This is a genomic window from Siccirubricoccus deserti, from assembly GCF_014283215.1.
Taxonomy (GTDB): Bacteria; Pseudomonadota; Alphaproteobacteria; order Acetobacterales; family Acetobacteraceae; genus Siccirubricoccus; species Siccirubricoccus deserti.
In genome coordinates this window covers 56,785-113,243 of sequence record NZ_JACOMF010000014.1, presented here as the reverse complement: position 1 = coordinate 113,243, position 56,459 = coordinate 56,785, and the positions used below count along the sequence as shown (strand labels likewise).

Below are 56,459 nucleotides of genomic sequence, written 5' to 3'. Positions count from 1 at the left end.
GGCCGAGGCGGCGCTCACCCGTGCCGCCGCGGCGCTGCCCGACCACCCGGAGCCGTACTTCCGCCTCGGCACCATCGCGGGGGTGCGCGGCGAGGCGGGCAGGGCGGAGGCGCTGTTCCTTGCCGCGCTGGACCGTGCCCCGCACCATGTCACCGCCCTCGCGGCACTCGCCGCGCTGGCGGAAGCCGCCGGCCACCTGGCGCAAGCCGCCGATCTGGTCGCCCGCGCCCGCGCCGCTGACCCGGAAGAGCCGGAACTCGAACTCGCCGCCGCCCGGCTTGCCCTGCTGCGCGGCGAGGCCGAGGCCGCCGCCGCCGGCGCCGCCGCGGTGCTGGCGCAGCGCCCGGCGCATCCTGCCGCGGCGAAGCTCTATGCCGAGGCGCTGCTGGCAAGGCTCGACCCCACCGCCGCCCTGGCGGTGGTGGCGGCGCGGGCGGCGGAGGATCCCTTCGCCGCGGGCTGGGCCCTGGCCGCGGCCCGGCTGCACGCCGCCGCCGGCCAGCCGGCCGCAGCGCTCGCCGAATGGCAGGCGGCGGCGCTGCTTGCGCCGGAGCAACCGGAAGTCCTCGCCCTGCTTGGCTTGGCGCTGGACGAGGCCGGACGACGGGCGGAGGCGGAGCCGCTGCTGCGCGCCGCCATCACCGCCCGCCCGACCGACCTCGACCTGCGCAACCGGCTGGCGACCATGCTGTGGCGCAATGGCCGCAGCGCCGCAATGCTGGAGGTGCTGGACCAGGCGATGGTGGAATTCGGCCCACAGCCGACCCTGATGATGAACCGCGCCCTGGCGCTGAACGCGGTCGGGCGGCAGGCGGAGGCCTTGGAGTCGGCCGATGCCGCGGTGCCCGCGGGCGGCGTGCTGGCGCTGGTCAACCGCATCGCCGTGCTGCCCTACCACCCGGAGCGGGGCCATGCGCTTGCACTGCGCGACTGTGGTCGGGCGATCGCGGCGAAGCTCGGCCCCGCCGCGCCCGCCGTGCACCGGCCGCGCGAGGCCGGGCGTCGGCTGCGGGTCGGGTTGCTCTCTGGCGGACTCGGCCGCCACCCGGTCGGCTGGCTGACGGTGGCGGGGCTGGAGGCGCTGCCGGCGGCGGAGTTCTCGCTGCATGCCTTCGCCTTGAAGCCGCGCGAGGACATGCTGGCGGCGCGCTTCCGCGCCTGCTGCGCCGGCTGGCATGAGATGCAGCACCGCAGCGATGCCGAGATCGCGGCGGCGATCGCCGCCGAGCGGATCGACATCCTGATCGACCTCGGCGGCTACGGCGAGAGCGGCCGGCTCTTCGTGCTGCAGCACCGCCCGGCGCCGGTGCAGATCAAATGGGTCGGCGCGCAATTCTCCACCACCGGCCTCGGCTGTGTGGACTGGATGCTGACCGATCGCTGGGAGACACCGGCGGGGTTCGAGCATCTCTATTCCGAACGGCTGCTGCGGCTGCCGGATGGCTATGTCTGCTACGCCCCGCCGGCCTACGCGCCACCGGTCACCCTGCTGCCGGCGCTGGCGGGCCAGGGCGCGGCCAAAGGGGTGCGCTTCGGCTGCTTCAACAACCTGGCCAAGGTGACGCCGGCGGTGCTGACGGCCTGGGCCCGCATCCTGGCGGCGCTGCCCGAGGCCACGCTGGAACTCCGCACCCCTGTGCTCTCGGAGGCTTCGGCGCGGGAGGGGCTGCTGGCGCGGATGGCGACGGCGGGGCTGCCGGCGGAGCGGGTGACGCTGCTCGGCGGGGTGCCGCATCAGGCGCTGCTGGCCGCCTATGGTGGCATCGACATCGCCCTCGACCCCTTCCCCTACACCGGCGGGCTGACGGTCTGCGAGGCACTGTGGATGGGGGTGCCGGTGGTGAGCCTCGCCGGTGACAGCTTTGCCGGCCGCCATGCCCTCAGCCACTTGTCGAACATCGGCCTTCCGGATTGGGTCGCGACGACGCCAGAGGCGTATGTCGCCCAGGCGGTGGCGCGGGCGCGCGACCTGCCGGCGCTGGCGGCGGTACGGGCGGGGCTGCGGGCGCGGGTCGCGGCCTCGCCGCTGGTCGATGCGCCGCGCTTCGGCCGCGGGCTGGCGGCAGCGCTGCGCCGGGCTTGGAGTGAATGCTGCGCCATGGGCTGACCGTGGTCGTCGGTGGCCGGCAGGCGCATGCCCGGCCATGCGCATGCAACAGCCGCCACCCTCGGGCGTTGCATCAGGGACCCAGGCGGAGGGCATCGGCGGGTGGCGGACAGGCCTTGGCCGGCGCGTGGTGCCGCGGCTGGCTGGCGCAAATGGCGGCCAGGCGCCGGACCGGGAGCGGCGATCCGCGCCTGCCGGGCTTGTGGCGCCCTGATTCATGCCGGGTTGGTGGATCTGGGCCTGATGCCGGTGACTGTGGCGCCGGTATCGCCCACGGCTGCGGCGGAGCCGGTGGCGGCGGTAGGACTCGAACTGCTGCTGTGTCCGGATTGCCGGCTGCTGCAGCCGGCGCATCGGGTGACGGTGCCGGCTGAACCGCGGCTGGCGACCGAACGCTGCGTTACCACCCTGATCGCCCGCTTCCAGCTGCGGCCGGACATGCCGGTGACGGTGCTTGCCGATGGTGGCGCCGGCTGGCTACCCATGCTTCGGCGCTTCGGCTTCACCCCGGGTTTGGCCCGGTCCGGCACCGCCGTGGCGCAGCGGCTGCGCGAGGTGACGGCACCGCCGGGACTGCTGCTGGCAGGGGATGCCATCGGGCGCAGCGCGGCGCTGCCGGATCTGTTGGAGGGCATCCGCCAGTTGCTCGCGCCGGGCGGCATCGCGGTCTTCGACCTGCCGGATCTGCTTCGCGTGGTTGAGGCCAACCGCTTCGACCTGTTCTGCCCCGGCCGCAACGCCTGGCCTTCCCTGCTCGTGGCGGAAATGCTGCTGGGTCAGCACGGGCTGGTGGTGTGTGGGTTGGTGCGGCCACCCGGGCTGCTGCGGCTGCTGGTCTGCCATGCCGAGGACCATGGCAAGCCGGTCGGCTCCGAGGTTGCCGCCCGACGTGCTGCCGAAAGAGTGGCTGGGCTGGAGTCCGGCGAGGCCTATCAGCGCCTGGCGGAGGTGGTGCTGGAGACCCGCGCCGCGGTGTTCGACCTGCTGCTGGCGGCCCGGCGCGACGACCGCCAGGTGCTGGGGCTCGGTGCCTCGGCGGCGGCGGCGCGGCTGCTGGCGGGGTGCGGCATCGGTCCAGGTCTGCTGCCGGGCACGGTGGATGCACACCCACCCTGGCATGGGATGGTGCTGCCCGGCAGCCGGGTGCCGGTGGTGCCACCAGAGGCGCTGGCGGCGGTAGTCCCGGATCTGGTGCTGGTGCTGGATGGCAGGCCGGCCAGCGAGGCGCGGCAGCTCCTCGGCGAGGCCGGGCTTTGGACCGCCAGAATCGCGGTGATCCTGCCAAAATTCCAGATCATCCGTGCAGGCACCGCCTGAACAAGATGAAGTTGCTTTTTTGTTCCGGCCGGGTGGGGCCTTGTGCTACCGCTCGGTAGGGCAGGGTGCACGCATCAGGATTTGCGGTTGGCGCAGGCATGGGGGTGGCGGGCCAATGTATTGGCGGGGCCGATGGGGGCACCCCTGATCCGACTGTTCTGATTCAACGGCTTTGCCAGCCGGTTCGCGTCCGGTGTCGCAGCGTCCCGCGACGGCTCGGGCCGGGCCCGGTCCCGGCCGGGCATCGACAGACGGCCCAGGGCAGCCGATCCTGCCGTCGGGTCGGGGAATGCTCCGGCCCAGCCGGGCGAAGCATTGCCGGTGCACGTGGAACCGCTGCCGCTGCCTGGCTTTTGCCCTGGGGGTTGATCTGGGCGCCGGAGCCGACTGGGTGTCCGACACGCATCGGACAGGCCGATCCACCGCCGGCCGTGGTGCCGCTTCGCGGGATCGGACTACGAGGGAGAGGACCGAACAGAAGCATGAATGCGATCGACTCCGCCGTCTGGCACCGACCCACAGCGGCCCTGGCATCGCGCTATGCCTCGGTGCGGGCCCGCACCGAGGCGCTCGCCGCGCCGCTTTCCGCCGAGGACCAGTGTATCCAGTCCATGCCCGACGCCAGCCCGGCGAAATGGCACCGGGCGCATACCACCTGGTTCTTCGAGACCTTCCTGCTGCTGCCACACAGCCCTGGCTACCGGCGGCTGAACGAGGATTACGCCTTCCTCTTCAACTCCTACTACGAGGCCGGGGGACCTAGGCACGACCGGCCGCGGCGCGGCATGCTGACCCGGCCTTCGGCCGCCGAGGTCAGCGCCTATCGCACCCATGTCGACGCTACCATGGAAGGGCTGCTGCGCGAGCCGCCGGGTGAGGCGGCGGCGCTGGTCGAACTCGGCCTGCAGCATGAGGAGCAGCACCAGGAGCTGCTGCTGACCGATATCCTGCACGCGCTGGCGCAGAATCCGCTGCTGCCGGCCTATGACCCCGCCTGGCGGGAACCCACCGCGGCGGAGGGCCCGGCGCAATTCCTGGCCGGCCCGGAAGGGGTGGCGGAAATCGGCAACCCCGGCACCGCCGGCTTCGCCTTCGACAATGAGCAGCCGCGCCACCGCACATACCTCCAGCCCTACCGCATTGCCGACCGGCTGGTGACCAATGCCGAATGGCTCGGCTTCATAGACGATGGCGGCTACCGCAACGCCCTGCTCTGGATGAGCGCCGGCTGGGCCGCACGCGCCGCCGGAGGCTGGGAGGCGCCCTTCCATTGGCACCGCCGCGACGGCGCCTGGTTCCAGTACGGGCTGGGCGGGCTGCGTCCGCTCGACCCCGCCGCGCCGGTGCGGCACATCTCCTGGTACGAGGCCGAGGCCTTCGCCCGCTGGGCCGGCAAGCGGCTGCCGACCGAGGCGGAATGGGAGGCGGCTGCGGCGCTGCCCAGGTTGCGGGATGCCGAGGGCGTCGCCTGGCAATGGACCGGCAGCGCCTACCGCCCCTATCCCGGCTTCCGCCCCTGGGTAGGCGCGGTCGGCGAGTACAACGGCAAGTTCATGGCGCAGCAGATGGTGCTGCGCGGCGGCTCGCTGGCGACGCCGCCCGGCCATTCCCGCGCCACCTATCGCAACTTCTTCCCGCCGGAGTCGCGTTGGCAATTCACCGGATTGCGGCTGGCGGAGGATGCGGCGTGAGCGGCGCGCTCGCCCGTGACGCCGCCGCCGCCCAGCGCGCGGCGCTGGTCGCCGACGCGCTGGCCGGCCTTTCCGCCCCGCGCAAGACACTGCCGTGCAAATGGCTGTATGATGCCGAGGGTGCCCGGCTGTTCGAAGCCATCACCCGGCTGCCGGAGTACTATCCGACCCGGACCGAGATGCGGATCCTGGAGGAGTCCGGCCCGGCGATCGCGGAGGCCATCGGCCCTGGCGCCGCCGTGGTGGAATTCGGCCCCGGCGACGGGTTGAAGGCGGTGCAACTGCTGCGGGTGCTGCAGGCGCCGGTGGCTTACCTGCCGGTGGACATCGCGCCGGAATGGCTGGAAGCCGCGGCCTCCCGCGTCGCCGAGGCCTTTCCCGGCCTGCCGGTGCGTCCGGTGGTGGCGGATTTCACCCAGCCTTTCGCGCTTGCTGGCAGGGCCGAGGGCAGCACCACGCACCTTGGCTTCTTTCCCGGCTCGACCATTGGCAATTTCGCTCCGGAAGAGGCGGTGGCCTTCCTGCGCCGGGCGCGGTTGAGCCTGAAATCCGGGGCGCGGCTGCTGCTCGGTGCCGATCTGGTGAAGGATCCGGCGGTGCTGGAGGCGGCCTATGACGATGCCGCAGGGGTCACGGCCGCCTTCAACCTCAATCTGCTGCGGCGGCTGAACCGCGAGGCGGGGGCGGATTTCGACCTCGACGGCTTCCGCCATCAGGCCGTCTGGAATGCCGGGCTGGAGCGGGTGGAGATGCATCTGGTGGCGCAGCGGCCACAATCGGTACGGCTCGCCGGGCGAACAATCCGTTTCGCCGCCGGCGAGACCATCCACACCGAGAGCAGCCACAAGTACCGCCCCGACCGGTTGCGGACCCTGGCGGAGGCCGGCGGCTGGCGCGAGGCGGCGATGTGGACCGATCCGGCGGGATTGTTCTCGGTCTGGCTGCTGGAAGGCTAGGGCGGATCGCGGAGGGGCGTGAACGCCCCGGAAGGTGATCCGCGCCGCAAGCAGCAGGCTGCAGCGGCGGTGACGTTCAGACCTGGGCACGAACGCTGTAGGCTCGGGGCCATGCCCCTGACCCAAATCGCCAGCCACCGTGGCGGCGCCTTCCTCTGGCCGGAGAACAGCGCCCTGGCCTTCCGCCAGGCGCTGGCGCTGCCGGCCGAACAGCTTGAGCTCGACGTGCATCTCTCGGCCGATGGCGTGCCGATGGTGATCCATGATGCGACGCTCGACCGCACCAGCGATGCGCAGGGTCCGGTGCGCGCCCGCGAGCGGGACGCGCTGCGGGCGGTGCGGCTGCGCGGCACCGGTGGCGAGAGTCTGCCGACCCTGGCCGAGGCGGCGGCGCTCACCCACGCCGCCGGCCGAATGCTGCGGCTGGAGATCAAGGCGGATGCCGCAGGCCGGCCTTACCCCGAGGTGGTGCCGCGCTGCCTTGCTGTGCTGGACGCCGAGGCGATGCGCTCCCGCACCGTGCTGATGAGCTTCCAGCCGCTGACGGTCGCCGAGGCCGCTGCCGCGGGTGGGCTGGCCAGGCTGGTGCTGCTGCTGGAGGCCAAGCCCTGGCGCGGCATGGGCGTGGCTGGTGCGGTGGCGCTGGCGCGGAGCTGCGGCGCGGGGGAGATCGGCCTGCCGGTCGGCGAGTATGACGCACCGGCCGTGGCGGCGCTGCGGCAGGCCGGGCTGGCGGTTGGCGCCTGGGGCGCCAATGACGCTGTGGGCATCGGCCGGGCCTTCGACCTCGGCCTCGATGTTATCGCCACGGACGACCCGCCGCTGGCGCTGCGGCTGCGCCAGGACCGGCTGGCCGGCGGCTGAGACCGGCTGTGGCCGCGCCTGGTCTCCGGACTCAGGGCCAGCCGGGGTCGTCGCGATGGGCGTCACGCCGCTCGCCTTGCGCGCCGCTGTGATGGTGCCCGCGGTGTGAGGCTGGGGAAGGCGGAGTGTGGGCGCTGGGACGGGGCGTGAACCCGGCGCGGCGGTGGGGCGTAGCGTAGGCCAGGGCCGGCGGTGGTGGCGGGCTGTAGCGGCGGACGGACGGTGCGTAGACATGGATCGGCGCCAGACGATAGCCCCCGCCATGGCCGCCGGGCGGCGGCACGCAGGCCATGAGCGAGGTACCAAATACGGCCGGCACGGGCAGTTTCACGCAGGGGATGGTCGAGGCAGCATGCCGGTCCTCAGGCTGCGGGTGCCCCCCTGGGCGTTAGCGATCACAGGTTGGAGATCGTACATGCTGCGGCGGGGCATCACCGCTGCCGCACCACTTCGGTTTGGACCTCACGCGGAACCCATGCGCACCAGCTGAACGGTGCTACCGCCAGCCGACCGGCCACGGCGCCGCAGACCAACGCCAGCGGTGATGGCCGCCCCAGCGGCCGTGGCCAGCATGGTATGGCGGGGCATAGGCATAGCCCGGGCTATGCCGATAGCCGCCACCATGGCGATGGCCGTAGCCGCCATGCGGATAGACCGCACAGGCGGAGAGGGTGGCGCAGAGCGCGACCGCGGCGAACAGCTTCAGGAAAGGCGACGAACGGCGGGCCATGGCGACCTCCTCGGATGCAGAGGGTGGGGTGTCCCCACCGCTGCTGGCATCAGGCGCCCGCCGCATGGCGGGGCCGGGGCCACGCCAAGGTTTCCTTGCGGCACGCGTGCCATGCCGGCGCCGCAATCCGGCCGACCGGTGGAGCCTGCCGGAGCCGCGTCAGACCCGGCCGAGCAGCCCGGCCAGCGCTACTGCGGCGCGGTCGCCGAAGCCGCGCTCGGCCGGCACGGTGCGCCCCGCCGCCAGCCGCCGCAGGTCCCGCCGCGCCAGCACCAGCGGCAGCGCCGCCGCCAGCGCGCCACGTGGCAGCCCGCGCAGCCTTTGCCGGAGGCCGGGCAGGGTATCCAGCGCTGGCCGGGCCAAGCTGGCGACCACTCGCCGCACCGCTGCCGCTGTGGGCGCCGCCATTACCGCTTCCGGCGCCAGCCCCTCCGCCGCCAGCGCGTCCAGCGGCAGCAGGCAGCGCCCCCGCGCCGCCAGGGCCGGAACGCTGCGCAGCACTCCGGCCAAGCCATAGGCCGCGCCAGCGTCCTGCAACGCCGGCAGCACCGCCGGCGGTGCCCCAAGCAGCCATCCGGCGGCGACCGCGAAGCCGCCGGCGGTGCCGCGCAGATAGGCAGCGAAGGCGGCTGTGGTCGGGATCCCTTCCTCCTCCGCCTCGGCCTCCCGCGCATCCACCATGGCAAGCAGCCTGTCCGCGTCGAAGGCGCCGGCGCGAATCGCCGCATGCAGCGGCGCCGCCACCTCATGCCGCCGCGCCGGCTTGCCGGCGGCCGCATCCTCCACCACGTCGCGCCACCACTGCAGCCGCATCAGCGCGATCAGCGGAGTCTTCGCCGCCTCCCGCGCCCGCGCCAGCTCATGGTTGAAGGCGATCAGCGCGAACAGCGTCTCCCGCGCCGCTTGCGGTGCGAAGATCGCGCAGAGGAAGCGGTCGGGGTCGTGCCGGCGCGCGAAGCCCGCCACGCCCTCCAGCACGCGGGTTCCGGAAGGGTCTGAAGGCTTGGCCATGCCGCCTTATGCCCGGCCCTTGCTTGACGCGCCACGGCACCCCGCTTAGCTCTTGGCGCGGCTCCCGGGCCTCGCGGTGACCCCGTGCCGGGCGCGTCCGTATCCAAGAATCCAGGAGAGACAGCCCATGGCCTTCAGCCTGCCGCCGCTGCCGTATTCCACCAACGCGCTCGCCGCCCAGGGCATGTGCCAGGAGACGCTCGAGCTGCATCACGGCAAGCATCACAACGCCTATGTCGTGGCGTTGAACGGCTTGATCGAGAGCAAGGGCCTGCAGGGCAAGAGCCTCGAGCAAATCGTCGCCGACGCCGGCAAGGCCGGCACCGATGGCCTGCCGGTGCTGAACCAGGCCGGCCAGCACTGGAACCACCTGCTGTTCTGGCAGGTGATGTCGCCCAAGGGCGGCGGGGACAAGCTGCCGGCGACGCTGGCGGCGAAGATCGACCAGGATCTCGGCGGCCTGGCCCAGTTCAAGGAGGCCTTCAAGCAGGCCGGTGTGACGCAGTTCGGCTCCGGCTGGGCTTGGCTGATCATCGGCGCCGACGGCAAGCTGAAGGTGACCAAGACCCCGAACGGTGCCAACCCGATCTCGACCGGCGAAGGCACGCCAATCCTCGGCGTCGATGTCTGGGAGCACGCCTACTACCTGGACTTCCGCAATGTGCGGCCGAACTACCTCGACAACTTCCTGAACAAGTTGGTGGATTGGGAAGTGGTGAACACCCTGCTGCAGCAGGGTGGCATCAAGTCCGGCCAGTCGGCGTAACCGGCCACTGCGTGATGATCAGGGGTGCCCGGGAAGCCGGGCACCCTTTTTCATGGGGTGGCGGACTTCCTGATACGCGCGCGGCCGTTTCGGGATGGGTTCTGCCCCGCTGAGCTCACCCTGCCAAAGCCGCAGGGTCGCCGGAAGCGAATACCCCGACAAAGCGGTTCAAGGGCCTTCCGCTGGGGGAATTTGAAAGGGCAGAGCCCCATCATCCGTCCTGTTTCAGCAGCCCGGGCGCCTCAGCTCGGAGCCAGCCCCCGCGAGAATTCACCGAAGGACTCCGCCAGGGGCGCTGGCCATTGCGAGCTGCGCGGCGAGAGATAGACCGGCTTGCCGTCGTCCAGCAGGAACAGCACCAGCTGCTCCTGGTTCATCTCGAAGGCCATGAACAAGCCGCGGCGCCCGTCCCGACCCCAGCCGACCAGCCAGTGATCCTCGACCAGCGCCAGAGGCGGGCCGGGCATCCGCAGCCCCTCATAGACCTGCTGCTGGCGGCCGCGCGCGACATTCCGCAATAGCACCGAAACCGCCGGATGCGCGCCGAGCGAGACCAGCGTGCCGCCCACCAGCGCCCGCAGCGAGAGGTCCGCCTCGGCCAGCGCCGGAGAGGCGACCAGCGCCGCGAGCAGGCCCCGGCGCGAGGCCGGGCCCAGGCTCAAGGCATGCGCCTCAAGACGCGCGCCTCACCCTTTGGCCGGCTCGTCGTTGGCGGCGATCGGCTTGAAGATGTCAGTGATGGTGGCGCGCAGCACGCTGACCCGGACATTCGGGGCGATCTCGACCTCGACCTCGTCGACGCCGTCCTTCACCTTGGTGATCGTGGCGATGATGCCGCCCGAGGTCAGCACCCGGTCGCCACGCTTCAGATTGGCGAGCAGGGCGCGATGCTCCTTCTGCTTCTTCTGCTGCGGGCGAATCAGCAGGAAGTAGAAGACGCCGAAGATCAGCAGCAGCGGCGCGATCTGCGAAACCATGGCCAGGCCACCGGCGGCGTCCTGGGCGTAGGCGGGGGAGATCAGCATTCCGGGCGAATTCCTCTGTGTTCCGGCTTGCCGTCACCGGCGCGCGCAAACTAGCTTCCGCCCCCTTCCCGTCAAGTGCACCCGAATGTCCGAGAACCCGACCGACCTCCAATTGCTGACCCGTATCGCCGAGGCGCTGGAGCGCCTGGCGCCGCCACCACCCACGCCACCGGTGCCGGAAGGCGCCGACGCCTTCGTCTGGCACCCGGCGCCGAAGCCGGTACTGGCCCCGGTACCCAGGGTTTCCCGCGTCGGTATCGGGCTGCTGCAGGGGATCGACCGGCAGCGGGACATCCTGCTGGCCAATACGCTGCGCTTCGCCGCCGGCTTCAGCGCCAACAACGTGATGCTGTGGGGTGCCCGCGGCATGGGCAAGTCCTCCTTGGTCAAGGCGGCGCATGCTGCGGCGAACGAGGCGCACCCCGGCAGCCTGGCGCTGATCGAGATCCACCGCGAGGACATCCGCACCCTGCCGGAGCTGCTGAACGCGCTGCGCGCCCAGCCCCGCCGCTGCCTGGTGTTCTGCGACGACCTCTCCTTCGAGAAGGAGGATGCCGACTACAAGGCGTTGAAGAGCGTGCTGGACGGCGGCATCGAGGGCCGTCCGCCCAATGTGCTGTTCTACGCTACCAGCAACCGCCGCCATCTGATGCCGCGCGACATGGTCGAGAATGAGCGCAGCACCGCCATCAACCCGGCGGAGGCGGTGGAGGAGAAGGTCTCGCTCAGCGACCGCTTCGGCCTCTGGATCGGCTTCCACAATTGCGACCAGCCGACCTACTTCGCGATGATCGAGGGCTATGCCGCGGCGCTCGGCCTGGCAATGCCGCAGGAGGAACTGCACCGCGAGGCCAATGAATGGTCGGTGACGCGCGGCGGCCGGTCCGGCCGGGTGGCCTGGCAGTTCATCCAGGATCTGGCGGGGCGGCTGGGCTCGAACGCGGCATAGTGGCTCCGTAGGGCCAAAGGAGACAAAGGGTAGATCGTGGCTCTGCCCCCGATCTACCCGCTGCCTTCCGATCTTCACCCGAGAGCCCGCGCCTCAGGCACGCTTCCGCCGCTTCGCCGGAACGGCTTCCTGGGCCGCCAGCAGCGGCGCCAGGAACCGCCCGGTGTGGCTGCCTTCGGTGGCCGCCACGTCCTCCGGCGTGCCGGCGGCGACGATGCGGCCACCGCCGTCGCCGCCTTCCGGCCCCAGGTCCAGCAGCCAGTCGGCGGTCTTGATGACCTCCAGATTGTGTTCGATCACCACCACCGTGTTGCCGGCATCGACCAGCGCGTGCAGCACCTCCAGCAGCTTGCGCACATCCTCGAAATGCAGCCCGGTGGTCGGCTCGTCGAGGATGTAGAGGGTGCGGCCGGTGGCGCGGCGGGAGAGTTCCTTCGACAGCTTGATGCGCTGCGCCTCGCCGCCCGAGAGCGTCGTCGCCTGCTGACCGAGGTGGATGTAGCCCAGCCCCACCTCCCGCAGCACCTTCAGCTTGTCATGGATGGAGGGGACGGCGGAGAAGAACTCCACGCCCTCATCCACTGTCATCTCCAGCACATCGGCGATCGACTTGCCGCGAAACTTCACCTCCAAGGTCTCGCGGTTGTACCGCTTGCCCTTGCAGGCGTCGCAGGTGACGTAGACATCGGGCAGGAAGTGCATCTCGATCTTGATGACGCCGTCGCCCTGGCAGGCCTCGCAGCGGCCGCCCTTGACGTTGAAGCTGAAGCGGCCGGGCTTGTAGCCGCGGGCGCGGCTTTCCGGCAGTTCGCTGAACCAGTCGCGGATCGGAGCGAAGAGGCCGGTGTAGGTCGCGGGGTTGCTGCGCGGGGTGCGGCCGATCGGTGACTGGTCGATATCGATGATCTTGTCGAGCTGATCCAGCCCTTCCAGCTTCTCATGCGGCGCCGGGACGGTACCCGCGCCCATCAGCCGCCGCGCCGCCGCCTTGTAGAGGGTCTCGATGACGAGCGTCGATTTGCCGCCGCCACTGACGCCGGTGACGCAGGTAAATGTGCCGAGCGGAACACTGGCGGAGACGGATTTCAGATTGTTCCCGGTGGCGCCCACCACCTTCACCGCGCGCTTCATATCCACCTTGCGCCGCGTCGCCGGCACCTCGATCCGGCGGCGGCCGGAGAGATAGTCGCCGGTCAGGCTGGCCGGATTGGCGGCGACCTCCGCCGGCGTGCCCTGCGCCACGATGCGGCCGCCGCCGGCGCCGGCGGCGGGGCCGATGTCGACCAGATGATCGGCGGCACGGATCGCATCCTCGTCATGCTCGACGACGATGACGGTGTTGCCGATGTCGCGCAGCCGCCGCAGAGTCGCCAGCAGCCGCTCATTGTCGCGCTGGTGCAGGCCGATGCTGGGCTCGTCCAGCACGTAGAGCACGCCGGTCAGCCCGCTGCCGATCTGCGACGCCAGGCGGATGCGCTGCGACTCGCCGCCCGACAGCGTCGCGGAGGAGCGGCCGAGCGAGAGGTAGTCCAGCCCGACATCGACCAGGAATTGCAGCCGATCCTCGATTTCCCGCAGGATGCGGCGGGCGATTTCCTGGCGCTGCGGCGTCAGGGTCGGCATCACCCCGGCGAACCATTCGCGCGACTTGCGGATGGAAAGCTCCGAGGCCTCGCCAATGTGGTGGCCGGCGACCTTGACGCTCAGCGCCTCGGGCTTGAGACGATACCCCTTGCAGACGGGGCAGGGCTTCTCCGCCTGGTAGCGCGCCAGATCCTCCCGCACCCAGGGATTGTCGGTCTCGCGGTGGCGGCGTTCGAGGTTGGGCAGCACGCCCTCGAAGGGCTTCTTCACGTCATAGGCGCGCAGCCCGTCCTTGTAGCGGAGCGTCACCACCTCCTCGCCGGTGCCATGCAGGATGGCGTTGCGCACCTTGGCCGGCAGGTCGCCCCAGGGGGTGCTGGTGGTGACCTTGAAGTGGCGCGCCAGGCTTTCCAGCGTCTGGTCGTAATAGGGCGATTGCGCCCCGGCCCAGGGCATCACCGCACCCTCCGCCAGGGTGCGCAGGTCATCCGGCACCACCAGCTGCGGATCGAAGAAGCTCTGGGTGCCGAGGCCGTCGCAGGTGGGGCAGGCGCCCTGCGGGCTGTTGAAGGAGAACAGCCGCGGCTCGATCTCCTCGATGGTGAAGCCGCTGACCGGGCAGGCGAATTTGGCGCTGAAGACGGTGCGCTCCGCGGTGTCGGCATTCTCGGCATAGGCGATGCCGTCGGCGAGGGCGAGGGCGGTCTCGAAGCTGTCGGCCAGGCGCGGTGCGATGCCGTCGCGCACCACGATGCGGTCGACCACGATCTCAATGTCGTGCTTCAGCTTCTTGTCGAGCTTCGGCGCCTCGGCGATCAGGTGCAGCGTGCCGTTGACCTTCACCCGCTCGAAGCCGCGGCGCTGCCATTCGGCGAGCTCCTTGCGGTACTCGCCCTTCTTGCCGCGCACCACCGGGGCGAGCAGCAGCAGCCGGGTGTTCTCCGGCATCGCCATCACCCGGTCGACCATCTGGCTGACGGTCTGCGCCTCGATCGGCAGGCCGGTGGCGGGCGAATAGGGCACGCCGACCCGGGCCCAGAGCAGCCGCATGTAGTCGTGGATCTCGGTGACGGTGCCGACGGTCGAGCGCGGGTTGTGGCTGGTGGTCTTCTGCTCGATGGAGATCGCCGGGCTCAGCCCCTCGATGCTGTCGACATCGGGCTTCTGCATGAGTTGCAGGAACTGCCGGGCATAGGCGCTCAGCGACTCGACGTAGCGGCGCTGGCCCTCGGCATAGATGGTGTCGAAGGCGAGGGAAGATTTGCCGCTACCGGACAGGCCGGTGACAACGGTCAGCGTGCCGCGCGGCAGATCAAGATCGAGGTCCTTCAGATTATGCGTGCGGGCGCCGCGGATGCGGATGAGGCCGGCACTCGGCATCGGGTCGGGGGTGGCCATTCGCGGGGTCCGCTCCACCGGGCCAAGCGGCCCGTGTTCACATTGTGTTCTGGTATTGATGCCACTATATGGGCAGCAAGGGAAGTGCCGTGGCAGTGGCGTGCGGATCGGTCCGCGGCTAGACCGGGCGGCGAGGCGACCGGGTTTGGCAATTCCAGCCAGGCCGGGGTTGCTCTAGATTGACATTCCGAAGACAGGGGTTTGGCGGCATGGCCGGCAGCGTCAACAAGGTGATCCTGGTAGGCAATCTGGGGCGTGACCCGGAAGCCCGCAACATGCAGTCCGGCGACAAGGTGGTCAGCTTCTCCGTCGCCACCAGCGAAAGCTGGAACGATCGCGCCTCCGGCGAGCGGAAGGAGAAGACCCAGTGGCACCGGGTCGCCATCTTCAACCAGAAGCTCGGCGAGATCGCTGAGAAATACCTGAAGAAGGGCAGCAAGGTGTATCTCGAAGGCTCGATCGAGAGCCGGAAGTACACCGACAAGGACGGCAATGAGCGGGAGACGACCGAGATCGTGCTCGGCAAGTTCCGCGGCGAGCTGACCCTGCTCGACGGCCGCGGCGGCGGCGAAGGTGGCGAGGGCGGCGGCTATGGCGGTGGCCGCTCTTCCGGCGGCGAGCGCGGCGGCGGCTATGGCGACCGTGGCGGGTCCGGTGGCGGCGGTGGCCGTGGCGGCTGGGACAGCAAGCCGAAGGGCGGCAGCGACCTGGACGATGATATCCCGTTCTGACCGGGGGTAGCGGCTCGGCGCTGTTGGACAGAACGCATTCAAATCGGACTGGCGGATCGGTAGCCAGCCCCGTGGCCGCCAATCTCGGGCTTGGCTGAGAGTCCCGGAGCGCTTCGTGGCGAGGATGCGGACGGCATCCTTGCTCGCTTCGCGTGGGCCGAGGTGGTTGGTACCAGCTTGCAGATGACGATGGTGCGCTTGAGCAGCGCGTTGATGTATCGGCCCGGAATCCGCAGCACCGAGCAATTGCTGCGGCTGGCGCTGCCGACGGCCTTATGGGGCTACCGCTGCGCTACAGCGGGTTGAAGCCGATTATTTCCGCCATCGACTTCAGGAAAATCACCCACCCAGCGCGCCAGCCTGCCGCAGCGTCTCGACCTCCGCTGGCGTGTAGCCATGCTCGGCGAGGATGGCCGGAGCATCGGCGCCCAGCTCCGGCGGCGGCCCGGCCGGGACCTTCGCCTCGCCGGCCAGGTGCAGCGGACTGTCCACCGTCCAGCCGCCAGCGGTGGTCGGACGGATCGCGCCAGTGGCGCGCGCCTGTGCCGCCGCTGCCGCCTCTGGTGTGGTGGTCACCGCATCGAAGGTGAGGCCGGCGGCATCCAGCAGCGGCCGCCACTCGGCCAGGCTGCGGCTGGCGAAGGCCGCGTCCAGCCGCGCCACCAGCGTGGCCGCATTGGCCCGGCGCAGCGGCTGGGTGGCGAAGCGCGGATCCTCGCCCCAGTCGGGCTGGCCCAGCACCTCCAGCAGCGCCGGCCATTGCCGCGGCTCATTCAGCAGGGCGAGCAGGAACCAGCGGCCGCAGCCGGCCCGGTAGAGGTTGCCCAGCGCATTGGGCGCCTGGTCGCGTGGCGGCCGGGGGATGAAGCGCGCCTCGTCCAGCGCCGCCTGCACCATGAAGGCATTGGCCCAGAGCCCGGCCTCCAGCAGCGAGGCATGGACGATGCCGCCCTGGCCGGTGCGTTCGCGGCGGAACAGCGCGGTAACGATGGCACCATAGAGGGCGAGGCCGGTCGGGTGGTCGCCCATGCCGGCGACCGATCGGCCCGGCGCCGCGCCGGCATCCGCCTTCACTAGATCCATCAGCCCGCTGCGCGCCCAATAGGCGGTGGCGTCGAAGCCGGTCTTGTCGGCTTCCGGCCCGGTTTCGCCATAGGCGGTGAGGGCGGCATAGATCAGCCGCGGATTCAGCGCCATCAGCGTCTCGGGCGCGATGCCGAGGCCGGGGCGCAGCCGCGGCACCGCATTGGTCAGGAAGACATCGGTGCCGCGGATCAGCCGGTGCAGCACCGCCCGCGCCTCGGCCCGCTTGAGGTCGAGCACCAGCCCGCGCTTGTTGCGGTTGTCCAGTACCCAGGGATAGTTGGTCTCGCCCTGCGGCTGGCCCGGCAGCGTTGCCAGTGCCCGATAGGCATCGCCGCCCGGCGGTTCCAGCTTGATCACGCTGGCGCCGAAATCGCCGAGGATGGTGGCCGCCGACGGCCCGGCGACATAGCTGGCTGCGTCGATCACCTTGAGGCCGGCGAAGATCCCGGACATCCGCACTGTCTCCCCCCATCTTGTCGGGGCGATGCTGCGGCGGAAGGCGGCGGCGGGGCAATCCCCGGCTGCCGCGGCGGGATGGCCGTGGCGCGGCGGAGCCAGCCGCTACAGCGCCTCCAGCTTCGGCCAGAGCCGCTTGAACAGGGCCTCCCGCAGGCTGCGCTCCGCCGGGCTGCCGGGTTGGTCGGGGTGCAGCTCGCGCGCCAGCAGCCGCTTCAGCGTGGTCAGCCGCTCGTCGCCGGCGGTGAGTGTGCGCGGACGGCTCTCCAGCTCGGTCACCCGCCTCTCCGCGACCAGGGCGCGGCGCTGCGCTGCCTCGGCACGCTGCCGTGCCGCCTCCACCGCCCGCTGCAGGCGCTCCACCGCGGCTTCCAGCGCCGCCACGGCCAGCGTGGCCGGTGCTGCCGGCTCGGGGGCCGGCAGCACCGGCCACCAGCCGCTCAGCGTCCGGGGCCCGATCACGCCCTCGGCCTGCAGGCAGGAGAGGAAGGCATCGGCGGTCTCGGCATCGACCGCCAGCACCTCGGCCAATTCGCCCAGCCGCACGCGGGCGCGGCCGCGGGCGAAGGCCACCGCATCAAGGTATCGCGGAGGCCGGTGCTGCGGCTCCGGAGTCGGGTCGGGCATGGCGCCGGCATAGAGCAGATCGGTGCGAAGCGGAAACACCCGTGGAGGGGGAATCCGCCGGGCTGCGCATGTTTTCCCGCCGTCGTGGCAGGCGGCGCCGGCGGGGCGCGTGGCGGCCGCATTAACCCGGCGCTGAGGGTTTGGTGGGAACATCGGCGGCGGCCGCGCCCGACCCATCCAGTGGCGCGCCGGCCATGGCTGTCGAGACAGGAAGTCCGGTATCCGATGCACTATTTTCTTGTCGCCCGCGCGCGCTGGCGCTGCCCTGCCGCCGCCACCCGTCATCCGGACGGATGGTGACGGCGCATGGCCGCTGAACCCCTGCTGCCGCCGCGCCGGCTGCTGTTGCTGCTGGCGCTGGTCCTGGCGAGCAGCGCCGCGCTGGCCGGCGCGCTGACCACCAGCCTACTCCTGCGCGGGGCCGCGCCGGTGCCGCCGCCGCCTGCCGATCATCAGGCCCATGCCGCGGGCTGCGGCATGGCGCAGGCCGCGCTGCCGGACCCCGACCCGACCGCCGCCCTGGCCGCGGCGCTGGGCCTGCCACTCACCCGCCCGTTGCGGGCGGCGGCCGCTGCTGCGCCGCTGGCTGGGCTGCTCGCCACGCCTGCGGTCCCACCGGCGCCGCCCGCGCCCGTCGAATCGGCGGGACCGCCTCCTGCCGCAGCACCCGTCGTGCCGCCCGCGCTCACCGCCCCCTCCATCCACGCTGGCTACGCCCTCGACCTCGGCTATTTCCTGGTCCCTGACCAGGCCGTGGCCTTCGCCACCAGCGTGCAGGAGCGCGGCGTACCGGTGCAGCTACTCGCCCTGCCGGACGCCAGTGGCCGGGTCTGGACCCATGTCCGCACCCCTCCCTTCGCCGGCAGCGCTCAGGCTTTGGCCGGCGCCGAACGCATCGAGCGGAGCCTGGGCCTGACCGCCAACCTGGTGCCGCCGGGCACCCCCGCGCCACCTGCCGGAGCCCCGAGACCATGAAGCTCGTCCGTCGCGCCCTGCTGCCCCTGCTGCTCGGTGGCTGTAGCGGTCCTTCGCTGTTCGCCCGCAGCGTCGCGGTGCGCCGCATCGCCATCGCCGTGGCGCCGGGGGCGAATGACAACACCCCGATCGCGCTCGATCTGGTGCATGTCTCCGACCGCCCGCCGCTTGCCACGGCGCTGGCTGGCCTCACCGCCGCCGAATGGTTCGAACGCCGCGGCCAGTTCCAGCGCGACTGGCCGCGCGACCTCGATGTCCGCAGCTGGGAGGTGGTGCCGGGCCAGATCCTGCCTGAGGAGCGCCTGCCATCCCCGGCGGTGAGCAGCGAGGCGCTGCTCTTCGCCCTCTACGCCACGCCCGGCGTGCACCGCGCCCGGGTCGCCGAGGGCGGCAGCCTGGCGGTTCGGCTGCTGGCCGAGGAGATGCAGGTGGTTGAGCGATGAACGGCGCCGTGCACCCCGCCGCGCCGCTGCTGTTCCACGAGGGCATGCTGCTGGCGCCGCAGCATTTCCAGCGGCTGTCGCTGCGCCTCGAACAGCTCGCCCTGCTGCATGCCGCCACCGCCTCGCCCTACCATTGGGGGGTGGAGGAACTGGAGGTGGATGCCGCGGCGCTTCCCGCCGGCCTCATCCGCATCCTGGCACTGGAAGGCATGCTGCCCGACGGCCTGCCGGTGCAGCACCGGGCGGAGCGCGACCCGGGTCTGGAGCTGGAGCTGACGCCCTGGCGGGAGGTCGCAGCCCGCGCTCCGGTGACCCTGCATCTCGTGGTGCCGGCTGGCCGTGGCATCGCCTCGGACCATGGCGCACCGGCGCGGTTCGAGGTGATCGAGGCGCCGGAGGTTGCCGGTGACGCCGGCACCGGCGAGCCGGTTTCCCTGCAGGTGCTGCGGCCGCGCCTCGGGCTGGAGGTCACCACCGGCCCGCGCCAGCGACCAGCCTCGAAATACGTCGGCATGCCGCTGCTGCGCCTCGGCTTCGACGGCCATGCCTGGGTCCGCGCGCCCTTCGTCCCGCCGCAACTCATGGTGGCGGAGCGCGACCCGCTGGCCCGGCTGGTGCAGGACATGGCCCGGCGGGCGCGGGAGCGGGCGCTCAGCCTGGCGCGGCAGGGGGCGGGCGCGGGGGCCGGCGCGGCGCGGGCCGGGCTGGAAGGGCTGGCGGCGGGGCTGCCGGCGTTGGAAGCCACCGTCGCCAGTGGCACGGCGCGGCCCTTCACCCTTTTCGTCGAAATCTGCCGCTACGCCGGCAGCCTGGCGGCACTGGCCGCCGGCCAGGTGCCGCCGGTGCCGCCGCGCTACGACCATGACGATGTGCTGCCGCTGTTCACCGAGGTCATCGCTTCCGTGGACCAGGTGCTGGAACGGATGGGCCGCTCGCTGGTGGCGCATCGCTTCACCGACCAGGGTGACCGCTTCAGCCTGGCGCTCGACCCCGGCTGGACCAGGCAACGTCTGGTGGTGGCGCTGGTCGGCCCGCCTGGCAGTGGCGAAAGCGGCCTGGCGCAATGGATGGAAGGCGCGCTGATCGCCACCCGCGACCGCAGTGGCGAGCTATGGGATCTGCGGGTCCGCGGCGCCTCCCGCATGCCGCTCGATCAGCTCGACGACCTCGACATCGCCCTGCCGCGCGGCGCCGTGCTGTTCGTGGTGGAGCCCGACACCGCCTTCGTCACCCCCGGCGAGACGCTGGAGGTCTGGCCGACCCAGGGCCGCAACGCCGGACCGCGTCCCTTGGAGATCCTGCTCTATGCCCGCGGTTGACGGCATGACCTTGCGGCTGTCGCCGGGCAGCGCGGCGCTGGTGCTGCCGGCCGGCGGGATGCAGGCGCTGCGCTTCACCGGCCTGCTGCGGGCGACCATGGCATTCCACGCCGCGCTGTTGGAGGCACGCTCCCGGCTGCGGACCGAGGTTGCCGGCCCGGAGGCGGCGCCGGAGCTGCTGCGTGCCCGGGTCGGCGCCATCGCCGCTGGACTAGAGGAATTGCTCCAGGTGCAGCGCGAGCAGGCGCGGCGGCTGTCCGACCGTCAGGCCTCGCTGCTGCGCGACGCGCAATACGTCATGTGTGCCCTGGCCGATGATATGCTGCTCTACGACGACGCCTGTGACGGACGGCTGCTGTGGCGGGAGGAACTGCTGGAAAGCCGCATGTTCGGCACCCGCATCGCCGGTGAGCGCTTCTTCGACCGCGCCGCGCGCATCGCCGGCCTCGCCGACCGCGACGGGCAGGAGCTGGCGCCGGTTTATCTGCTGGCGCTCTGCCTTGGCTTCCGCGGCCGGCACCGAGGGCCGGAGGAGGCGCCGGCGCTGCGCCAGCACGCCAAGGCACTGTTCGAGGCGGCGACCGGCCGCCAGCCGGATGCGCGGATGCATGGGCGGCTACTGGCGCCGCTGGCGATCGCCAGCGTACAGGGCGGCGGGGCGCCGCTCCGGCGGATGCGCAGCTTCGGCTGGCCCGCGCTGGCCGGCGGCGTGGCAGCCGCCTTCCTGCTGCTCAGCACCGGCCTGTGGTTCTGGCTGACCAGCCCGGTCTGGCACGCCGCCGAGCTGATCTTCCGGGCGGCGCGATGAGCGCCGGAAACCTCCGCGCCGTCCGGCGGCGCCTGCCGAAGATGGGGCAATGACCGTGCTGGCGATGATCGATCTGCTGCGCGACTGGCAGGTGCTGCTGCTGGCCGCTTCCACCGTGCTGACCCTCGGCCTCGCCGTGCTGCTCTGGCTGCGGCTGCGCCGACTGCGGCTGGCGCCGCCGGCCGTGGCGCCAGTGGTGGATCTGCTGGCGGCGCCGCGCGAGGCGATGGTGCTGACCCCGGCGCTGATGCGCCAAGCCTTCCGCAACGGCCTCTCCGAGTACCGCCAGGCGGTGGCGGGGTCGAGCAACCCTTATCTCGTGCCCTGGGTGCTGGCGGTCGGCACCCGCGGCGGTGGCACCAGCGCGCTCTGCGCCGCCGGCGGCAGCGCCCGCCCGCCCGCCGCGGTGCCCGATCCGGCGACCGGCAAGCCGCTCGGCTGCGCCTGGTGGTTCTACGACCGCGCCGTGGTCATCGATGTCGCCGGCGAGGCCTTCGCCGATCTACGTGGTGACCGGCTGTCCGATGGCGCCTGGATCGCCCTGCTGGAGGAACTCACCCGCGCCCGCGACGGGCTGCCGCTCGATGGCATCCTGCTGACCCTGCCGGTGCCCGATCTGGCCGGGCCCGAGGCGCTGCCCGCCGCCACCCTGGCGGCCAAGGCGGCGGAGATCCACACAAGGCTGTGGCAGGTGCAGAAGGTGACGGGACTGACCCTGCCGGTCTGGCTGGTGCTGACCATGGGCGATGCCATCCCCGGCTTCCAGCACCTGTTGGCGGCACTGCCGCCCGAAGCGCAGGACAGCGCCTTCGGCTGGTCGAGCCCCTATCCGCTGGAGGCGAGCTTCCAGCCCACCTGGATCGGCGAGGCGATGGATAGCATGCAGGATGCCGCCGCCGCCGCCGGGTTGGAACTCGGCGCCGCCGGGGCAGGGGAGGAGACCGCGGCTGCCGCCATGCGCCTGCCGGTCGAGTTGGACCATCTGCGTGGCCCGCTGGCGACGTTCCTCGGCGTGCTGTTCCGCCAGACCGGCTACCAGGAATCGCTGTTCTTCCGTGGGCTATGGCTGAGCGGCGCGGTGGGGCCGGCAGTGGCGGCCGAGCAGCCACCGCCGCTTGGCTTCGTCCGGGGGTGCTGCAGCAGAAGATCTTCGCCGAGCGCGACCTGCCGCGGCCGGTGCCGCGCTGGTCGCTGCTGCAGGGTCGCCGCCGGACGATCTGGCGCGGCGCCGTGGCGGCGGCGGCGGCGGTGCTCGCCCTGGTGCTGTGGTCCGGCGTCGGCACGCTGGGGCGGATGCACGCCAGCTTCACCCCGGCGCTGCGGGCGCTCGCGGGCCCGGTGGCGGCGGCGCAGGAGACCACCGCCGGCGCCGCGCCGACCTAGGGCGCCGGTCCGCTGGCGGCGATCCGCGGCATCGCCCGGCTCGGCTCCGGCTGGCAGGACCCGCTCTGGCCGATCGCCGCGCTGGACGCCACCGCAGATCGGGTGCGCACCGCGCTGGCCATTGGCCACTGGCGGCTGGTGATGGGCGAGATCCGCGCCACCCTGATGCGCCGCGGCCAAGCTCTCTCGGCAGGCGAGACCCAGGCCCCGGCGCCGCCCGGCGGCGCGCCCGAATTGCGCGAGCTGCGCCGCTTCCTAGGCGAGACGCTGCTGCTGGAGCGCTATGTGCAGACCTTCAACCGGCTGGGCGTCGGTGGCGGCACGATGGGGCTGGCGGAGCTGCTGCACTACACCCATGGCATCGAGCTGCCGGCCGCCTATGTCGACCGCGCCGCCGAGCTGGGCTTCGCCGAGCTGCCTTCTGCCGCCGCGCTGCGAGGCGCGACAGTCGAGGCCGGCGCCCAGCCGATCGACGCCGCCATCCTGCGCGGCAGCCTGCAATCCCGGCTGCTGGTGCTGGCGCAATCCTACCTGGCGCGGCAGGTGCCGCCACCCGATAGCCTGGACCTGCAGCGCCAGGCCGCGGCCCGGCTGGCGAACCTCGCCGAGGCCGATGGCCCCGACGCGGCGGACCGTGTGCAGGCGGCGGCGGAGGCGCTGGAGGCCGGGTTGGCCGCGGCACGGCGCGACGCGCCCGGGCTGGTCGCCGAGGGCGTGCTGGGCGGCAGCGAATTCCAGGCACTGCTGCGAGTGGTGAGCGACAGCCGCCTGCTCGGCCCCACGGTGCGCGATGCGCTGCTGCGGGCTGCCCAGGCCCCGGCTGGCGCCGAGGCGGCCGTCACTGTCGATGCCACCGGCATCGGCCCGCTGCTGGTGGCAGCGCCAGAGCGGAACCGGCTGGAGCCGGCCGCCGCGGCGACGGCGTTGCAGGGGCAGTTCGCGGCGCTGCTGGCCCGCCCCTTCATGCGCGCTGTGGCACAAGCTGCGGCGCCCGCGGCGCGGCCGGCGCTGTTCCGCTGGAACATCCCGGCGCTGGAGGCCGCCGCCGCGCTGGTCGACGACCATGCGCTGTTCCAGTTGCGCGACCTGCCGGAATTCCCGGCGCCGCTGCGCTCAGCGGTGCAGCGGGCGGCGGAGGAGCGGCTGGCTGCCGGGCTGGTGGCCGCGGTGGCGCAGGCACAGTTGCCGGCCGAAGGCCGCGATTTGGCTCCGGTGGCGGCGGCGGCACGCGCCGCCCATCCGGTGCTGCTGCGGCTGGTGGTGGCGCTGCGTGCCGGCGCCGCGCCGGATGATGCGGCGGCGCTGGCCGGGATGGTGACGCAGCAGGCGCAACGCCTCCTGGCGGCTGGCTGGGCTCAGCTCGAAGCCGGTGCCGGCTACCAACCACCGCCCTCCGGCCAGCTGGTCTGGACCGAAGGCAAGCTGGATCCGGCGGCGCTCTACGGATTGGCCGACGCGGCCATGCTGCCGGCACTGCTGGGGCGGGAGCGTGAGCGACTGCACCGCTTGGCGGAGCTGGCACAGCCAATGCTGGATGTGCTCGCTGCGCCGGAGCTGGGCGAGCCGCGGCTGCCCGCCATCGCTGCCCGCTGGCGTGGCCTAGCCGAGGAGCTGCAACGCGCGAGCCAGGGCAGGGCGGGTTCGCTCGCCGGGCTGGAACGTATGATCGGCCAGGATCTCGCCGCGGTGACGCCGGGGAATTGCGCCGATCTGCCGGCGCGGGGCGGCGGCGACTGGTTCACCGACCAGGCGGTGCGGCTGCATGCCCGGTTGCGCAGCTTGTGCCAGGTGCAGACCGCCACCCGCGCCGCCGGCGCCTGGGAGGCGCTGGACGAAAGCTTCACCCGGCTGCTGGCCGGCCGCTACCCCTTCGCTCCGCTGTCCGCCGCCGAGCGCGGCCCGCATGCCACGGCGGAACGGGTGGCCGAATTCTATTCCGGTTTCGAGGACCAGGCGAAGGCCGCGCTGGCGGCGCTGCCGGGCGATCCGGCGCTGGCGGCCCGGGCCCGCCGCTTCATCGAACAGATGCGCCAGGCACGCGGCCTTCTGAAACCCCTGCTGGGGCTGGATGGGGTGGAACCGGGGCTGGTGCTGGTGCCGCGCTTTCGCGCCCTGCCGGAGCGCGAGACCGGCGGTGACGCCGTGATCGAATGGCGCCTCATCGGACGCGGCGTCACCACCGGCACCATGTCCGGCCAGCGGCCGGTGCCCTGGAAGCTCGGCGATCCGCTGATCCTCTCGCTCCGCTGGGCACGCAACGCCCCGGTGCAGCCGGTGCAGTTGCTGCCGGCCGGACCGCGGGCCGAGGCCGGGACCATCACCGTCACCGCGCGCGATCCCTGGGCGCTGATAACCCTGGCTCGGCGCCTGGCGCCAACCGCAGGTGATTGGCAGCCCGGCCCCGGCGACTCCGGCCCAATGCTGGCGCTGCGGGTACAGACCGCCGAGGCCGGCGAGCCGCCCCGCGCCACCACCCCAGCGATGGTCTTTGCCAGCCTCGGCATCACCGCCCAGGCCGCACCGGCCGGGCCGCGCCTTGCGCTGCCCTCCATTCCCACCGATTGGCCGGTGGCGGCGCCCCGCGCGATTCTCGCCACCACCGCACCATGAGCGAGGCACGCATGGCCCTGCTGGACCTCGACCTCCTGCTGCAACCAATTTCTGGAGAGGCCCCGGCCGGTCCCAGCTTGCGCTACGACCCGCTCTTCGACGTGCTGCGTGAGCTGCGGCGGGAGGATGATGCCCAGGCGCCGCGCGGCGTCTGGCGCAGCCGGTTGAAGCTGGCCGACTGGCCGGCGGTGATCGCCCAGGCCCAATCGGCGTTGGCGACCCGCAGCAAGGACCTCCAGCTCGCCGCCTGGCTGACGGAGGCGCTGGCGGTGCGGCACGGCCTGGTCGGTACCACCGCCGGGCTGGCGCTGCTTGGCCGGCTGGTGGAGCGCTATTGGCCGCTGCTGTGGCCCGCCGCTGGCGAGGATGCGGAGGAGGACGCCCGGCTCACCGTGCTGGAATGGCTCGACGGCAAGTTGGCGGAGAGGCTGATGCTGCAACCGATGGCCGAGTTCGGCGAGCCACCGCCGAGCTGGCATGACCAAGCCTCGCTGCAGCGCCGCCGCGCCGGCGGCCAGGGCCGCCCGACGGCCGAGGATGGCGAACGCCAGGCTGCCCTGGCCAAGGCGATCGCCCGCACCCCCGACATGACCTACCTGCGCATGCTGGAGGAGTTGCGGCAGGCCGAGGCTGGGCTGGAAGGGCTGCTGGAGGCGCTGCGCCAGGCCGGCACCGCCTCGCCCCCCGCCTTCGCCCAGCTGCGTGCCACCTTCGCCACCATGGAGGCTTTCCTGCGCTCGGAACTTACCGGTCGTCGCGTGCCGCTCGACGTAGCAACGCCGGACTCCGCCCTGGCTGAGCCACCCGCGCCCCAGATGCCGCGGCCGAGGCCGCTGGCCGCCGAGGCCATCGCCAGCCGCGACGCCGCCTATCAGCGGCTGGAAGAGGTGGCGCAGTACCTTGAGGCGCTGGAGCCGCACAGCCCGGTGCCGGCACTGCTGCGGCGGGCGATTGGCTGGGGCCGGATGCAGTTGCCCGAGTTGCTGGCCGAGCTGATGAAGGAGGAAGGCGGACCGTTCCGGCTGCTGCGCATCGCACCGGCGCGGGAATAGCCGGATGAGCAAGCCCGCGGCCCGGATGGGCGACCTGGTGAAGCAGGATGCGCCGCATTGCCATGCGCCGATGCATCCCGCCGCGCCGGTGCCGACCGCATGCCCGCATCCGGCGCTGCCGCTGCCGATCCTGAAGGGCGTGCCGACGGTGCTGATCGGCAACCTGCCCGCGGCGACCCTGACCAGCCAGACCGCGCCCTGCATGCTGCCGGGCTGCGTGCCAGGCGGACCGGGCATGGTCAGCCTCGGCTCCGCCACCGTGCTGATCGGCGGGCTGCCGGCGGCGCGGGTTGGCGACATGACCCTGCATGCGAGCTGCGTCGCGCCGCTGCCCTCGCCGACCGGCACCATCATGCCGCCCGGCTGCCCGACGGTGCTGATCGGCGGCTGAGCGCCGCGCGGCATTCCGCACGGTTCCCATTATCCGATGTCATGCGGCGAGCGGCCGCCGACGCCATGCGCGCGTGCTGCATGCAGCAGTTCCCTGCGCGATTCCAGGACAAATATCGTCGCAATCCGCAGGCGATAAACCCGGCCTTTACCAGATCGGTACGATGCTTCCCTCCGGCGAGCAGCACCAGGCCAGCGCTTGCAAGGAGGACTCCGGCATGAGCGAAAGCACCCAGAAGAAGCTGGGGCGGGTGCGCCCGCCCCGCGTACAGATCACCTACGACGTCGAGACCGGAGGCGCGATCGAGATGAAGGAGCTGCCGCTCCTCGTCGGCATCCTGGCCGACCTGTCCGGCAAGCGCAGCCCGGCCTCGCCGCTGCCGAAGCTGAAGGCGCGGAAGTTCGTCGAGATCGACCGCGACAACTTCAATGACGTGATTACCGGCATCGCGCCGCGCCTGGCCTATCAGGTTCCGAATGCGCTGCAGGACGACGGCAGCAAGCTGAATGTCGCGCTGACCTTCACCGATATCGACAGCTTCGAGCCAGTGGCGGTGCTGAAGCAGATCCCGGCGCTGTCGAAGCTGTATGACGCGCGGCAGAAGCTGAACGACCTGCTGGCCAAGCTCGATGGCAATGACGAGCTGGACCGGCTTCTCGGTGATGTGATCGGCAGCACCGAGAAGCAGGATGAGCTCCGCGGCCTGCTGGCCGCCCCGGCCGAAGCCGCTGCCCCCACCGCCTGAGCCGACGCGCCAGAAGGAGACGACATAGATGCCCAGCGACAACCAACTCGTGGTGGCGGCACCGACGACGCTGCTCGACAGTATCCTCGACGAAGGCCGGCTGGCGCTCGAGCCCTCGCAGCGTGAGCATGCCAAGGATCTCGTCGCCGAATTCGTCGACCAGGTGCTGTCCGACAGTGGCCGGGTGCAGGGTGATGTGGTCGAGAGCATCAAGCTCCGCGTCGCCGAGCTCGACCGGCTCATCTCCGCCCAGCTCAACCAGGTGATGCACGCCGAGGAGTTCCAGAAGCTCGAAGCGAGCTGGCGCGGCCTGCACCATCTGGTCAGCCGCAGCGAAACCGGCGCCGCGCTGAAGCTGCGGGTGCTGAATCTCTCCAAGGACGAGCTGTCAGCGGATCTGGAGAAGGCTGTCGAGTTCGACCAGTCGGCGCTGTTCAAGAAGGTCTATGAGGAGGAGTACGGCACCTTCGGCGGCACGCCCTATGGCCTGTTGGTCGGCGATTTCGAGTTCGGCCGGCATCCGCAGGACATGCAGCTGCTGGAGAAGATCAGCAACGTCGCCGCCGCCGCCCATGCGCCGTTCATCGCCGCCGCCGGAGCGCTGATGTTCGGTCTCGACAGCTTCTCCAAGCTGCCCGACCCGCGCGACCTGGCGAAGATCTTCGAAACGACGGAGATGGCCAAGTGGCGGTCCTTCCGCAACTCCGAGGACAGCCGCTACGTCGGCCTCTGCATGCCGCATGTGCTGCTGCGGCTGCCCTATGGGGAGGCCACCAAGCCGGTCGAGGGGCTGCGCTTCGAGGAGGATGTGGATGGCACCGACCATTCCAAGTACCTTTGGGGCAACGCCGCCTGGGTGCTGGCCGAGCGCATCACCGCCGCCTTCGCCCGGCATGGCTGGTGCGCGGCGATCCGCGGCGTGGAGGGCGGCGGCAAGGTCGAGGGCCTGCCGACCCACAGCTTCCACACCGATGACGGCGAGGTCGCGCTGAAATGCCCGACCGAGGTGGCGATCACCGACCGCCGCGAGAAGGAGCTTTCCGACCTCGGCTTCATCCCGCTGGTCCATTGCAAGGGCACCGACTACGCCGCCTTCTTCGGCGCCCAGACGGCGAACAAGGCGAAGCTCTACGACACCAGCGAGGCCAATGCGAATGCCCGGCTCTCCTCGGTGCTGACCTACATGATGGCGGCGTCGCGCTTCGCCCACTACCTGAAGGTGATGGTGCGCGACAAGGTCGGCAGCTTCGCCACCGCCGGCCAGCTTTCCAACTACCTCAACCGCTGGCTCGCGAATTACATCTTGCTGATGGACGAAGCGACGCAGGAGGACAAGGCGCGGATGCCGCTGCGCGAGGGGCGGGTCGACGTCTCCGAGGTGCCGGGCCGCCCGGGCGCCTTCCGCGCCACGGTCTTCCTGCGGCCGCATTTCCAACTGGAGGAGCTGACCGCCTCCATCCGGCTGGTGGCGGAGCTGCCGGCCCCGGCCGCCTGATCCGCATCCGCTGACACCGGCCGCCTGCGGGCGGCCGGATCCCCCCCGCCTCATCCCTGCGAAGGTTCCCATGCCCGGCATCATCCTCGAAATCGACGGCATCAACGGCGATCTGTCCGTCGATGGCTATGTCAACAACATGATCCTGTGCAACGGCTTCTCCTTCAGCGCCAGCCAGCCGGTGGACTACACGCTGAACAACGCGCGCACGACCGGGACCATCAACCTCAGCAATGTCGCGCTGTCGCGCTTCGTCAACCTCTCCTCGGTCCAGTTGATGGCGAAGATGTACCAAGGCCACACCTGGCCGGTCACCAAGCTGCATTTCCTGAAGGCCGGCGATGTCGACGGCCAGGCGAAATCGGAATTCCTGACGGTGGAGATGACCAACACCATCATCGCCGACATCGCCTATTCCGGCAGCGGCAGCGGCGAGGAGATGGCGGAATCCATCACCCTCAACTTCACCAAGATCAAATACACCTACAAGACGCAGGACGAGAAATCCTCGATCGCCGGCAACGTCACGGCGACCTGGGACCTGCTTGCCAAGAAGAACTCCTAGCCGGAGTGCCGCGCATGCGCCGTCCGGAGGTATCGCGCCGGCAGCGGGGAGCTCGCCCGCCGCTGTTCGACCGGCTGTTCGACCTCGACCCTGCTGCCGCCGACAGTGCCGATGCGCGGCTGTTGAAAGATGCCGATCTGCGGCTGTCGGTGGCGCGGCACCTCGGGCATCTGCTCGACTGCCGCAGCCCGGCGCGTGAGGCCGGGCAGGATCTGACCGTGCTGGACTGGGGCGTGCCGGACATGGGCGCGCTGCCGCCGCGTGACCGAAGGGCCCAGGCCACTTGGTTGGCCGAGGTGCGGCGCAGCCTGGCATGTTTCGAGCCGCGGCTGCGCAACCCGGAGCTGCAGCTGCAGACCGGCACCGAGGCCGGACGCTCCACGCTTTGCATCCGCGGCTCGATCGGCACCGCCGATGCCGCTGCGCCGGTGCTGTTCGAACTGGCGTTGGAGGCGGCCGCGAGCGGCAGCTGATGTCGAACCGTGCCCGCGACGATGTGCTCGGCTACTATCAGCGCGAGCTGCACTACCTGCGTGCCGCCGGCGGTGAATTCGCCACCACCTACCCGAAGGTCGCGGGCCGGCTGGAGCTCGGGCCGGATGAGAGCAGCGACCCGCATGTCGAGCGACTGATCGAAAGCTTCGCCTTCCTCTCAGGCCGGGTGCAGCGGGCGATCGACGGCGAGTTCCCGCGCATGACGGAAGCGCTGCTCGGCCTTCTCTATCCGCAGCTGGCGGCGCCGCAACCGGCGGCGACGGTGGTGCGGCTGCAGGCGGCGGTGGTGCCGCCCGCCGGGCTGGCGGTGCCGCGCGGCGCGATGCTGAGCGCCCGCACCGCGGATGATCTGCGCTGTCGCTTCCACACCTGCTTCGAGACGCGCCTCTGGCCGATCCGTACCGAGCCGGCGGAGGTGCGGACCACCGATGCCTGGGGCTTCCTCGACCACGACCCGGCTGCGGCGGTGCTGCGGCTGCGGCTGGAACTGGTGGAGGGCACGGCGGCCAGCCTTGGCGGCGGCAGCCTGCGCTTCTACCTCGGCGGGGAGGCGGCGGCGGCGGCGCGCCTGTACGAGGTGCTGATTGCCGGCTGCGACCGCATCGCCTTCATTCCGGAGGGTGCGGCGCCGATCCTGCGTCCCGTGGCCCAGGCGCTGCGTCCGGTGGGCTTCGCGCCGGAGGAAGCGCTGCTGCCGGATGCATGCCGCGTGCACCCTGCCTATGCGCTGCTGCACGACTACTTTGCCTTCCCGGACAAGTTCCGCTTCCTCGACCTGCACCTCCCGCCGCTGCCGGCCTGCACGCGGGTCGAGCTGCTGTTCCTGCTGCCGGTGCCGCCAGGCCCGCTGGCGCTGACCGCCGAAAGCCTGCTGCTGGGCTGCACGCCGGTGGTGAACCTGTTCGAGCATGTGGCCGAGCCGATCCGGCTCGACTGGCGCCGCGCCGAATACAAGCTGGTGCCCGATGCGCGCCTGGAGCCGGTGATGGAGGTGCACAGCGTCACCCGGCTGCGCGGCTGGGATGTCGAGACCGAGGTATGGCGCGACATCCGGCCCTGTTTCGCGATCGAGCATGGCAGCGGCGAGGCCGACGGCGCGGCCTGGCTGATGCGTCGCACCCCGGCCGAGCGTGGTGCCATCGGCGGCAGCGATGTCTGGCTCTCCTTGGTCGATCCATCGCTTGCGCCGGCCAATCCGGCGGAGCTGACGGTGCTCGCGCACTGCCTCTGCACCAACCGCCTGCTGGCGGAGCAGGTACCGGCTGGTGCCCGGCTTGAATTCGACGAAGCCGCCGGCGGTGCTCGCGCTATTTGCCTGTTACGGCCCAGCGCACCGCGGGCCGCGCCGCTGGGTGGCGAGACCGCCTGGCGCCTGGTCTCGCATCTCAATCTCAATTACCTCTCGCTCAGCGGCGGGCCGGATGCGCTGACGGCGCTGCGCGAGATCCTGCTGCTGCATGCTGCGCCGGATGACGACGCGGCGCGCGAACAGGTCCTCGGATTGCGCGAGTTGCACTGCCGCCGCGTCACCCGCCGCATCGGCCGCGGTGTGCGCTCGGCGCTCGGCCAGGGGCTGGCGATCACCCTGACCTGCGATGAGCGGCGCTTCGCTGGCGGTAGCGCGCTGCTGCTGGGCGCAGTGTTGGAATGCTTCCTGGCGCTGCAAGCCTCGGTCAATTCTTTCACCCAGTTGACGCTGCTGAGCCAGCAGCGCCATGGAGTTTGGCACGCATGGCCGCCCCGCACCGGCGCCGTCCCCCTGCTCTAGCCACGGTACTGGCCGGCGGCGGGGTTGAGCTGCTGCAGGCGGCCTCGCTCCTCAGCCAGTTCGGCCGCCGTGAAGGTCGCGCGCCGGTCGGGGAGGGTGCGGCGCCGCGGCGAGAAGTCTTCGCCTACCGCGGTGTACCGCATCTGCGCTTCCCGATCTCGGAGGTGGAGCGGGTGGAATGGCCGGCGGATTCGGCGGTGCCGCCCGTGCTGCATTCCGCCGCCTTCGGCCTGCTTGGTCACCATGGTCCGTTGCCGGGCTGGATCACCGAGGAAATGGCTTAGCGGTTGCGCCGTGGCGACTACGCGGCGCTCCGCTTCCTTAGCATCTTCGAGCATCGGCTCTTCGCGCTGATGGTACGCGCTCATGCGCGGCTGCGGCCGGGCTTCGGTGGGCTGTCGCCGGCGGAAGGGCCGGCGGGACGCATTGCCTTCGCGCTGCTCGGCCTCGGCCTGCCGTCGCTGCGTGGCCGGCTGCCGTTACCCGATTCAGCGCTGCTGCCGCACGCGGGTCTGGCGATCGGCCGTGGCCGCTCGGCCATGGGGATGCAGGTCGTCCTGCAGCGTCAACTCGGGGTGGCGGTGAAGGTGCGGCCCTTCCGCGGCCGCTGGCTGCGGATCGAGGCCGAGGACCGCACCCGCATTGGCCCCGGTGGCCGCTACCAGCGGCTTGGCCAGGAGGCGCAGCTCGGCGGCAGGGTCTGGGATGTCGGCAGCAGCTTCACCATCGCCGCCGGGCCGCTGACCTTGGCGCAACATCTTGCCCTGCTGCCCGGCGGCGCGGCTTGCCGCGCGCTGACCGCCCTGACCCGCTTCCACAAAACGGAGGAGCTGGATTTCGTGATCGAACTCACGCTGAAGCCGGAGGCCGTGCCGGTGCTCCGCGCCTCGACCAGGCCTGAGCAGGCCAGCCGGCTCGGCTGGACCAGCTTCCTTGCCGGAAGGCAGCAGGGCACCGCCACCATCCGCTTCCGCGCAGGCGAGGCGGCATGAGCCGCGACATTCGCCAACTCATCGGCAAGCTGGGGCCGGAGTGCAAGCGGGCGCTGGAACGCGCCGCCAATGCCTGCGCCACTGCGACGCACGGGGCGGTGCTGATCGAGCACCTCATGCTGCAATTCCTCGACCCGCCCGATGGCGATTGGGGGCTGGTGCTGACGCAATACGGCATCGTGCCGGAGGCTGCGGCACAGCAGATCCGCCGCGCGCTGGAAGGCGAGGCGCGCGGCGCGACACGGACCCCGACACTCGACAACGTGCTCCTCGATGCCATCGAGGAGGGGTGGGTGGTCGCCTCGCTGACGTTGCAGGAGGGAGTGGTGCGGCCGGGGGCGCTGCTGCTGGCGATCCTGCAGCGCGACACCTGCCGCTCGGCGCTGGTGGAGGCCTGTCCGCGGCTGCTCGCCATCCCGCGCGACGACCTTGCTGCCCGGCTGCGCCTGCTGCTGTCGCCCGGTGGCGCCGCATCCGCCGGGGGTACGGAGCTGGAGCAATACACCATCGACCTGACGGCGCTGGCGCGGGAAGGCCGGTTGGACCCGATCCTCGGCCGCGATGCCGAGCTGGAGCAGGCGATCGACATATTGATGCGCCGCCGGCAGAACAACCCGTTGCTGGTCGGCGAGCCCGGCGTCGGCAAGACCGCGATCGCCGAGGCGCTGGCCCAGCGCATCGCCGCCGGCGCGGTGCCGGGACCGCTGAAACCCATGGCGGTGCGCAGCCTCGACCTCGGACTGTTGCAGGCCGGCGCGGGGGTGCGCGGGGAGTTCGAGCAGCGGCTGAAATCCGTGGTCGCCGCCGTCTCCGGCACGCCGGTGATTCTATTCATCGATGAGGCGCACACGCTGATCGGCGCCGGCGGCCAGGCCGGGCAGGGGGATGCCGCCAATCTGCTGAAGCCGGCGCTGGCGCGTGGCGAGTTGCGCTGCATCGCCGCCACCACCTGGGCCGAATACAAGCGGCATGTGGAGAAGGACCCGGCGCTGGCCCGCCGCTTCCAGGTGGTGAAGGTAGCGGAGCCGGCCGATCCGGTGGCGGTCCGCATGCTGCGCGGGGTGGTGGCGAAGCTGGAATCGCATCACGACGTGCGCATCACCGAGGATGCGGTGGCGGCGGCGGTGCTTTTGACCTCGCGCTACATCAGCGGCCGGCAGCAGCCGGACAAGGCACTGTCGGTGCTGGACACCGCCTGCGCCCGCGCCGCCGTCGCCCGCGGCGCGCAGCCTTCGGCGCTGCTGGCGCTGGCCGACCGCCAGACAGCGATCGCCGAGGAGACCACCCGGCTGCAACGGGAGGCCCAGGTCGGCGCGCTGCATGCACCGCGCCTCGCGGCGCTGGCCGAGGAGGCCGCGGCGGTGGCGCGCCAGCACGCGGCGCTGACCGCGCGTTGGGGACAGGAGCGGGCGTTGGTGCTGGAATTGCAGGCGTTGCTGACGGCACCCGGGCTGCCGGCGGCGCAGGTGGTGGCGGCGCTGCGGCAGCAACTCGCCGAGTTGCAGGGCGAGGCGCCGATGGTGCCGGTGGAGGTGGATGCCCGCCTGGTCGGCGAGGTGGTGGCGGGCTGGACCGGCATCCCGGTGGGCGGGATGCTGAAGGATGATCTGGCGGCGGTGCTGGAGGCGGCGCCGGCGCTGGCGCGGCGGGTCATCGGTCAGGACCAGGCGCTGGAGGTGATCGCACGGCGGCTGCGCAGCTGGCGTGCCGGCCTCGCCGACCCCGGCAAGCCGGCCGGCGTCTTCCTGCTCTGCGGCCCGACCGGCGTCGGCAAGACGGAAACCGCGCAGGCGCTGGCCGATCTGCTGTTCGGCGGCGAGCGCGGCCTCGTCACCATCAGCATGTCGGAGTTCCAGGAGGCGCACAGCGTGGCGCTGCTGAAAGGTGCTCCGCCCGGCTATGTCGGCTACGGCCAGGGCGGCATGCTGACCGAGGCGGTGCGGCGCCAGCCCTATTCGGTGGTGCTGCTGGATGAACTGGAGAAGGCCCATCCCGATGTCACCGATCTGTTCTACCAGGTCTTCGACAAGGGCAGGCTGGAAGACAGCGAGGGCGTCGAGGTGGATTTCCGCCACAGCGTCATCGTCATGACCGCCAACCTCGGCGCCGAGCGGATCGAGGCGCTGGTCGCCGCCGGCGAGACGGATGCCGATGCGCTGGCCGAGGCGATCCGCCCTGATCTGCTGGCGCGCTTCAGGCCGGCCTTTCTCGCCCGCTGCACCATCGTGCCCTATCTGCCGCTGGCGCCGGAGACCGTCGCGCGGGTGGTCGATCTGAAGCTGGCGAAGGTGGCGGCGCGGCTTGCCGCACAGCATCGGGCACGGGTCGGCTTCAGCCCGGCGGTGACGCAGGCGGTGCTGGGGCAATGCCTTGCGATGCCCGGCGGCGGCGCGCGGCTGGCCGATCAGGTCATGGAGAATCTGCTGCTGCCGCAGCTTGCCGAGGCCGTGCTGCTGCGGCTGGCGCGCGGCGAGGGATTCGCCGCGGTGGAGGTCGATCTCGATGCCGAAGGCGGCGTCGCCTGCCGGTTCGAGGCCGTGGCATGACCGCGCCACAGGATCTGCGGCAGGGCTCGCAATACCTGTCGATCACCACCACGGCAGGCGATGGCGTGCTGCAGCTTTCCCGCATTCATGGCCGGGAGGCAATGAGCGAAACCTTCGCCTATGAGCTGGAGCTCTACGCCAATGGCGACGGTCCGGCTTGCGCCGATCTGATCGGCACGGAGGCAGCAGCCAGCATCAAGGCCTCGGATGGCAGCATCCGCTACATCCATGGCGTGCTGACGGAATTCGGCATTGCCGGTGCCTGGCCCGACCCCGGCCGCACCTTCTTCCGCGCCCGGCTGGAGCCGAAGCTGGCGCTGCTGGACCAGTCCGGCGATTGTCGCATCTTCCAGGCGCTGCCGGTGACCGATATCGTGACCCAGGTGCTGTCCGGCGCCGGTGTCACCCAGACCAAGAAGTCCCTCACCGGCAGCTACGCCGCGCGTGATTATTGCGTGCAGTGGCAGGAGAGCAATCTGGCCTTCGTCAGGCGGCTGATGGAGGATGCCGGCATCGGCTTCTGGTTCACCCATACCGCCAGCGCCCACACCCTGGTGCTGGCTGACAACGCCAATGCCTATGCCGCCACCCCGGGCGCGACGCTCCATTGGCGGCACGATGCCGGGGGTGGCTTCGAGGATGACGCCGTTGCCGATTGCGCGCTCGACCTGCGGATGCGGCCGGATGCGATCGGCACCAACGCCTGGAGCTTCGAGACGCCCTCCACCTCGCTTTACGCCAAGGCGCAGGGTGACAGCGCAGCCCGCACCCTGAACGGCTGGGATGGCGGCTATGCCAGCGCTTCAGCCGGCGAGAATCTGGCAAAGCTGCGGCTCGCGGCGCATGCGGCGACGGCCAAGCTGCTGCGGCTGCGCGGGTCGCTACGCTCGTTGGCCTGCGGGCAGAAATTCACCCTCGCCGGACATCCGCGAGCCGAGCTGAACGGCGACTGGGCGGTGCTCGCCTGCAGCATCGATGCGACGCCGGAGAGCTATGCGGCGGAGGTGCTGGCGCTGCCTGCGGCGACCGTCTTTCGCTCGCTGCCGGCGACGCCGAAGCCGCGCATTGCCTCTGCCCAGACTGCGATTGTCACGGGCCCCGCCGGCGAGGAGATCCACACTGACACGTATGGCAGGGTGAAGGTGCAGTTCCACTGGGACCGCAGCGGCAAGAGCGATGACACCAGCAGCTGCTGGCTGCGCGTGGTGCAGGGCTGGGCCGGGGCCGGGTTCGGCGCGAATTTCACCCCACGGGTCGGCGCCGAGGTGGTGGTCGGCTTCCTCGACGGCGACCCCGACCAGCCGCTGGTGATCGGCGGCGTGCACAATGCCGAGAAGACGCTGCCCTATGCCATGCCGGCCAGCAAGACGCGCAGCACGCTGAGGAGCAAGAGCTCCCCCAACGGTGCCGCCGATGCGGCGAATGAGCTGCGCTTCGAGGACAAGACCGGCAGCGAGGAGGTCTATCTGCGAGCGCAGAAGGACCTGAAGCTGGAGGTGCTGAACGACGTCACCGAGACCATTACCCACGACCGCACCACCACCATCGACAATGACGAGACGCTGACGGTCAAGCAGGCGCGCAAGATCACCGTATCGGAGGGCGATGCGACGCTGAGCATCGCCAAGGGCAAGCGGACCGTGACGGTGAAGGGCGACGAGACCCATACCAGCAGCAGCGCCTTCACCCACAAGGTCAGCGGCGACTACAGCCTGAGCGTCGGCGGCGACATGACCTTGTCGGTGACCGGCAAGCTGACCATCAAGGCCGCCTCGGTCGAGATCGACAGCAGCAGCGGTACGGTCACGCTGAAGGCCGCCACCAGCCTAAACCTCGGCGCCAACCAGAATGTGGCGGTGGCGGCGACGGCGAAATTCTCGGCGGCGGGCAATGCCGGGGTCAGCATCTCCTCGCCGGCGCAACTCGAGGTGAAGGGGGCGATGGCAAGCTTCAAGGCTGATGCCATCGGCGAGGTCAGCGCCGGGGCGGTGCTGACGGTGAAGGGTGCCATCGTGAAGATCAACTGATGCGGCCGGGGGAGCTGTTGCGGCGGATACCGGCCCTGGCGCGGCCCGGCATTCCCGATGCGGTGCAGGCGGCGTTGGACCGGGCGGTGCTGCTGGCGGTGGCGCCGGCTTCTGCCCGGCAAGCCGTGCCGGATCGGGTGTTGGCCGGCTTCATCGGCGGCCGGGCTGAGGCTGCGGCGCTGGCCGATCCCTGGGCGGCATTGCCCACTGCGCTTCCCGCGCCGCTGGCGAGTGACCCGCGGCTGCGGGCGGTCGAGGCCGCTACCGGGGTGCCGGCTGTCGTTGCAGTGAGGGCGGTCGGCAGCGCGGCGCCACCGACTGCACCGCCGAGATCCAGCCCACTCGTCCAGGCCGAGGCCGTCAGGGCCAGCCTCGATGCCGCTGAGGTGGCGCTGCGGGAAGCCGGTTGGCAGCATGCGGCTACCGCCCTGGACCAGGCTCGGGCGGCGGCTGGCGGGCTGGTCCAGGCGCTGACGGCCAAGGCCCCGAATCCGCTGCGTCGGCTGCCCGCAGCCGCCTCTCCGGCATTGGCCGCGGCCGCCGATGCGGCGCTGGCGCAGTTGCAGGTGCGGGCCGGGAATGCCCCGGATGGGCTGCCCGCCGCCCTGGCCGAAGCGCGGGCCAGCCTTGCCGCGCTGGACTCGCCACCGCCGGCGGTGCTGGGGCCGCTTGCCGCCCTGGCACCGGACTCGATCCGGGCTTTGCCCACCGCACCGGCGGCTCCCAGCCTCGTGCTACCGCGGCTGATCCCACCGCCACTGGTGCTGTCTGCCCGTCCAATGCCCAGCCTGCCAGCCGCCTGGCCTGCCTTGCCGCCGGCCAGCCTGCCCACAGGCTGGGGCGGCAGGCCGGCCTCGGTCGAGCCAGCGGCGGAAGCAGCCCCGCCCGACCCGCCGGATGGGCCGGGGCAGCCGTCCTATGGCGCTGTCACGGCAGGGGCGCTTGCTGGCATGGCCGCGGCCGCCCGGCTGATGTGCCGCAACGGCCTCGGCAGCCCGCTCGATTGGGATGCGCTAGCCCGGCTGATCGCCGGCTTCGATGCCTGTGCTGGGACAATGCCGCCGCTCGACGCGGGCGATTACGGAAGGCTGATGCAATGGAGCAGCCTCGCCCGCCAACTCGCGCTGCTGCGTGGCCAGTTTGGCCTCACTCCCTGGGACCCGGCGCAGCAGCCGGCGCTGGCCAAGGCGCTGCGCGACCGCGCCTGCTGGCTGGCGGAACGCCCGCCCTGGCCAGAGCGAGAGACGGCCGCCGCCAACCTGCTGCGCTGGCTGCCGCTGGCGGAATGCGCCGAAGCCTACGACATGCCGAGCCGTGGCGCGGGCGCGCTGCGGGCGCTTGGCGGCCTGTTGCGCCAGGCCGCAGCCATGCCGCTGCCCGCGGTTCAGGACCCGGGCCGGGTAGCGCAGATGATGGCGGCGCTCGATGCCATGGCCGGGTTGCATGAGGGCTTCGGCTTCGATCCCAATGGGCCCGATGCGGCGGAACGCCTTGCCGCCATCGCCCGGGCGCTGGAGGGGCTGGCGCTGCCTCCTGGGGTGGCGACGGCCGGTACGCTCGACCGCAGCTGCCTTGACCGTCTGCGTCGACTCGACCTGTCCCAGGCTGAGGATCTGCGACTGGAGGAGTTTGGCAGCACCGGCATTCCGCTGCTCTCGGCCGGCCTGCCGGTGCTGGCCACATTGGATGCCGCCCGCCGTCTCGGTGGGCTGCAACCAGGTGGCGATGCGGGACCGGTCTTGCTGTCGGCCCCGCCGCGGCTCAGAGGGATACGCTAGGGGTCAGTGCCGCGGCATCCTGCTGGGCGAAATATTCGGTCGAGCTGAAGCCGACGTAGCGTGGGTCGCTCGGCGGATTGGTACCAAGGTTCTTGCGGAAGCAGGCAACCGAGGCGAGGCGGGAAAAGAAATTCTTCACCGTCGTGCCGGCCGAGATCGCCGCCTCCTTCGCCCGCGTCGTCTTGGTCTTGGTGCTGTGCAGTCGGTGGCTGAGCAGACCCGGCACCACCAGATGCGAGGCGGCGACGAGATCCGCGGCCTTCTCCAGCACCTCCGGCAGATCCTGCCGCACCATGCCCTCGATCTCCTGCAGCACGCCGGGGTGATTGATGCGGTCGAGACTCAGTGCGATGATGGAGGAGGTTTCGGCGATCAAGAGGTAATAAGCGCCGAGCAGTGGGCTGCGTTTGAACAGCTCTACACCCACGTCGAGCGTCCCGGCCTGCGCGATCTCCTCCAGATACTTGTTCACCGCGTTGCGATGCTTGTAGTCCTCGACATATTCGGCGGCGAGCAGCAGCAGCTCCGCCAGCAGCTGCGCCATGCCTACCGCGGGGCCGGAAACCGTGCCGCCGTCGACGAAAACCAACCCCACGGCGGTGCCACCCGAGACCATGTGAAGCGCGCCGGCCTTGGTCTTGGCCTTGCATTCGTCATCGAGCAACTCACCGACACCGAGCACCGCCTGGCGTGCCGCCCCCTCGCGGAAGCGGTCCTGCCGGCCGCGCACCCGGTTGGCAGCGCGATGCGCCAGCACCGCCTGCGCCAGCTCCTTGCCGCCTTTCAGCATGGCGACGGCGCCGCCGAAGAAGGGCACCATCTTGCCGGCGATCTCGGCGGCGCTGGGCAGGCCCATCGCCGACAGGATGGTGACCGCGACATGCGGGTCATCGACACCGGCCATGGCGGAGATCGAGACCTCGATCCCCTTGGCCAGCTCGGCGATGCCGCTGCCGAGCGAATAGGCATTGTCGACCAGTTCGGCGGTCTCGCCGGCGCCGCCGGCCTTGGCGTAGCTCAACGCCGCACCGGCGCCGGTGCGGATCGCGCCTCCGATTTGCGCCATGCTGCCCGGTGTCGCCGGCGTGGCGGGCAGTGCGGCGATCTGGCCGGCGATCGTCTGCGCCGGGTAGTCGCCGGCCTCGGAGATTCGTACCTTCGGCGCGCCCGGAGTCAGCAGGCGGAATTCCAGGCGCTGGCCCTTGAAGATCTCACAGGCCCGCTTGTCGATCTCCCCCTTCCACCAGGCGATTGCCGCCAGTTCCTCCGCCCCCATCCGGCTGACACCACTTTCCAGCGCCAGCAGCTCGGGCGTGAACAGCAGCTTGAACAGTGCCGTCATCGCACCGCGGGCATTGCGCGGCTCGTCGTGCCAGAGCTGCTCTTTCACCGGCTTGTTGAAATCTGTCGGGTAGACCAACGTCTTCTTCTTTTGTTGGTATTTGTGCGCGGCCCAGTCGCGGAACGCCTTGCGCATCCGGTCCATCGCCTCGACGCTCTGCTTGTCGGCGAGGTAGGCCTCCACCGCCGCATCCAACTTGCGCATGTTCTCGCCGCGCACATGCATGAAGTTGGCGCGGGTGAGCTCCTTCCACTGCGCCGCACTCAGGCTGCGGATGTCGAGGACCGGCGGCGGTGCAGGGATTGTCGGCGGCACGGGTGCCAATTGCTGGCTCAGGGTGGAACTCATCCATTGTGCTCCTTTTTGGCTTCGGTGATGCGGGGCCGGTGGCGCTGGCGGTTCAGGATTGCCGGGCACCCAGTAGGCCACCGGCGGGACGGCCGCGGTGAGGAGGGCGCATCAGGCTGCGTTCGCGGATGCGCCGCTGGATCGCCCGCATCAGCCGGGTCAGCGGCCAACAGAAGCCGAGGAACCACAGCATGGCGTAGAGATAGACCCACACCATCAGATCATTGCGGCCGGTGGCGCCGATCACGGTATTGGCGCGCGAGACGATCTCGCTGACGCCGATGACCGAGGCGGTCGAGGAGGCCATGACGATGATCAGGAAGTAGGTCATCCAGGATGGCAGGAACAGCAGCATCGCTTCCGGCCGACCACGCCGATGATCCGCCAGCGCCGCGCCCAAGGTGTCCGAGATGTAGCCGGTGACGGCGATGGACAGCGCCAGCGAGGCCTTCACCCAGGGCAGCACGCGCAGGGTGACGCCAAGCAAGGTGAACTCGTTTGGCACCAGGAAGGCCAGGTAGAACAGGCAGACGAAGGTCGGCAGGTTGCGGCTGACCGTGGTCAGCCCGCGGGCCGATTGCGCCAGCCCACGCTGTGCCGAGAGCCGGCCATAGGCCAGCCCGGCACCGAGCAACGTGCCCATTGCCATGGCGGCGATGGAGACGGCGACATTCCAGGCGAAGCCGCCAGCCAGATAGGGCGTCCAGGTCCACAGCAGGTCGAACAGGTCGCGGATGTCCATCTCACGCCTCCACCGCGCGGGGGCGCCCCGGCTTGCGGTCCAGCCACAGCTGCGCCCGGTTCAGCAGGACGACGGTGCCGAGAATGATCACGAACCAGGTCGCCATCAGCAGGTTCATCATCACCGCCAGGTTGCCCCGCTCGGCCATGATCGAGGTGGCGGAGGAGATCAGCTCCGGCACCGCCACGGCGCTGGCCATGCCGGTCGCCTTGGCGATGTTCACCAATATGCCGTTGATCGGGCCGCGCGAGGCGTGCAGCGCCCGGCCGAGGGTGGCGGCGCCCAGGCGGAAATCCGGCAGCTGCGCCGCCAGCACCTGCGCCGCCTCCAGCAGCGCCTGCGCCACCGCCGCGCCGGCATAGAGCGAGAGGCAGAGCAGAACGGCCAGCATGGGGTCGACCGCGAAGCCCCAGCGCATCACCGTCCAGGCGCCGATGCCAAAGAACACCACATAGATTTGCAGCAGCGGCGGCGTCATCCGCAGCACCGTCACAGCGCCATGCAGCAGCGGCGTCAGCAGCGGGATGCGGCGCTCGATCGCCACCGCAGCGCCGATGCCCGCGGCCAGCGCGCCCAGCATGCTGCCGAGCACCAGCACCAGGGTGCGCAACAGCCCCATGCCGAAGCTGCTGCGGTCGTAGCTGTCATAGACCACCGAGAGGTCGATGCCGTAGCGCTCCTTCAACACCAGGCCGATCCGCATCAGACCTGTCACCTCCGTCGAGCTCAGCAACGCGCGGTTGCGGCAATCATCCGGCCAGCGGCCATTGGCACCACGGCGACACACCGGCTCGCCCTGGCTGTCGGCCTCGTTCCAAAGCGCGTTGGTGCGGCGCAGGAAGTCGCTCTGCGGGATGTTCCAGCGGCGCTCTGCCCGCAGCAGCGTGCCATCGCGGTGCCAGGCGGCGACGACATCCTCCACCGCGCGGCGCAACTGGCTGTCGCGCGCGGCGCGGGGCAGGGCAAGGGCCCAGGGCGTGACCAGCGCGCTGCGCAACGGCATCCGCCAGCCGGCCCATTCGGGTGTCGCCAGATCGCTGGCAATGGCGGTGTCGTCATAGGCCCAGCCGACGCAGCGGCCGGCGCGCACCGCCAGCCGCGCATCGCGGTTGTTGCCGAAGAGCTGCAGATCCACCAGATAGCGTTCGGCAAGCTGGCGGTTGAAATAGGCGCCCTGGGTGGCGCAGACTTTCTGGCCGCGCAGCTCGCTCCAGTCATGCAGGCGGCTGTCCGGCGGCACCATCAGGTTCACGCCGCTGGCGTAGTAGTTCGGCTCGATCATGGTGACGATCTCGCGCCGCTGCTCGGTGTCGCCGAGAGTGGCGATGACGAGATCGACCGTGCCGTCCTCCAGCCGCTGCAGCCGATTGGCGGAGGTGACGACCACCAGCCGCGCCTCGACCCCGAGGCGCCGCGCCAGGTCGCGCGCCAGGTCGATCTCCATGCCCTCCGGCCTGCCATCGGCGCCAAGCTGGCCAAACAGCGGGTAATCCGCCTTCACGCCGATGGCGATGCTGCCGCGCTGGCGGATGGTGCCGAGCGGATCTGGATCGGCCGCCGCAGCCGGAAAGGCGAGCCCGATCAGCCCGACGATCCCGGCCAGTGCGGCACGCAAGTGCTTCGGCTCAACCATCCGTGCCGCGTTCCACGCAGGCAGCGAAGCCATAGGCTAGTGGTAGCGGGCAGAGCCGGCGCAGCATGCCGTCGAACAGCCCGCCGGCGGCGCTGGCGATGGCGCCGCGTTCCGGCAGCACGCTCTCGGCGCTCAGCCGCGGCCGGACGAAGCCGGCGGCGGCGAGCTCATCGGCGAACTCCGAGGGCGTGAAGAGGTGGTAGTAGAGCTCGACCGCGCCATCGGCGCCGTCGCGGCGGTAGAGGATGTCGCCCGGCTCCAGCGCCCCGGCTTCCACCAGCGGCGCGCAATGGCGCTGCTCGGCCAGGAAGCGGCGGCGGCGGTTCGGCACCGTGGTCAGCAACCTGCCGCCGGGGCGCAGCATCTCCCGTAGTGCGCGCAATGTGGCGATACGACGGGCGCGGCCACGGACATGGCCGAGTACGCCGAACATCAGCAGCACCGTGTCCTGGCTCGCCGGCTCCAGCGCGCCCTGCAGCACCGGCAGCTCGCCGCAGATCAACCGCAGCCGGCCCACCGCCGCATGGTCGCGGAACAGCCGGCCGCAGGTGGTGATGGCCGCGCGGCTGATGTCGTAGCCGGTGACGGCAAGGCCGGGTTTAGTCAGCAGCAGCGGCAGGTAGCGGCCGTTGCCGCAGCCGAAATCCAGCACCGCGCCGGTGCCGGAGGGTGGCAGCGCGGCCAGGATCGCCTGCTTCATGGCTTGGTTGGGCCGCGGGTAGCGCACATCGTAGAGCCCGCTGCCGTAGTAGTGGTCGTAGGCGGCGGCGAGGTCGGGAACCACGGCAAGGGACAAGGGACTCTCCACGCAAAGAGGGGGGTGCCCGCCTCCTGCTGGGCTCCAGGCATCCGGCCTGCTCGGCCCCCTAACGGACCATCGAATCCCTTTCGAAACCCTTTCGGCCGATGCGCTTTCCGGTGCCCGGATGAATCAGGGCGATTTCGCAACCCCCTGTTAAGCGCGGTGGCGAAGACTGCGCCGGCGACGGCACGACAACGCTGCGCGGGGACTGCCGACGTGAACATGCCCGAGGTCAACACTCCACCGCTCATGGACACGCTGAGCGAGGCCCAGCAGGCTGGCGTCGGTCGTCGCGGCACCGACAAGCAGGCCGCGGCGCATCGGCTGCGCGCGCGCGGCTTCAGCTACCGCCGCATCGCTGAGACCCTGCGCATCCGCTATGACATCGTCTCCCGCTGGATGTATGGCGACCCGCCGCGACCACCCGCCGAAACGCCACCGATATCGGCGCCGTTAGTCACCCAGCCGGTGCCCCTGCCGGGCCCGCCCGGGCTGGAGCAGCGGCTGACCGCCCTCGAGGCCACGCTGTCCCGCTTCGAAGCAGAGGCCGCGCGGCGCGAGGAACGCCTGCTGGCGGAGCTTGGTGCCCTACGCGCGGCATTGGAGGCGAGTTCCGGCCAAGCCTCCGGACGGTTCCGGGTGCTGCCCTGGCCACACAGCGGGGAGCGCGCCTGATGCTGGCCCGGCGTGGCTTTCTTTGGCTGATCGCCGCCGCCCTTGCAGGTCTGCTACCGGCCTTGCTGCTGGCCGGCCATACCGCTCGCGCCGCGCTGGAACAGGCGTCGCTGGCGCGGCTGGCGGCGGAGGCGGAAGACCTTGCCCAAGCACTGCAATCGCCGCAGCCGCCGGCATTGCCGCCTGGCGCGCTGCTGATCTCCGCCGCGGGCGCGCGGCTGGCGGGCGACCCCGCCGTGCCGGACAGCCTGCTGCAGAACGCCGCCGCCGCCGTATCGCAACGCCAGGCCATGGCGCTGACGGCAGGGCTGCTGGCGCGGCAGCCGCTGCATGCCGCCGATGGCACGGTGCTCGGCGCGGTGGTGCTGTGGCAGCCGGCGGCGGGGCTTGAGGCGAGGCTCGCCGGCATCCTCCTGCGCGGCTTGCGCGATGCGGCGGTGCTGTTCCTGCTCTGCCTGCCGGCGGCCTGGATCGGCGCGCGGCTGCTGCTCGGCCCGGTGGCGGCGGCGGCGCTCGGCGGCGCAGCACTGCTGGACGCGCTGCGCAGTGCCGATATCACCGCGGAGCAGGCGGAACACCGGCTGGAGCCCGGCCCGGTGCTGGAGGCGGCGTCGGAGCAGGCCGACCTTGCCGTGGTCGCCGCCGCCACCGCTGCCGGCGCGCTGCTCAATGAACTGGACGCGTCGGCCGCGGCGATGCTGCGGGCCGAAGCCGAGGGAGCCCCGGCATGAGCCTCGCCACCGCCCCGCGTGCCGGCCGCCGGCTTGGCCTGCTGGTGCTGCTGCTGCTGGGGCTGCCCTGGCTGGCGCTGGCGCTGGCGGTGCTGGAAGGGTTGCGCACCGAGATCGGCGCCACCGAGCCCGCGCTGGCCGCCGCGGCGGCCGCCCTGCCGCTCGGCCTGCCGGTGGCAGGCTTCGTGGCGGTGGAAGCGATGGCCTATCTGCTCGGCAGCCGCCTGCTGGTGCCGGCGGCGCTGCTGGCGCAGCTCGCTGGCGCCGGGGCGGCGCTGGACTTCCGCCGTGCTCCGCGCTCCGGCCAAGCGGATGAGATCGGCCAGCTCGCCACCGCCTTCGGCCGCTTCATCCGCCACCTGACCCGCCGTCGGCAGGAACTGGACTGGATGGCGAGCGACATCGCGGGCGATGCTCTGGTGGAGGGTGCCGGCGACCGCGCCACGGCACTGCTGGTTCGGTTGGCGCCGGCGGCACGCTTCGCCGCGGAGGATCCTGCACCGGCCGAGCCCTGGCTGGACACCCCGGCGCATCGGCTGCTCTGCGGCCTCGCGGCCTGCGCGGTCGGGCTGGCGGCGGCGCCGCTCGGGCCAGCCTGGCTGGCGGCGCTCGCGGCGGTGGCGCTGCTTGGCGGGCGGCTGGCGGAACCGCTGCGGCGGTCGGGCGTGGTGGCGCTGTGGCTGGCGCTGGCGGCGGCGCTCGCTGCCTGGCTATGCACCGATCCGCTCGGTCCTACGGCGCTGCCGCATGGGCTGGCCGTGGCGCTGGTGGCCGGGCTGGCAGTGCATGCCGGCGGCGGCTGGCGCGGTCCGGGCGGCGCCGCGGCGGATGCGGCCTGGCTGCGCGGTGGCTTGGCTGGTGCTGTGGCCGGCGGTGGGGTGGCCGCGGCGCTGGTCGGCCTGCTTGGGCCGGAGACGGAGGTGGCGCTGACTCTGGCGCTTGGTGCGCTGGTGCTGGCGACGGCAGGGCTGGCGCCGGCGGCGGCGGTGGCGACCCCAGCCGATTGGCCGGCGCCGCAGGCGGCGCTGCGGCTGCTGCGCCAGGCTGCGGTGCGGCGCCTGGTCTTCCTCGGCGCGCTGCCGGGCGGGCTGGCACTGGGTGGCGCGATCGGACTGGCCAGTGCCGAGCCGGCGTTGTCGATCATCGCCGCGGTCGGCGCGAGCCTGCTGCTGGCACTGCCGGGCGCGGGCCTGTCGATCCCGGCGCGAGGCGGCGGGCTGGCAGCGGTCGGGCTGCTGGCGGCCGCCGCGCTGCTGCTGGCCTGTCCGGTGGCGGCGGTGCTGCCGCTGCTGGCCGCGGCCTTCGCCGCAGTGCTGGCCTGGCCGCTGGCGACGCCCTGTTGCCCTGGCCTCGCCTCGCCGCAGCAGGTGGCGATCCTGGCGGCGCTGGCACGACATGCCGGGACGGTCCTGGCCATGGCCGGCATTGTCCTGCTGCCGCCGGCGATACTGCTGGCCGTGACGGCGCTGGCGCTGCTGCCGGCAGTTCTGCTGCCGGCGGCGGAAGGGGGCTGAGCCGGATGCGCCTGCGCCTGCACATCACCACAAGCGTGGTCCTGCTGATCGCCGTCGCCACTGTCGCTGGCTTGGTCGGCATGGCCACCCGCGGACGGCAGGAGCAGGCCGCAGTTGGTGCGGCGACGCTGCTTGCCCAGGAACGCGCCTGGCATGCCATTCAGGCATCGGTCGCGGACGCGCTGCGCTCTGCCGCGCGGGCCGGCCAGGCAGTGGAGCTGCTGGAACAGCGGGCCGGCCCGGCAACACGACTCGCCCTGGCCGGGCAGCAACCGGCGGAAGGGCTGGAACGCGTTGGCGACCGGCTGATGCTGGTCGCCACCCAGCCGCTTCCGGGGGGCGGGGTAATGGCCGCCGGCGTGGCGCCGACGTCGCTGCTGCGTCAGGTCGCCGCTGCTACTGGCGCAGTCCCGGTGCTAACCGATGCAGAGGGCAGGCCGGTGGCGATGCCAGAGGCCGCCGGACCACTCGCCGCCTTCATCGAGCGGCTGCGTGGGGTGGAGCCGGGACGGATGGTGCTGGCGGCCGGTGATCGGGTGGTCTCGGTCGGCACCGTCCCCGTGCTGGACAGCGCAGGCCAGCTTATCGGCGGGCGCCGCTGGTTGGTGGATGTGACCGAGCGGACCTGGACCCAGGACCGCGACGACCTGCTGGCCGCCGGCGGCGCCATTGGGCTGAGCGGGCTGCTGATCACCGGCTTCACGCTCTGGCTGCGGCGGGTGTTCCGGCCGCTGGAGCTGGCGCTGGCGGCGCAAAGGGCGCTGGCGGAAGGGGATCTGACGGTGGAGCTGCCCGGGCAGGAGCGCGAAGACGAGATCGGCGGCGCAGTGCGGGCACTGCTGGTGTTTCGTCAGGGACGCATCGCCCTCGGCCGCCGCGCCCGGGCCGATCGCCGGCAGCAGCGGATCCGGCTGGGCTTCATTGAGGCGCAACTCGGCAACCTCGCTGCCACCCTCGACGCGCCGGAGCGCGCGGCGATGGAGCGCGACCTGCAGCAGGTGCTGGCCAGCGCCCCAAAAGACGGAGAGAGGGGCGGGGAGGGCGATGGCGCCGGCGGCATGGATGCGCTCGCCATGGCCTTCCGGGCGATGGCGGAGCGGGTGCGCAGCCAGCACCGCAAGCTGCGCGGGCTGATCGCCGAGCAGGGCGACGCCCTGGCGGCGAAGACCCGGATGGAAGCGCTGGAGCAGGAGCTTTCCGCCGTCGCCACCATGCAGGCCCGGCTGGCGCCGCCGCCGCTTCCAGCGGAGACCGGCGCGGCGGTGGCCGGCAGGCTGCTGCAAGGGGCGCAATTCGGCGGCGATTTCCAGGATTTCTTTTGGCTGGACGGGCCGGGCGGGCGCCGGCTGGCAGTGTTCATGGCCTCGGTCCGCGGCAGCGGCCTCGGCGCTGCCTTCCTGGCGATCTCGGCGCGGGCGCTGGTGCGTTCCCTGGCGCCGCAGGCAGCCAGCCCGGGTGAATGCCTTTCCCGGGTCTCCGACCTGCTGCTGCGGGACAACGACCAGCGGATGGAGATCACCGGCTTCCTCGGCATCATCGATCTGCGGGCGCAGGTGCTGGTCGCGGCCCGGGCTGCGGCGCCACCACCGCTGCTGCTGACCCAGCCGGGGGAGGCACGGGTGCTGGAGGTGCCGGGCGCCCCGCCGCTCGGGCTGCAGCCGCGGCTGAAACTGCCGGAGGTGACCATCGAGCTGCCGGCACGGGCGGCACTGGTGGCAGTCAGCCGCGGAGTGCCGGAGACGGCGCTGCGGGGTGTGCCGCTGGGGCTGGACGGTCTCGCCACCCTCTTGGCTGGCAGCCCCGGACTCGATCCGGAGGTGCTGCTGGCGCATGTGCTGGAGACGCTGGGCGGGCCCGAGGCGGCCCGGCCGGGGGATGCCAGCCTGCTGGTGGCGCGGCTGCACGCTTAGGGATGACTCCCGACCTGATGGCAACGCTGACGTGCGGCGCCATCACCAGGATCGGGGTCTGCCATGCCCACTCCATCCTGGTAATTCTCCGATTCAGGCGGTATCAGGCGCGCATGAGTGCACACAAACACGATGATTTCGCTAACAGACTGACTACTGCGGCCAATGCCAAAAAGGCGTTGCTGGAGCGTTTCCGATCCCGCCCTGGCCCGGATGATCCCGAGGTGATCGCACGGCGGGAAGAGCGGCTGGCCGTTGCCGCCGCCCGCGAGATCCGGATGGCCGAGCAGCGCGCCGCCCGACAGGCCGCCGCCGCCCGCGAAGCCGCTGAGCGTGCCGCCCTTGCCGCCGAAGCCGAAGCCCGGGCGAAGGCTGAGGCCGCGCGCCTGGCCGAGGAGGCCGAACGCGCCATGGGGGTGGAAGCCGATAAAAAGGCCCGTGCCCTGGCGCTCGCCGCCGAGCAGAAGGCGCTGCGCGACGCCCGCTATGCGGCCCGCAAGGCCCGCCGCCGCTAGAGAAGTTTCACGCGGACTGGGAACAGTCTGCGGGAAAAAGCCGCTCTAGGGGCGGCTTGGTCTGAGGGCCAATGAATGGTGCTGCCTGCATACCCATGCAGGCAGCGACTTGATTCCTATGCTTCAGGCTTGCCGGTCATGCGGGCGAAGACCATGCGGTCCTTGTTCTCCCGCATCAGCATGGTGAAGCCGCTGATGGTGTCGAAGCCGAGCCCGCGCGGCAGCCCCGATTCGGGGTCCGCCTCGATCTTCGGGTAGGCGGCGCCGGCGACCTTTTCCCATTTTCCTGCCGGCTTCTTGACCTCCACCGCCGCCACCGTGGCCTTGAGCACCAGGCGAACAATCGCCTCCTTCGGCGCGGAGGGCTTGGTCAGGCTAGGGTGGCCGGCGATCATCTGCCATCCATTGGCCAGCGCCCAGTTGGTCAAAGCGTCCTTGTCCATGCGGTAGCCTTTCCTGCCGCCATTGTCCTATGGGCGGGCGGCGCGGCTGGCAAATACCCGCCCCTGACCGCAGAACTTGCTCCCTGGCCCGCGTGGGCGCTATATCGCCGGGTTGATGGAGCGCGTGACATGGCGAGTGGAACGGTGAAGTGGTTCAATGCCCAGAAGGGCTTCGGCTTCATCCAGCCCGAATCGGGCGGCAAGGACGTATTCGTCCATATCACTGCGGTGCAGGCGGCCGGGCTGCAGGGCCTGAACGACGGCCAGAAGGTGACCTACGAAGTGGTGCGTGAGCGCGGCAAGGAAGCCGCCGCGAACCTCAAGCTCGGCTGATCCAATGAGCCGGGGTCGCGGTCGGTGGGGAAGGCTTCCCCGCCGGCCGTGCTTCCTGGCGCAGGACTGCCCGCCCGGGTTCATCCCGGGATGACTGGCCGGCGGCGGATTCGGCGCCGGCTGACCTGATCAGGTCCCGCCCTGCCGGGCGTTCGAGTTTCTCCGCCCTGGCCCGATCTACCCTCTGGCATGCGCCGTGCTTGACCGCAGGACCCCGATTGCAGGAGTCCCGTCCATGCCCCGCAGCGTCACGATCGCCGCCCGTCCCGAACCACTGGCCGTGGTTCCGGAGGAGACGGCGCTCATCGTCGTCGACATGCAGAACGCCTATCTCTCGAAGGGCGGCTACCTTGATCTCTGCGGCTTCGATGTCTCCGGCGCGCCGCCGGTGATCATTGAGGTGGCGCGGGTCATCGCCGATTGCCGCGCTGCCGGCATCCCCGTCATCTACCTTCAGAATGGCTTCTCGCCCGATCTGCGCGAGGCCGGCGGGCCGACCGCGCCGGTCTGGCACAAATCCAACGCGTTGCAATTCATGCGCGCGAACGAAGCTTATGCCGGCAAGCTGATCACCCATGGCAGCTGGGATCATGCGATCGTGCCGGAGGTGGCACCGCAGCCCGGCGACATCGTGGTGCCGAAGGCGCGTTACAGCGGCTTCGCCGGGACCTCGCTGGAGCAGGTCCTGAATGCCAGGCGCATCCGCACCGTGCTGATTGCCGGCGTCGCCACCAATGTCTGTGTCGAGAGTACATTGCGCGACGCCTATCACCGTGAATTCTTCCCGGTGATGGTCACCGACGCGACGATGACGGCGGGCGGGGAAGCGGCGCAGAAGGCCGCCGAATTCAACGTGACGGCGTTCTTCGGCTGGCTGACCACCGCGGCAGAGTTGCGCGCTGCCCTGATGGCGAACGCCAAGTGACCCGCCGCGGTGGCCCCTGAAGCCATGCACGGCTTCAGGGGCCACCAGGCAAAGGCTATTTCTGCAATGCCTGGACGATTTCCTGCGTCACCTTCTTCGCATCGCCAAACAGCATCATGGTGTTCGGCCGGAAGAACAGCTCGTTGTCGACGCCGGCATAGCCGCTGCTCATCCCGCGCTTGACGAAGAAGACGGTCTTCGCCTTCTCCACATCCAGGATCGGCATGCCGTAAATGGCCGAGGATTTGTCGGTCTTCGCCGCCGGGTTGGTCACGTCATTGGCGCCGATCACATAAGCGACATCGGCCTCGGCGAATTCCGGGTTGATCTCCTCGAGTTCCTTGACGTCCTCGTAGGGGACATTGGCCTCGGCCAGCAGCACGTTCATGTGACCGGGCATGCGGCCGGCGACCGGGTGGATGGCGTATTCCACCGTGGCGCCTTCCTTCTTCAGCAGATCGCCCATCTCCCGCAGCACCTGCTGCGCCTGGGCCACCGCCATGCCGTAGCCGGGCACCACGATGATCTTCTGGGCATTCTTCATGATGTAGGCGGCATCTTCCGGGCTGCCGGCCTTCACCGGTGCGCGGTCTGCCGTACCGGCCCCCGCCGCCGCGGCGCCGCCGCTATCCGTGCCGAAGCCGCCCAGCAGCACGTTGATGATGCTGCGGTTCATCCCCTTGCACATGATGTAGGAGAGGATGGCGCCGGAGGCGCCGACCAGCGCGCCAGTGACGATCAGCAGCAGGTTGCCCAGGGTGAAGCCGATACCCGCCGCCGCCCAGCCGGAGTAGCTGTTCAGCATCGAGACGACCACCGGCATGTCGGCGCCGCCGATCGGGATGATCAGCAGGAAGCCGAGCGCGAAGGCCAGGATCGCGATCAGCCAGAACAGCGCCGCGCTGCCGCTGGCGACGAAGCCGATGATCAGCGCCAGCAGCAGGACGCCGAGGCCGAGGTTCAGCCAGTGCTGGCCCTTGAAGATGATCGGCGCGCCCGACATCAGCGCCTGCAGCTTGGCGAAGGCGATTACCGAGCCGGAGAAGGTGATCGCGCCGATCGCGAGGCCGAGCGACATCTCCACCAGGGATCCGCCATGAATCGCCCCGGCATGGCCGATGCCGAAGCTCTCCGGCGCGTAGAAGGCGGCGGCGGCGACGAACACCGCCGACATGCCGACCAGCGAGTGGAAGGCCGCCACCAGCTGCGGCAGGGCCGTCATCTGGATGCGGGAGGCGATATAGGCGCCAACGCCGCCGCCGATTGCCAGCGCCAGGATGATCAGCCCGACGCCGCCGCCGCCCATGCCGGGCCGCAGCAGGGTGGCGAGGATGGCGATCCCCATGCCGACCATGCCGAACAGATTGCCCCGGCGGCTGGTGGTGGGGTGGGACAGCCCACGCAGCGCCAGGATGAACAGCACCGCGGCGACGAGGTAGGCCAGGGTGGAAAAGGTTGCGGCCATGTCCTCAGCCCTTCTTCTTGGTCTGGAACATCGCCAGCATCCGGCGGGTCACGATGAAGCCGCCGAAGATGTTCACCGCGGCGAGCATGGCGGCGAAGAAGCCGAAGACCTGCGCCGCCAGGCTCTCGCCCAGGCCGGTCGCCAGGATCGCGCCGACCACGATCACCGAGGAGATGGCATTGGTCACGCCCATCAGCGGCGAGTGCAGCGCCGGGGTGACGTTCCACACCACGTAGTAGCCGACGAAGCAGGCCAGCAGGAAGATCGTCAGCAGGAACAGGAAGGGATCGGCGGCGGCGGCGACCGGCGCGACATGCGCCTCGGCCATCATGCGGGCCTGCTGCGCCAGCTCCAGCGCGCGCTGCGCGGTGGCGCTGGCCTGGTTGGCCAGCTCGGTCGGGTTCATGGGCGGGTCCCCTTCGGAAACGTCGGCCAGTGCGGCTCAAGATGCTGGGCAACCGGGCGCCATCCGGCGGTCCGGTCATCGGGCGACAGGCGGTTGGCCATCCTCAGGCGGCTTTCGCCGGCGTAAAGCTCGGGTGCACCACCGCACCGCCGCGGGTCAGCATGATGCCCTTCACGATGTCATCGTCTTCCGGCAGCTTCGGCGCCTTGGCGTCCTTGTCCCAGAAGGTGGTCAGCAGGGTCAGCAGGTTGCGGGCGAAGAGCGCCGAGGCGGCCGCCGGAATCCGCCCCGGCCAATTGCCGTAGCCGAGGATGGTCACCCCGCCCGGCGTCGTCACCGCCTCGCCCGGCACGGTCAGCGCGACATTGCCGCCGGCATCCGAGGCGATGTCGACGATGACGCTGCCCGGCTTCATCGAATGCACCATCTCCGCCGTCACCAGCGTGGGGGCGCGGCGGCCCTGCACCAGGGCGGTGGTGATGACGATGTCCTGCTTCGCCAGATGCGCCGCTACCACCTTGCCCTGCTCGGCCATGAAGGCCGCGCTCATCGGCTTGGCGTAGCCGCCGGCGGTCTGCGCGGCGCGGCTTTCCTCATCCTCGTGGCCGACGAAGCTGGCGCCGAGGGATTTGATCTCCTCCTTCGCCGCCGGCCGCACATCGGTGGCGGAGACCCTGCCGCCGAGCCGGCGCGCGGTGGCGATGGCCTGTAGCCCGGCGACGCCGGCGCCCATGATGAAGACATTCGCCGCCGGGACGGTGCCGGCCGCGGTCATCAGCATCGGGAAGCCACGGTCGAAGGCCGCCGCCGCCTCGATCACCGCGCGATAGCCGGCGAGGTTGGCCTGGGAGGAGAGGATGTCCATGCTCTGCGCCCGGGTGATGCGCGGCAGCAGTTCCATCGCCCCGGCATCGATGCCGAGCCTGGCATAGGTCGCGGCTGTATCGGCATCGGCCTGCAACTGGCCGAGCAGCAGCGCGCCGCGCGGGATCAGCGCCAGCTCATCCACCGGCCCCTCGCCAAGCGGGGCGCGCACCTTCAGCACGATGCCGGCGCCGGCCAGGGTCGTCGCGGCATCCGGCGCCACCTCGGCCCCGGCGGCGGCGTATTCGGCATCCGGCACGCCGGCGGTAAGGCCGGCCCCGGCCTCGACCGCGACGGTCAGGCCGAGACCAATAAATTTCTTCACGGTTTCCGGTGTGGCCGCGACCCGGGTCTCGGCCGGCCGGCGCTCCTTCAGGACTGCCAGTCGCATACGGGGATCCCCTTCATTGCGCGCCGCGCAGGGCGCGTCCGGCCCGTCGGTGCGGCCGGGCATCAAGGCCGCTATTACAAAGCCTGGGGAGGAATGACCATGGGGGGTAGTCCGGCCGCTGGCGCATACCCTTGATCAAGCCCTGGTCAGGACCGGCTCGCCGCCACCATCGCAGCGCCCAATTCGGCAGCAATGCGCTCTGCCGCCACCGCATCCCGCGCCGGCAAGGTCAGCCGCAGCTTAAGGAAGCGCCCCCGCGCCACGCCGAGGCAGACCAGGCTATCGGCCTGGACACCGCCCTCGAACCGCATCACCATCGCCTCGCAACGCAGCCCGGGCGGTGCCGTGGCCGGCCGCCGTGACTCGACCCGATAGTGCCGGACCGGCCCCAGCGTGTCGATTTCGCGCAACGCGGTGTCGAGTTCCTCCGCCACCTCCGGCGAATCGGCGCCGTCCCGTAGGCGGGTGCGGCCACGGTCGTAGACGTAGACGGTGGCGACGCCGGCGCCGCCGGCTTCCGGCCGGTATTCCACCGCGGCGCCGAGCCCGGCCCCGCCCGGCCGCGGGGAGAAGTCGGTGACCGCACCCCGGCGCCAGCCGGCGATGGTCTCGGGCAGCATCGCCACCGCGGCGGCCGGCGATACGGGGTGCGGGGCGGCGGCCGGCGCTGGCGTGGCCCGCGGCTTCGCCGGCTGGGCCGGGGACGGTGCCGCGGGCAGCAGGGCCGCAAGGGCCACGGCCAGAATGATGCGCATGGCCGAGGCTATCCACCCCGGCCGTGCCCGGGCAAGCTCGGCGTCATGCGTGTCATGATCCTCCGCCTTGCCCTGCTGCTTGCCCTGCTGTTTTCCCTGCCGGCCACCGCGGCGGAGTTGAAGCTCGCCAGCTGGAACATCGCCTGGCTGACCCTCCGCAGTGCCGAACTGCCAGGCGATGTGACGCCGCGCGATGCCGGTGACCTTGGCTTGCTGGCGGGGTATGCGAAGCGGCTGGGCGCTGACATCCTCGCCTTGCAGGAGGTGGACGGGCCGCAGGCGGCGGCGCGCATCCTCGACCCCGACCGCTACGCCTTCTTCTTCCCCGCCGAGGATGATGTGCAGCGCACCGGCTTTGCCGTCCGCCACGGCCTGCGGGTGCGGCAGAACCCGGACCTCGCGGCGCTGGACCTGCGACCACGGGCTCGCTTCTCGCTGCGCCGCGGCACCGACATCACGGTGGAGACCGCCTCCGGGCCACTGCGGCTGCTGTCGGTGCATCTGGTCGCCGGCTGCCGCGACGCGACGCTGAGCCAGCCGGTCGACAAATGCGAAAGCCTGGCGCGGCAGACGGCGATCCTGGCGGGCTGGGTGGCGGCGCGGCAGCGGGAAGGGGTGGCCTTCGCCATCCTCGGCGATTTCAACCGCGCCATCGCCGGGCCGCAGGATGAGCTGCTGCGGGCGCTGACCGCCGAAGCGCCGTTGACCCGCGCCACCGAGGGCTTCTCCGACCCTTGCTGGGCTTCGCCGCGTGGGGCGCGGCGCTTCATCGACCATATCCTGCTCGGCGGCCCGGCCCGGCAGTGGCTGGTGCCGGAGAGCCTGCGGGTGCTGGTCTATGAGGAGCGCGACCCACGGATGCGGGCACGGCTGTCGGACCATTGCCCGTTGAGCGTGCGGCTGCGGTAGGGCCGGTCCCCGGCCCTGGTCAGTAGCCGGCGGCGCGGTCCACCGCTTCCTTCAATCCCTCCCCGGCGGCGAAGCGGCGGAGGTTCTCCACCAGCAGCGCGGCGACCATGCTGTCGCGGTCCGGATGCAGCCCGCCGATATGAGGCAGCACGGCGATGCCCTCGGTGCGCCAGAATGGATGATCCTGCGGCAGCGGCTCCTGCCGGAACACGTCCAGCACCGCACCGGCGATGGTCTTCGCCTGCACCGCGGCGACCAGATCGGCATCGACGATCAGCTGGCCGCGGCCGAAGTTCAGCAGCCAGGCGGAAGGCTTCATCAGCCCCAGCCGGCGTGCGTCGACCAGATTCTCGGTCGCTGGCGTCACCGGCAGCAGCAGCAGGACGAAATCCGAGTCCGCGAGCACCGCATCCGTACCGTCCGGTCCGAAGACCTGGTCGACATGCGGCAGCGCCGCCACCCCACGCTTGGTGCCGATGACCCGCATCTCCAGCGCCGCCGCCTTGCGCGCCACTTCCTGGCCGATGGCGCCGAGGCCGAGGATGCCGAGGGTCATGCCCGCGAGGGTGGTCGCCACCCGCCGGGTCCAGCGCGCCTCCCGCTGGTCCAGCGCCGCGGCGTGGTAGGGCTTGGTCACATGGAACAGCGCGCCGAGGATGTTCTCCGGCATCTGCACCCGATGGGTGCCACGGGCGCAACTCAGCACGATGTCGTCGCGCAGGTCGGGCCGCGCCAGCCAGGCCTCGACGCCGGCGGTCAGCGCCTGGATCCAGCGCAGCCGCGGCATCCTGGCCAGCATCCCGGGCGGGGCGCCCCAGGCGAACAGGCCCTCCACCCGGTCGAGCAGCGCCGCATCCGGCTGGCTGCCGCGCGGCAGGGTGACGAGCTCGAGCCGTCCGTCATCAAGGCCGGCGGCGGCGATGGCCTCCTGGTAGAGCTTCGCCTCATCGGTCCAGAGCAGCATCACCGGGGGCATGGGCATCACTCCGCGCAGCAGGGGCCGGCCGGGCATTGCATCCCCGGCGTATCGCGCAGCGTAACTCCGGATACTCGGTGCGGAACAGTC

The 56,459-nt window shown here is 71.2% G+C and carries 49 protein-coding genes and 1 pseudogene (1 of these 50 running past the window's edge); 33 read left to right on the top strand and 17 right to left on the bottom strand.

Translation table 11 applies throughout. The features are described from left to right. From H7965_RS13705 to H7965_RS13685, 5 genes are all read left to right on the top strand, one after another. Positions 1–2,107, top strand: partial view of a tetratricopeptide repeat protein gene (locus tag H7965_RS13705; RefSeq protein WP_186771145.1) — the 3' portion only. Its footprint begins 176 nt before the window's first position; only the last 2,107 of its 2,283 coding nucleotides appear in the window; its start codon lies off the left edge, out of view; its stop codon occupies positions 2,105–2,107. A 27-nt stretch (positions 2,108–2,134) separates the two neighbouring features. Then, the gene (locus H7965_RS13700; RefSeq protein ID WP_261394187.1) at positions 2,135–3,424 is read left to right on the top strand and encodes a methyltransferase C-terminal domain-containing protein; all 1,290 of its coding nucleotides are present in this window, start codon (positions 2,135–2,137) and stop codon (positions 3,422–3,424) included. A gap of 482 nt (positions 3,425–3,906) precedes the next feature. After that, entirely contained in the window at positions 3,907–5,115 is a 1,209-nt protein-coding gene (gene egtB / locus H7965_RS13695; protein WP_186771143.1) for an ergothioneine biosynthesis protein EgtB, read from the top strand. Continuing rightward, on the top strand, positions 5,112–6,071 hold the full coding sequence (egtD, locus tag H7965_RS13690; RefSeq protein WP_186771142.1) for an L-histidine N(alpha)-methyltransferase: 960 nt from the start codon (positions 5,112–5,114) through the stop codon (positions 6,069–6,071). The genes egtB and egtD overlap by 4 nt, the downstream gene beginning before the upstream one ends. 111 nt (positions 6,072–6,182) lie before the next feature. Next, positions 6,183–6,935, top strand: a complete 753-nt coding sequence (locus H7965_RS13685) for a glycerophosphodiester phosphodiesterase (RefSeq protein ID WP_186771141.1) — start codon at positions 6,183–6,185, stop codon at positions 6,933–6,935. A 496-nt stretch (positions 6,936–7,431) separates the two neighbouring features. Here H7965_RS13685 and H7965_RS13680 read toward each other — a convergent pair whose 3' ends face one another. After that, the gene (locus H7965_RS13680; RefSeq protein WP_186771140.1) at positions 7,432–7,665 is read right to left on the bottom strand and encodes a hypothetical protein; all 234 of its coding nucleotides are present in this window, start codon (positions 7,663–7,665) and stop codon (positions 7,432–7,434) included. A 159-nt stretch (positions 7,666–7,824) separates the two neighbouring features. Beyond that, a complete protein-coding gene (locus H7965_RS13675) occupies positions 7,825–8,676 on the bottom strand; it encodes a squalene/phytoene synthase family protein (RefSeq protein WP_186771139.1) in 852 nt (283 codons plus the stop codon). A gap of 127 nt (positions 8,677–8,803) precedes the next feature. Between H7965_RS13675 and H7965_RS13670 the strand changes: the two genes are divergently transcribed. Further along, entirely contained in the window at positions 8,804–9,442 is a 639-nt protein-coding gene (locus H7965_RS13670; RefSeq protein ID WP_186771138.1) for a superoxide dismutase, read from the top strand. A 242-nt stretch (positions 9,443–9,684) separates the two neighbouring features. Here the strand turns inward: H7965_RS13670 and H7965_RS13665 are convergent, their stop codons facing one another. Together H7965_RS13665 and yajC are read right to left on the bottom strand one after the other, a co-directional pair. Next, positions 9,685–10,104: a hypothetical protein gene (locus H7965_RS13665; protein WP_186771137.1), complete on the bottom strand. Its 420-nt coding sequence runs from the start codon at positions 10,102–10,104 to the stop codon at positions 9,685–9,687. Positions 10,105–10,128: 24 nt separating this feature from the next. Next, a complete protein-coding gene (gene yajC, locus H7965_RS13660) occupies positions 10,129–10,467 on the bottom strand; it encodes a preprotein translocase subunit YajC (RefSeq protein WP_186771136.1) in 339 nt (112 codons plus the stop codon). Positions 10,468–10,552: 85 nt separating this feature from the next. Here yajC and H7965_RS13655 point away from each other — a divergent pair, with 85 nt between their 5' ends. Further along, positions 10,553–11,416 carry an ATP-binding protein gene (locus H7965_RS13655; protein WP_186771135.1) on the top strand — a complete coding sequence of 288 codons (864 nt, stop codon included), beginning with the start codon at positions 10,553–10,555 and terminating at the stop codon, positions 11,414–11,416. A gap of 93 nt (positions 11,417–11,509) precedes the next feature. On the opposite strand, the gene uvrA is transcribed toward H7965_RS13655, so the two are convergent. Continuing rightward, entirely contained in the window at positions 11,510–14,398 is a 2,889-nt protein-coding gene (gene uvrA / locus H7965_RS13650; RefSeq protein ID WP_390624567.1) for an excinuclease ABC subunit UvrA, read from the bottom strand. Positions 14,399–14,607: 209 nt separating this feature from the next. Here uvrA and ssb point away from each other — a divergent pair, with 209 nt between their 5' ends. After that, positions 14,608–15,129 (top strand): single-stranded DNA-binding protein, encoded by a 522-nt coding sequence (gene ssb / locus H7965_RS13645; protein ID WP_186771134.1) that lies wholly within the window; start codon positions 14,608–14,610, stop codon positions 15,127–15,129. Between the two features lie 339 nt (positions 15,130–15,468). Here the strand turns inward: ssb and H7965_RS13640 are convergent, their stop codons facing one another. Together H7965_RS13640 and H7965_RS13635 are read right to left on the bottom strand one after the other, a co-directional pair. Next, positions 15,469–16,668: a CaiB/BaiF CoA transferase family protein gene (locus tag H7965_RS13640; RefSeq protein ID WP_222440606.1), complete on the bottom strand. Its 1,200-nt coding sequence runs from the start codon at positions 16,666–16,668 to the stop codon at positions 15,469–15,471. Between the two features lie 108 nt (positions 16,669–16,776). Continuing rightward, entirely contained in the window at positions 16,777–17,337 is a 561-nt protein-coding gene (locus H7965_RS13635) for a hypothetical protein (RefSeq protein WP_186771132.1), read from the bottom strand. Between the two features lie 267 nt (positions 17,338–17,604). Here H7965_RS13635 and H7965_RS13630 point away from each other — a divergent pair, with 267 nt between their 5' ends. From H7965_RS13630 to H7965_RS13545, 17 genes and pseudogenes are all read left to right on the top strand, one after another. Continuing rightward, positions 17,605–18,273 (top strand): hypothetical protein, encoded by a 669-nt coding sequence (locus tag H7965_RS13630; RefSeq protein WP_186771131.1) that lies wholly within the window; start codon positions 17,605–17,607, stop codon positions 18,271–18,273. Further along, positions 18,270–18,716 carry a type VI secretion protein gene (locus tag H7965_RS13625; protein ID WP_186771130.1) on the top strand — a complete coding sequence of 149 codons (447 nt, stop codon included), beginning with the start codon at positions 18,270–18,272 and terminating at the stop codon, positions 18,714–18,716. The genes H7965_RS13630 and H7965_RS13625 overlap by 4 nt, the downstream gene beginning before the upstream one ends. After that, entirely contained in the window at positions 18,713–20,035 is a 1,323-nt protein-coding gene (gene tssK / locus H7965_RS13620; protein WP_186771129.1) for a type VI secretion system baseplate subunit TssK, read from the top strand. Before H7965_RS13625 ends, tssK begins: the two co-directional genes overlap by 4 nt. Continuing rightward, positions 20,022–20,843 (top strand): DotU family type IV/VI secretion system protein, encoded by an 822-nt coding sequence (locus tag H7965_RS13615; RefSeq protein ID WP_186771128.1) that lies wholly within the window; start codon positions 20,022–20,024, stop codon positions 20,841–20,843. Before tssK ends, H7965_RS13615 begins: the two co-directional genes overlap by 14 nt. 49 nt (positions 20,844–20,892) lie before the next feature. Then, positions 20,893–22,368, top strand: coding sequence for a type VI secretion system protein (locus H7965_RS13610; RefSeq protein ID WP_186771127.1), 1,476 nt, complete (start codon positions 20,893–20,895; stop codon positions 22,366–22,368). Further along, positions 22,329–24,836 (top strand): hypothetical protein, encoded by a 2,508-nt coding sequence (locus tag H7965_RS13605; protein ID WP_186771126.1) that lies wholly within the window; start codon positions 22,329–22,331, stop codon positions 24,834–24,836. The genes H7965_RS13610 and H7965_RS13605 overlap by 40 nt, the downstream gene beginning before the upstream one ends. Before the next feature lie 11 nt (positions 24,837–24,847). Further along, entirely contained in the window at positions 24,848–25,888 is a 1,041-nt protein-coding gene (tssA, locus tag H7965_RS13600; protein ID WP_186771125.1) for a type VI secretion system protein TssA, read from the top strand. Between the two features lie 4 nt (positions 25,889–25,892). Next, on the top strand, positions 25,893–26,279 hold the full coding sequence (locus H7965_RS13595) for a PAAR domain-containing protein (protein WP_186771124.1): 387 nt from the start codon (positions 25,893–25,895) through the stop codon (positions 26,277–26,279). A gap of 217 nt (positions 26,280–26,496) precedes the next feature. Further along, entirely contained in the window at positions 26,497–27,024 is a 528-nt protein-coding gene (gene tssB, locus H7965_RS13590; protein WP_186771123.1) for a type VI secretion system contractile sheath small subunit, read from the top strand. A gap of 28 nt (positions 27,025–27,052) precedes the next feature. After that, complete coding sequence (tssC, locus tag H7965_RS13585) at positions 27,053–28,519, top strand: type VI secretion system contractile sheath large subunit (protein WP_186771122.1); 1,467 nt, start codon at positions 27,053–27,055, stop codon at positions 28,517–28,519. 70 nt (positions 28,520–28,589) lie between these two features. Next, positions 28,590–29,084 carry an Hcp family type VI secretion system effector gene (locus tag H7965_RS13580; RefSeq protein ID WP_186771121.1) on the top strand — a complete coding sequence of 165 codons (495 nt, stop codon included), beginning with the start codon at positions 28,590–28,592 and terminating at the stop codon, positions 29,082–29,084. Positions 29,085–29,098: 14 nt separating this feature from the next. Further along, complete coding sequence (gene tssE, locus H7965_RS13575) at positions 29,099–29,557, top strand: type VI secretion system baseplate subunit TssE (protein WP_186771120.1); 459 nt, start codon at positions 29,099–29,101, stop codon at positions 29,555–29,557. Then, entirely contained in the window at positions 29,557–31,347 is a 1,791-nt protein-coding gene (gene tssF, locus H7965_RS13570; RefSeq protein ID WP_186771119.1) for a type VI secretion system baseplate subunit TssF, read from the top strand. Before tssE ends, tssF begins: the two co-directional genes overlap by 1 nt. Further along, positions 31,311–32,339 (top strand): annotated as a pseudogene (gene tssG, locus H7965_RS13560) (type VI secretion system baseplate subunit TssG). Before tssF ends, tssG begins: the two are co-directional and overlap by 37 nt. After that, complete coding sequence (gene tssH, locus H7965_RS13555; protein ID WP_186771116.1) at positions 32,336–34,885, top strand: type VI secretion system ATPase TssH; 2,550 nt, start codon at positions 32,336–32,338, stop codon at positions 34,883–34,885. The pseudogene tssG and the gene tssH overlap by 4 nt, the downstream one beginning before the upstream one ends. Then, a complete protein-coding gene (locus H7965_RS13550; RefSeq protein WP_186771115.1) occupies positions 34,882–36,912 on the top strand; it encodes a type VI secretion system Vgr family protein in 2,031 nt (676 codons plus the stop codon). Before tssH ends, H7965_RS13550 begins: the two co-directional genes overlap by 4 nt. Then, positions 36,912–38,690: a hypothetical protein gene (locus H7965_RS13545; RefSeq protein WP_186771114.1), complete on the top strand. Its 1,779-nt coding sequence runs from the start codon at positions 36,912–36,914 to the stop codon at positions 38,688–38,690. The genes H7965_RS13550 and H7965_RS13545 overlap by 1 nt, the downstream gene beginning before the upstream one ends. Here H7965_RS13545 and H7965_RS13540 read toward each other — a convergent pair. The 4 genes from H7965_RS13540 to H7965_RS13525 are packed head-to-tail and all read right to left on the bottom strand — an operon-like array spanning position 38,674 to position 43,551. After that, the gene (locus H7965_RS13540) at positions 38,674–40,380 is read right to left on the bottom strand and encodes a hypothetical protein (RefSeq protein ID WP_186771113.1); all 1,707 of its coding nucleotides are present in this window, start codon (positions 40,378–40,380) and stop codon (positions 38,674–38,676) included. The two genes, H7965_RS13545 and H7965_RS13540, sit on opposite strands and share 17 nt — an antisense overlap. 52 nt (positions 40,381–40,432) lie before the next feature. Beyond that, a complete protein-coding gene (locus H7965_RS13535) occupies positions 40,433–41,122 on the bottom strand; it encodes an ABC transporter permease (RefSeq protein ID WP_186771112.1) in 690 nt (229 codons plus the stop codon). Between the two features lies 1 nt (position 41,123). Beyond that, a complete protein-coding gene (locus tag H7965_RS13530) occupies positions 41,124–42,755 on the bottom strand; it encodes a transporter substrate-binding domain-containing protein (RefSeq protein WP_186771111.1) in 1,632 nt (543 codons plus the stop codon). Further along, on the bottom strand, positions 42,748–43,551 hold the full coding sequence (locus H7965_RS13525) for a class I SAM-dependent methyltransferase (protein ID WP_186771110.1): 804 nt from the start codon (positions 43,549–43,551) through the stop codon (positions 42,748–42,750). Before H7965_RS13525 ends, H7965_RS13530 begins: the two co-directional genes overlap by 8 nt. A 222-nt stretch (positions 43,552–43,773) precedes the next feature. On the opposite strand from H7965_RS13525, the gene H7965_RS13520 reads away from it, so the two are divergent. From H7965_RS13520 to H7965_RS13500, 5 genes are read left to right on the top strand one after another with little or no spacing between them, the layout of a single operon-like run. Beyond that, positions 43,774–44,232 (top strand): hypothetical protein, encoded by a 459-nt coding sequence (locus H7965_RS13520; RefSeq protein WP_186771109.1) that lies wholly within the window; start codon positions 43,774–43,776, stop codon positions 44,230–44,232. Further along, complete coding sequence (locus tag H7965_RS13515; protein WP_186771108.1) at positions 44,232–44,963, top strand: hypothetical protein; 732 nt, start codon at positions 44,232–44,234, stop codon at positions 44,961–44,963. Before H7965_RS13520 ends, H7965_RS13515 begins: the two co-directional genes overlap by 1 nt. Then, a complete protein-coding gene (locus H7965_RS13510; RefSeq protein WP_186771107.1) occupies positions 44,960–46,477 on the top strand; it encodes a hypothetical protein in 1,518 nt (505 codons plus the stop codon). The genes H7965_RS13515 and H7965_RS13510 overlap by 4 nt, the downstream gene beginning before the upstream one ends. Positions 46,478–46,482: 5 nt before the next feature. Next, complete coding sequence (locus tag H7965_RS13505) at positions 46,483–48,387, top strand: PP2C family protein-serine/threonine phosphatase (RefSeq protein WP_186771106.1); 1,905 nt, start codon at positions 46,483–46,485, stop codon at positions 48,385–48,387. A 17-nt stretch (positions 48,388–48,404) separates the two neighbouring features. Continuing rightward, positions 48,405–48,902: a DUF6481 family protein gene (locus tag H7965_RS13500; protein ID WP_229682600.1), complete on the top strand. Its 498-nt coding sequence runs from the start codon at positions 48,405–48,407 to the stop codon at positions 48,900–48,902. Positions 48,903–49,018: 116 nt separating this feature from the next. Here H7965_RS13500 and H7965_RS13495 read toward each other — a convergent pair whose 3' ends face one another. Then, positions 49,019–49,345 (bottom strand): hypothetical protein, encoded by a 327-nt coding sequence (locus H7965_RS13495; RefSeq protein WP_186771105.1) that lies wholly within the window; start codon positions 49,343–49,345, stop codon positions 49,019–49,021. Between the two features lie 129 nt (positions 49,346–49,474). Here H7965_RS13495 and H7965_RS13490 point away from each other — a divergent pair, with 129 nt between their 5' ends. Both H7965_RS13490 and H7965_RS13485 read left to right on the top strand, forming a co-directional pair. Continuing rightward, positions 49,475–49,678 (top strand): cold-shock protein, encoded by a 204-nt coding sequence (locus H7965_RS13490; RefSeq protein ID WP_186771104.1) that lies wholly within the window; start codon positions 49,475–49,477, stop codon positions 49,676–49,678. A gap of 235 nt (positions 49,679–49,913) precedes the next feature. After that, the gene (locus H7965_RS13485) at positions 49,914–50,603 is read left to right on the top strand and encodes a cysteine hydrolase family protein (protein ID WP_186771103.1); all 690 of its coding nucleotides are present in this window, start codon (positions 49,914–49,916) and stop codon (positions 50,601–50,603) included. A gap of 55 nt (positions 50,604–50,658) precedes the next feature. Here H7965_RS13485 and H7965_RS13480 read toward each other — a convergent pair whose 3' ends face one another. The 4 genes from H7965_RS13480 to H7965_RS30365 all read right to left on the bottom strand — a co-directional run bounded on the left by H7965_RS13480 (position 50,659) and on the right by H7965_RS30365 (position 54,484). Continuing rightward, positions 50,659–52,068, bottom strand: coding sequence for an NAD(P)(+) transhydrogenase (Re/Si-specific) subunit beta (locus H7965_RS13480; RefSeq protein WP_186771102.1), 1,410 nt, complete (start codon positions 52,066–52,068; stop codon positions 50,659–50,661). 4 nt (positions 52,069–52,072) lie between these two features. Continuing rightward, positions 52,073–52,474, bottom strand: coding sequence for an NAD(P) transhydrogenase subunit alpha (locus H7965_RS13475; RefSeq protein WP_186771101.1), 402 nt, complete (start codon positions 52,472–52,474; stop codon positions 52,073–52,075). 103 nt (positions 52,475–52,577) lie between these two features. Next, entirely contained in the window at positions 52,578–53,729 is a 1,152-nt protein-coding gene (locus tag H7965_RS13470; RefSeq protein ID WP_186771100.1) for a Re/Si-specific NAD(P)(+) transhydrogenase subunit alpha, read from the bottom strand. Positions 53,730–53,875: 146 nt separating this feature from the next. After that, positions 53,876–54,484, bottom strand: a complete 609-nt coding sequence (locus tag H7965_RS30365) for a hypothetical protein (RefSeq protein WP_222440605.1) — start codon at positions 54,482–54,484, stop codon at positions 53,876–53,878. Between the two features lie 45 nt (positions 54,485–54,529). On the opposite strand from H7965_RS30365, the gene H7965_RS13460 reads away from it, so the two are divergent. Continuing rightward, on the top strand, positions 54,530–55,393 hold the full coding sequence (locus H7965_RS13460; protein WP_186771099.1) for an endonuclease/exonuclease/phosphatase family protein: 864 nt from the start codon (positions 54,530–54,532) through the stop codon (positions 55,391–55,393). 19 nt (positions 55,394–55,412) lie between these two features. Here the strand turns inward: H7965_RS13460 and H7965_RS13455 are convergent, their stop codons facing one another. Continuing rightward, on the bottom strand, positions 55,413–56,369 hold the full coding sequence (locus tag H7965_RS13455) for a D-2-hydroxyacid dehydrogenase (RefSeq protein WP_186771098.1): 957 nt from the start codon (positions 56,367–56,369) through the stop codon (positions 55,413–55,415). Between the last annotated feature and the right edge of the window lie 90 nt (positions 56,370–56,459).

Excerpts from the sequence above, each read along its gene's own strand:
- H7965_RS30365 (WP_222440605.1), bottom strand. The coding sequence starts at position 54,484 with ATGCGCATCATTCTGGCCGTGGCCCTTGCGGCCCTGCTGCCCGCGGCA.
- H7965_RS13680 (WP_186771140.1), bottom strand. The coding sequence starts at position 7,665 with ATGGCCCGCCGTTCGTCGCCTTTCCTGAAGCTGTTCGCCGCGGTCGCG.
- H7965_RS13685 (WP_186771141.1), top strand. The coding sequence starts at position 6,183 with ATGCCCCTGACCCAAATCGCCAGCCACCGTGGCGGCGCCTTCCTCTGG.
- yajC (WP_186771136.1), bottom strand. The coding sequence starts at position 10,467 with ATGCTGATCTCCCCCGCCTACGCCCAGGACGCCGCCGGTGGCCTGGCC.
- tssA (WP_186771125.1), top strand. The coding sequence starts at position 24,848 with ATGGCCCTGCTGGACCTCGACCTCCTGCTGCAACCAATTTCTGGAGAG.
- H7965_RS13530 (WP_186771111.1), bottom strand. The coding sequence starts at position 42,755 with ATGGTTGAGCCGAAGCACTTGCGTGCCGCACTGGCCGGGATCGTCGGG.
- H7965_RS13495 (WP_186771105.1), bottom strand. The coding sequence starts at position 49,345 with ATGGACAAGGACGCTTTGACCAACTGGGCGCTGGCCAATGGATGGCAG.
- H7965_RS13510 (WP_186771107.1), top strand. The coding sequence starts at position 44,960 with ATGAGCCTCGCCACCGCCCCGCGTGCCGGCCGCCGGCTTGGCCTGCTG.
- uvrA (WP_390624567.1), bottom strand. The coding sequence starts at position 14,398 with ATGGCCACCCCCGACCCGATGCCGAGTGCCGGCCTCATCCGCATCCGC.
- H7965_RS13625 (WP_186771130.1), top strand. The coding sequence starts at position 18,270 with ATGAAGCTCGTCCGTCGCGCCCTGCTGCCCCTGCTGCTCGGTGGCTGT.
- H7965_RS13485 (WP_186771103.1), top strand. The coding sequence starts at position 49,914 with ATGCCCCGCAGCGTCACGATCGCCGCCCGTCCCGAACCACTGGCCGTG.
- tssE (WP_186771120.1), top strand. The coding sequence starts at position 29,099 with ATGCGCCGTCCGGAGGTATCGCGCCGGCAGCGGGGAGCTCGCCCGCCG.
- H7965_RS13455 (WP_186771098.1), bottom strand. The coding sequence starts at position 56,369 with ATGCCCCCGGTGATGCTGCTCTGGACCGATGAGGCGAAGCTCTACCAG.
- H7965_RS13500 (WP_229682600.1), top strand. The coding sequence starts at position 48,405 with ATGGCAACGCTGACGTGCGGCGCCATCACCAGGATCGGGGTCTGCCAT.
- tssF (WP_186771119.1), top strand. The coding sequence starts at position 29,557 with ATGTCGAACCGTGCCCGCGACGATGTGCTCGGCTACTATCAGCGCGAG.
- H7965_RS13670 (WP_186771138.1), top strand. The coding sequence starts at position 8,804 with ATGGCCTTCAGCCTGCCGCCGCTGCCGTATTCCACCAACGCGCTCGCC.
- tssB (WP_186771123.1), top strand. The coding sequence starts at position 26,497 with ATGAGCGAAAGCACCCAGAAGAAGCTGGGGCGGGTGCGCCCGCCCCGC.
- H7965_RS13610 (WP_186771127.1), top strand. The coding sequence starts at position 20,893 with ATGACCGTGCTGGCGATGATCGATCTGCTGCGCGACTGGCAGGTGCTG.
- H7965_RS13655 (WP_186771135.1), top strand. The coding sequence starts at position 10,553 with ATGTCCGAGAACCCGACCGACCTCCAATTGCTGACCCGTATCGCCGAG.
- ssb (WP_186771134.1), top strand. The coding sequence starts at position 14,608 with ATGGCCGGCAGCGTCAACAAGGTGATCCTGGTAGGCAATCTGGGGCGT.
- tssK (WP_186771129.1), top strand. The coding sequence starts at position 18,713 with ATGAACGGCGCCGTGCACCCCGCCGCGCCGCTGCTGTTCCACGAGGGC.
- H7965_RS13540 (WP_186771113.1), bottom strand. The coding sequence starts at position 40,380 with ATGAGTTCCACCCTGAGCCAGCAATTGGCACCCGTGCCGCCGACAATC.
- H7965_RS13470 (WP_186771100.1), bottom strand. The coding sequence starts at position 53,729 with ATGCGACTGGCAGTCCTGAAGGAGCGCCGGCCGGCCGAGACCCGGGTC.
- tssH (WP_186771116.1), top strand. The coding sequence starts at position 32,336 with ATGAGCCGCGACATTCGCCAACTCATCGGCAAGCTGGGGCCGGAGTGC.
- H7965_RS13460 (WP_186771099.1), top strand. The coding sequence starts at position 54,530 with ATGCGTGTCATGATCCTCCGCCTTGCCCTGCTGCTTGCCCTGCTGTTT.
- H7965_RS13475 (WP_186771101.1), bottom strand. The coding sequence starts at position 52,474 with ATGAACCCGACCGAGCTGGCCAACCAGGCCAGCGCCACCGCGCAGCGC.
- H7965_RS13580 (WP_186771121.1), top strand. The coding sequence starts at position 28,590 with ATGCCCGGCATCATCCTCGAAATCGACGGCATCAACGGCGATCTGTCC.
- H7965_RS13550 (WP_186771115.1), top strand. The coding sequence starts at position 34,882 with ATGACCGCGCCACAGGATCTGCGGCAGGGCTCGCAATACCTGTCGATC.
- H7965_RS13700 (WP_261394187.1), top strand. The coding sequence starts at position 2,135 with ATGCCCGGCCATGCGCATGCAACAGCCGCCACCCTCGGGCGTTGCATC.
- H7965_RS13615 (WP_186771128.1), top strand. The coding sequence starts at position 20,022 with ATGCCCGCGGTTGACGGCATGACCTTGCGGCTGTCGCCGGGCAGCGCG.
- H7965_RS13515 (WP_186771108.1), top strand. The coding sequence starts at position 44,232 with ATGCTGGCCCGGCGTGGCTTTCTTTGGCTGATCGCCGCCGCCCTTGCA.
- H7965_RS13630 (WP_186771131.1), top strand. The coding sequence starts at position 17,605 with ATGGCCGCTGAACCCCTGCTGCCGCCGCGCCGGCTGCTGTTGCTGCTG.
- H7965_RS13480 (WP_186771102.1), bottom strand. The coding sequence starts at position 52,068 with ATGGCCGCAACCTTTTCCACCCTGGCCTACCTCGTCGCCGCGGTGCTG.
- egtB (WP_186771143.1), top strand. The coding sequence starts at position 3,907 with ATGAATGCGATCGACTCCGCCGTCTGGCACCGACCCACAGCGGCCCTG.
- H7965_RS13505 (WP_186771106.1), top strand. The coding sequence starts at position 46,483 with ATGCGCCTGCGCCTGCACATCACCACAAGCGTGGTCCTGCTGATCGCC.
- H7965_RS13545 (WP_186771114.1), top strand. The coding sequence starts at position 36,912 with ATGCGGCCGGGGGAGCTGTTGCGGCGGATACCGGCCCTGGCGCGGCCC.
- H7965_RS13535 (WP_186771112.1), bottom strand. The coding sequence starts at position 41,122 with ATGGACATCCGCGACCTGTTCGACCTGCTGTGGACCTGGACGCCCTAT.
- tssC (WP_186771122.1), top strand. The coding sequence starts at position 27,053 with ATGCCCAGCGACAACCAACTCGTGGTGGCGGCACCGACGACGCTGCTC.
- H7965_RS13490 (WP_186771104.1), top strand. The coding sequence starts at position 49,475 with ATGGCGAGTGGAACGGTGAAGTGGTTCAATGCCCAGAAGGGCTTCGGC.
- H7965_RS13595 (WP_186771124.1), top strand. The coding sequence starts at position 25,893 with ATGAGCAAGCCCGCGGCCCGGATGGGCGACCTGGTGAAGCAGGATGCG.
- H7965_RS13640 (WP_222440606.1), bottom strand. The coding sequence starts at position 16,668 with ATGTCCGGGATCTTCGCCGGCCTCAAGGTGATCGACGCAGCCAGCTAT.
- H7965_RS13675 (WP_186771139.1), bottom strand. The coding sequence starts at position 8,676 with ATGGCCAAGCCTTCAGACCCTTCCGGAACCCGCGTGCTGGAGGGCGTG.